At 51.4% G+C, this 57,671-nt stretch carries 54 protein-coding genes and 1 riboswitch (1 of these 55 only partly in view); of the genes, 21 read left to right on the forward strand and 33 right to left on the reverse strand.

Going from position 1 to position 57,671, the window contains the following annotated elements:
* A protein-coding gene (locus ACIDF8_RS08015; RefSeq protein ID WP_412010100.1) for a porin crosses the window boundary here: on the reverse strand, nucleotides 1–550 show its start. Its footprint begins 719 nt before the window's first position; the window shows 550 of its 1,269 coding nt (coding positions 1–550); it begins with the start codon at nucleotides 548–550; the stop codon falls past the left edge of the window.
* Between the two features lie 371 nt (nucleotides 551–921).
* Here ACIDF8_RS08015 and ACIDF8_RS08020 point away from each other — a divergent pair, with 371 nt between their 5' ends.
* Nucleotides 922–1,404 (forward strand): hypothetical protein, encoded by a 483-nt coding sequence (locus ACIDF8_RS08020; protein ID WP_412010101.1) that lies wholly within the window; start codon nucleotides 922–924, stop codon nucleotides 1,402–1,404.
* 6 nt (nucleotides 1,405–1,410) lie between these two features.
* Here ACIDF8_RS08020 and mutY read toward each other — a convergent pair whose 3' ends face one another.
* The 4 genes from mutY to katG form a co-directional block, all read right to left on the reverse strand.
* Nucleotides 1,411–2,454, reverse strand: a complete 1,044-nt coding sequence (mutY, locus tag ACIDF8_RS08025; RefSeq protein WP_412010102.1) for an A/G-specific adenine glycosylase — start codon at nucleotides 2,452–2,454, stop codon at nucleotides 1,411–1,413.
* Nucleotides 2,455–2,476: 22 nt separating this feature from the next.
* Nucleotides 2,477–5,167, reverse strand: coding sequence for an AsmA family protein (locus ACIDF8_RS08030; protein ID WP_412010103.1), 2,691 nt, complete (start codon nucleotides 5,165–5,167; stop codon nucleotides 2,477–2,479).
* Between the two features lie 19 nt (nucleotides 5,168–5,186).
* Entirely contained in the window at nucleotides 5,187–5,990 is an 804-nt protein-coding gene (locus ACIDF8_RS08035; protein ID WP_412010104.1) for an undecaprenyl-diphosphate phosphatase, read from the reverse strand.
* Nucleotides 5,991–6,192: 202 nt separating this feature from the next.
* Nucleotides 6,193–8,376: a catalase/peroxidase HPI gene (katG, locus tag ACIDF8_RS08040; RefSeq protein WP_412010105.1), complete on the reverse strand. Its 2,184-nt coding sequence runs from the start codon at nucleotides 8,374–8,376 to the stop codon at nucleotides 6,193–6,195.
* A 321-nt stretch (nucleotides 8,377–8,697) separates the two neighbouring features.
* Here katG and ACIDF8_RS08045 point away from each other — a divergent pair, with 321 nt between their 5' ends.
* Complete coding sequence (locus tag ACIDF8_RS08045) at nucleotides 8,698–9,603, forward strand: hydrogen peroxide-inducible genes activator (RefSeq protein ID WP_412010106.1); 906 nt, start codon at nucleotides 8,698–8,700, stop codon at nucleotides 9,601–9,603.
* A gap of 12 nt (nucleotides 9,604–9,615) precedes the next feature.
* Here the strand turns inward: ACIDF8_RS08045 and ACIDF8_RS08050 are convergent, their stop codons facing one another.
* The 8 genes from ACIDF8_RS08050 to cutA form a co-directional block, all read right to left on the reverse strand.
* Nucleotides 9,616–10,470: a DUF3426 domain-containing protein gene (locus tag ACIDF8_RS08050; protein ID WP_412010107.1), complete on the reverse strand. Its 855-nt coding sequence runs from the start codon at nucleotides 10,468–10,470 to the stop codon at nucleotides 9,616–9,618.
* On the reverse strand, nucleotides 10,461–11,363 hold the full coding sequence (gene prmA, locus ACIDF8_RS08055; RefSeq protein ID WP_412010108.1) for a 50S ribosomal protein L11 methyltransferase: 903 nt from the start codon (nucleotides 11,361–11,363) through the stop codon (nucleotides 10,461–10,463). Before prmA ends, ACIDF8_RS08050 begins: the two co-directional genes overlap by 10 nt.
* 2 nt (nucleotides 11,364–11,365) lie before the next feature.
* Nucleotides 11,366–12,715, reverse strand: coding sequence for an acetyl-CoA carboxylase biotin carboxylase subunit (gene accC, locus ACIDF8_RS08060; protein WP_412010109.1), 1,350 nt, complete (start codon nucleotides 12,713–12,715; stop codon nucleotides 11,366–11,368).
* A 112-nt stretch (nucleotides 12,716–12,827) separates the two neighbouring features.
* A complete protein-coding gene (gene accB / locus ACIDF8_RS08065) occupies nucleotides 12,828–13,286 on the reverse strand; it encodes an acetyl-CoA carboxylase biotin carboxyl carrier protein (protein WP_412010110.1) in 459 nt (152 codons plus the stop codon).
* A gap of 31 nt (nucleotides 13,287–13,317) precedes the next feature.
* Nucleotides 13,318–13,755 carry a type II 3-dehydroquinate dehydratase gene (gene aroQ, locus ACIDF8_RS08070; RefSeq protein ID WP_412010111.1) on the reverse strand — a complete coding sequence of 146 codons (438 nt, stop codon included), beginning with the start codon at nucleotides 13,753–13,755 and terminating at the stop codon, nucleotides 13,318–13,320.
* Between the two features lie 191 nt (nucleotides 13,756–13,946).
* Nucleotides 13,947–14,483, reverse strand: a complete 537-nt coding sequence (locus ACIDF8_RS08075) for a TlpA family protein disulfide reductase (protein ID WP_412010112.1) — start codon at nucleotides 14,481–14,483, stop codon at nucleotides 13,947–13,949.
* Nucleotides 14,476–16,248, reverse strand: coding sequence for a protein-disulfide reductase DsbD (gene dsbD, locus ACIDF8_RS08080; protein WP_412010363.1), 1,773 nt, complete (start codon nucleotides 16,246–16,248; stop codon nucleotides 14,476–14,478). Before dsbD ends, ACIDF8_RS08075 begins: the two co-directional genes overlap by 8 nt.
* Nucleotides 16,249–16,293: 45 nt before the next feature.
* Nucleotides 16,294–16,629, reverse strand: coding sequence for a divalent-cation tolerance protein CutA (gene cutA, locus ACIDF8_RS08085; protein ID WP_412010113.1), 336 nt, complete (start codon nucleotides 16,627–16,629; stop codon nucleotides 16,294–16,296).
* A 30-nt stretch (nucleotides 16,630–16,659) separates the two neighbouring features.
* Between cutA and ACIDF8_RS08090 the strand changes: the two genes are divergently transcribed.
* Complete coding sequence (locus tag ACIDF8_RS08090; protein ID WP_412010114.1) at nucleotides 16,660–17,115, forward strand: FxsA family protein; 456 nt, start codon at nucleotides 16,660–16,662, stop codon at nucleotides 17,113–17,115.
* 20 nt (nucleotides 17,116–17,135) lie between these two features.
* Nucleotides 17,136–18,146, forward strand: coding sequence for a CDP-6-deoxy-delta-3,4-glucoseen reductase (locus ACIDF8_RS08095; RefSeq protein WP_412010115.1), 1,011 nt, complete (start codon nucleotides 17,136–17,138; stop codon nucleotides 18,144–18,146).
* A gap of 86 nt (nucleotides 18,147–18,232) precedes the next feature.
* Here the strand turns inward: ACIDF8_RS08095 and ACIDF8_RS08100 are convergent, their stop codons facing one another.
* From ACIDF8_RS08100 to ACIDF8_RS08115, 4 genes are read right to left on the reverse strand one after another with little or no spacing between them, the layout of a single operon-like run.
* A complete protein-coding gene (locus ACIDF8_RS08100) occupies nucleotides 18,233–21,304 on the reverse strand; it encodes an efflux RND transporter permease subunit (protein WP_412010116.1) in 3,072 nt (1,023 codons plus the stop codon).
* Complete coding sequence (locus tag ACIDF8_RS08105; protein WP_412010117.1) at nucleotides 21,301–22,494, reverse strand: efflux RND transporter periplasmic adaptor subunit; 1,194 nt, start codon at nucleotides 22,492–22,494, stop codon at nucleotides 21,301–21,303. The genes ACIDF8_RS08100 and ACIDF8_RS08105 overlap by 4 nt, the downstream gene beginning before the upstream one ends.
* 6 nt (nucleotides 22,495–22,500) lie before the next feature.
* Entirely contained in the window at nucleotides 22,501–23,964 is a 1,464-nt protein-coding gene (locus ACIDF8_RS08110) for an efflux transporter outer membrane subunit (protein ID WP_412010118.1), read from the reverse strand.
* Entirely contained in the window at nucleotides 23,961–24,620 is a 660-nt protein-coding gene (locus ACIDF8_RS08115; RefSeq protein ID WP_412010119.1) for a TetR/AcrR family transcriptional regulator, read from the reverse strand. Before ACIDF8_RS08115 ends, ACIDF8_RS08110 begins: the two co-directional genes overlap by 4 nt.
* A 162-nt stretch (nucleotides 24,621–24,782) precedes the next feature.
* On the opposite strand from ACIDF8_RS08115, the gene ACIDF8_RS08120 reads away from it, so the two are divergent.
* Entirely contained in the window at nucleotides 24,783–25,316 is a 534-nt protein-coding gene (locus tag ACIDF8_RS08120) for a YaeQ family protein (RefSeq protein WP_412010364.1), read from the forward strand.
* A gap of 97 nt (nucleotides 25,317–25,413) precedes the next feature.
* Here the strand turns inward: ACIDF8_RS08120 and ACIDF8_RS08125 are convergent, their stop codons facing one another.
* The 5 genes from ACIDF8_RS08125 to thiC all read right to left on the reverse strand — a co-directional run bounded on the left by ACIDF8_RS08125 (nucleotide 25,414) and on the right by thiC (nucleotide 30,602).
* Nucleotides 25,414–25,701, reverse strand: a complete 288-nt coding sequence (locus tag ACIDF8_RS08125) for a hypothetical protein (protein WP_412010120.1) — start codon at nucleotides 25,699–25,701, stop codon at nucleotides 25,414–25,416.
* Between the two features lie 97 nt (nucleotides 25,702–25,798).
* Complete coding sequence (locus ACIDF8_RS08130) at nucleotides 25,799–26,047, reverse strand: hypothetical protein (protein ID WP_412010121.1); 249 nt, start codon at nucleotides 26,045–26,047, stop codon at nucleotides 25,799–25,801.
* A 233-nt stretch (nucleotides 26,048–26,280) separates the two neighbouring features.
* Nucleotides 26,281–26,796, reverse strand: coding sequence for a hypothetical protein (locus ACIDF8_RS08135; RefSeq protein WP_412010122.1), 516 nt, complete (start codon nucleotides 26,794–26,796; stop codon nucleotides 26,281–26,283).
* Nucleotides 26,797–26,907: 111 nt separating this feature from the next.
* Nucleotides 26,908–28,563 (reverse strand): hypothetical protein, encoded by a 1,656-nt coding sequence (locus ACIDF8_RS08140; protein WP_412010123.1) that lies wholly within the window; start codon nucleotides 28,561–28,563, stop codon nucleotides 26,908–26,910.
* A 158-nt stretch (nucleotides 28,564–28,721) separates the two neighbouring features.
* Nucleotides 28,722–30,602 carry a phosphomethylpyrimidine synthase ThiC gene (gene thiC, locus ACIDF8_RS08145; protein WP_412010124.1) on the reverse strand — a complete coding sequence of 627 codons (1,881 nt, stop codon included), beginning with the start codon at nucleotides 30,600–30,602 and terminating at the stop codon, nucleotides 28,722–28,724.
* Between the two features lie 27 nt (nucleotides 30,603–30,629).
* Nucleotides 30,630–30,742, reverse strand: a riboswitch (TPP riboswitch).
* A gap of 148 nt (nucleotides 30,743–30,890) precedes the next feature.
* On the opposite strand from thiC, the gene ACIDF8_RS08150 reads away from it, so the two are divergent.
* Nucleotides 30,891–31,298 (forward strand): hypothetical protein, encoded by a 408-nt coding sequence (locus ACIDF8_RS08150; protein ID WP_412010125.1) that lies wholly within the window; start codon nucleotides 30,891–30,893, stop codon nucleotides 31,296–31,298.
* A gap of 340 nt (nucleotides 31,299–31,638) precedes the next feature.
* Here the strand turns inward: ACIDF8_RS08150 and gatB are convergent, their stop codons facing one another.
* Genes gatB through gatC form a run of 3 tightly spaced genes read right to left on the reverse strand, consistent with a single transcriptional unit; the run spans nucleotide 31,639 to nucleotide 34,908 of the window.
* On the reverse strand, nucleotides 31,639–33,084 hold the full coding sequence (gene gatB / locus ACIDF8_RS08155; RefSeq protein ID WP_412010126.1) for an Asp-tRNA(Asn)/Glu-tRNA(Gln) amidotransferase subunit GatB: 1,446 nt from the start codon (nucleotides 33,082–33,084) through the stop codon (nucleotides 31,639–31,641).
* A 1-nt stretch (nucleotide 33,085) separates the two neighbouring features.
* The gene (gene gatA / locus ACIDF8_RS08160; RefSeq protein ID WP_412010127.1) at nucleotides 33,086–34,576 is read right to left on the reverse strand and encodes an Asp-tRNA(Asn)/Glu-tRNA(Gln) amidotransferase subunit GatA; all 1,491 of its coding nucleotides are present in this window, start codon (nucleotides 34,574–34,576) and stop codon (nucleotides 33,086–33,088) included.
* 44 nt (nucleotides 34,577–34,620) lie between these two features.
* On the reverse strand, nucleotides 34,621–34,908 hold the full coding sequence (gene gatC, locus ACIDF8_RS08165; RefSeq protein WP_412010128.1) for an Asp-tRNA(Asn)/Glu-tRNA(Gln) amidotransferase subunit GatC: 288 nt from the start codon (nucleotides 34,906–34,908) through the stop codon (nucleotides 34,621–34,623).
* Between the two features lie 128 nt (nucleotides 34,909–35,036).
* On the opposite strand from gatC, the gene ACIDF8_RS08170 reads away from it, so the two are divergent.
* From ACIDF8_RS08170 to ACIDF8_RS08230, 13 genes are all read left to right on the forward strand, one after another.
* Nucleotides 35,037–36,080: a rod shape-determining protein gene (locus tag ACIDF8_RS08170; RefSeq protein ID WP_412010129.1), complete on the forward strand. Its 1,044-nt coding sequence runs from the start codon at nucleotides 35,037–35,039 to the stop codon at nucleotides 36,078–36,080.
* Nucleotides 36,081–36,110: 30 nt separating this feature from the next.
* Entirely contained in the window at nucleotides 36,111–37,217 is a 1,107-nt protein-coding gene (gene mreC, locus ACIDF8_RS08175; protein ID WP_412010130.1) for a rod shape-determining protein MreC, read from the forward strand.
* Entirely contained in the window at nucleotides 37,214–37,690 is a 477-nt protein-coding gene (gene mreD, locus ACIDF8_RS08180) for a rod shape-determining protein MreD (protein ID WP_412010131.1), read from the forward strand. Before mreC ends, mreD begins: the two co-directional genes overlap by 4 nt.
* Before the next feature lie 4 nt (nucleotides 37,691–37,694).
* Nucleotides 37,695–39,629: a penicillin-binding protein 2 gene (mrdA, locus tag ACIDF8_RS08185; RefSeq protein WP_412010132.1), complete on the forward strand. Its 1,935-nt coding sequence runs from the start codon at nucleotides 37,695–37,697 to the stop codon at nucleotides 39,627–39,629.
* Nucleotides 39,622–40,719, forward strand: coding sequence for a rod shape-determining protein RodA (rodA, locus tag ACIDF8_RS08190; protein ID WP_194749041.1), 1,098 nt, complete (start codon nucleotides 39,622–39,624; stop codon nucleotides 40,717–40,719). The genes mrdA and rodA overlap by 8 nt, the downstream gene beginning before the upstream one ends.
* A 28-nt stretch (nucleotides 40,720–40,747) precedes the next feature.
* A complete protein-coding gene (locus tag ACIDF8_RS08195; RefSeq protein WP_412010133.1) occupies nucleotides 40,748–41,761 on the forward strand; it encodes a septal ring lytic transglycosylase RlpA family protein in 1,014 nt (337 codons plus the stop codon).
* Nucleotides 41,762–41,846: 85 nt separating this feature from the next.
* Nucleotides 41,847–42,944, forward strand: coding sequence for a D-alanyl-D-alanine carboxypeptidase family protein (locus ACIDF8_RS08200; RefSeq protein ID WP_412010365.1), 1,098 nt, complete (start codon nucleotides 41,847–41,849; stop codon nucleotides 42,942–42,944).
* A gap of 42 nt (nucleotides 42,945–42,986) precedes the next feature.
* The gene (locus ACIDF8_RS08205; RefSeq protein WP_412010134.1) at nucleotides 42,987–43,274 is read left to right on the forward strand and encodes a YbeD family protein; all 288 of its coding nucleotides are present in this window, start codon (nucleotides 42,987–42,989) and stop codon (nucleotides 43,272–43,274) included.
* Nucleotides 43,275–43,288: 14 nt separating this feature from the next.
* Nucleotides 43,289–43,903 carry a lipoyl(octanoyl) transferase LipB gene (lipB, locus tag ACIDF8_RS08210; RefSeq protein ID WP_412010135.1) on the forward strand — a complete coding sequence of 205 codons (615 nt, stop codon included), beginning with the start codon at nucleotides 43,289–43,291 and terminating at the stop codon, nucleotides 43,901–43,903.
* Complete coding sequence (lipA, locus tag ACIDF8_RS08215; RefSeq protein ID WP_412010136.1) at nucleotides 43,893–44,882, forward strand: lipoyl synthase; 990 nt, start codon at nucleotides 43,893–43,895, stop codon at nucleotides 44,880–44,882. The genes lipB and lipA overlap by 11 nt, the downstream gene beginning before the upstream one ends.
* A gap of 51 nt (nucleotides 44,883–44,933) precedes the next feature.
* Nucleotides 44,934–46,244 carry a glutamate--cysteine ligase gene (gene gshA, locus ACIDF8_RS08220; protein WP_412010137.1) on the forward strand — a complete coding sequence of 437 codons (1,311 nt, stop codon included), beginning with the start codon at nucleotides 44,934–44,936 and terminating at the stop codon, nucleotides 46,242–46,244.
* A gap of 18 nt (nucleotides 46,245–46,262) precedes the next feature.
* Nucleotides 46,263–47,198 (forward strand): glutathione synthase, encoded by a 936-nt coding sequence (gene gshB, locus ACIDF8_RS08225; RefSeq protein WP_412010138.1) that lies wholly within the window; start codon nucleotides 46,263–46,265, stop codon nucleotides 47,196–47,198.
* A gap of 121 nt (nucleotides 47,199–47,319) precedes the next feature.
* A complete protein-coding gene (locus ACIDF8_RS08230) occupies nucleotides 47,320–48,591 on the forward strand; it encodes a D-amino acid dehydrogenase (RefSeq protein WP_412010139.1) in 1,272 nt (423 codons plus the stop codon).
* Nucleotides 48,592–48,655: 64 nt separating this feature from the next.
* Here the strand turns inward: ACIDF8_RS08230 and ACIDF8_RS08235 are convergent, their stop codons facing one another.
* Complete coding sequence (locus ACIDF8_RS08235) at nucleotides 48,656–49,579, reverse strand: bestrophin family protein (protein WP_412010140.1); 924 nt, start codon at nucleotides 49,577–49,579, stop codon at nucleotides 48,656–48,658.
* 194 nt (nucleotides 49,580–49,773) lie between these two features.
* Between ACIDF8_RS08235 and msrB the strand changes: the two genes are divergently transcribed.
* Nucleotides 49,774–50,220 (forward strand): peptide-methionine (R)-S-oxide reductase MsrB, encoded by a 447-nt coding sequence (msrB, locus tag ACIDF8_RS08240; protein WP_412010366.1) that lies wholly within the window; start codon nucleotides 49,774–49,776, stop codon nucleotides 50,218–50,220.
* A gap of 83 nt (nucleotides 50,221–50,303) precedes the next feature.
* Here the strand turns inward: msrB and ACIDF8_RS08245 are convergent, their stop codons facing one another.
* The 5 genes from ACIDF8_RS08245 to ACIDF8_RS08265 all read right to left on the reverse strand — a co-directional run bounded on the left by ACIDF8_RS08245 (nucleotide 50,304) and on the right by ACIDF8_RS08265 (nucleotide 55,596).
* Nucleotides 50,304–51,281 (reverse strand): catalase family peroxidase, encoded by a 978-nt coding sequence (locus ACIDF8_RS08245; RefSeq protein WP_412010367.1) that lies wholly within the window; start codon nucleotides 51,279–51,281, stop codon nucleotides 50,304–50,306.
* A 100-nt stretch (nucleotides 51,282–51,381) separates the two neighbouring features.
* Complete coding sequence (locus tag ACIDF8_RS08250) at nucleotides 51,382–51,834, reverse strand: MarR family winged helix-turn-helix transcriptional regulator (protein ID WP_412010141.1); 453 nt, start codon at nucleotides 51,832–51,834, stop codon at nucleotides 51,382–51,384.
* 263 nt (nucleotides 51,835–52,097) lie between these two features.
* The gene (locus tag ACIDF8_RS08255) at nucleotides 52,098–54,557 is read right to left on the reverse strand and encodes an EAL domain-containing protein (RefSeq protein WP_412010142.1); all 2,460 of its coding nucleotides are present in this window, start codon (nucleotides 54,555–54,557) and stop codon (nucleotides 52,098–52,100) included.
* A gap of 12 nt (nucleotides 54,558–54,569) precedes the next feature.
* On the reverse strand, nucleotides 54,570–55,154 hold the full coding sequence (locus tag ACIDF8_RS08260; protein ID WP_412010143.1) for a methylamine utilization protein: 585 nt from the start codon (nucleotides 55,152–55,154) through the stop codon (nucleotides 54,570–54,572).
* A gap of 19 nt (nucleotides 55,155–55,173) precedes the next feature.
* A complete protein-coding gene (locus ACIDF8_RS08265) occupies nucleotides 55,174–55,596 on the reverse strand; it encodes a group I truncated hemoglobin (RefSeq protein WP_412010144.1) in 423 nt (140 codons plus the stop codon).
* Nucleotides 55,597–55,764: 168 nt separating this feature from the next.
* On the opposite strand from ACIDF8_RS08265, the gene ACIDF8_RS08270 reads away from it, so the two are divergent.
* The gene (locus ACIDF8_RS08270; RefSeq protein ID WP_412010145.1) at nucleotides 55,765–56,634 is read left to right on the forward strand and encodes a DUF3034 family protein; all 870 of its coding nucleotides are present in this window, start codon (nucleotides 55,765–55,767) and stop codon (nucleotides 56,632–56,634) included.
* 24 nt (nucleotides 56,635–56,658) lie between these two features.
* On the opposite strand, the gene ACIDF8_RS08275 is transcribed toward ACIDF8_RS08270, so the two are convergent.
* A complete protein-coding gene (locus tag ACIDF8_RS08275; protein WP_412010146.1) occupies nucleotides 56,659–57,399 on the reverse strand; it encodes a hypothetical protein in 741 nt (246 codons plus the stop codon).
* 139 nt (nucleotides 57,400–57,538) lie between these two features.
* The gene (gene pqqA / locus ACIDF8_RS08280; RefSeq protein ID WP_081624291.1) at nucleotides 57,539–57,610 is read right to left on the reverse strand and encodes a pyrroloquinoline quinone precursor peptide PqqA; all 72 of its coding nucleotides are present in this window, start codon (nucleotides 57,608–57,610) and stop codon (nucleotides 57,539–57,541) included.
* Between the last annotated feature and the right edge of the window lie 61 nt (nucleotides 57,611–57,671).

Genomic DNA, 57,671 nt, shown 5'->3' on the forward strand with positions numbered 1-57,671 from the left:
GACCAAGAGTAGTTGTGTTACCAGCCAAACCGCCTGCACCGCCACCAACGCCCAACAATGTCATGTCGTTCAAGATTGCGTCAGAAGCAAAAATGCCCAAATCTTTACCAAGCTTGATAGAACCCCAAGAAGCATCACCAAATGTCAGGAATGCTTGACGGTTTTCTTGGTTACCTTGGCCATTTTGAATACCAGCTTGTGTTGTTGAAGAACCTGGGTTGATGCTGATTGTAAATGCAACATCCAGATCGTTTTGGCGAGTTTTACCAGAAACGCTCAGGTAGTTTGGCAACAGGCCAGTTGAAATGTTGGATTGGCTACGATTGAAATCACCACCGCCAGTTAATGCATCTTGCGAACCACGGCCAGAGGTCAAAGTTGCATAACCAGCAGTTTGCTCACCTGATACGCGTGTGTTTGTGTAGTAAGCGTTAACAACGCCACCGATGTCCAGAGTCCAGTCACCAGCTGGGATAGTGATGCCAGCTTGTGCGCCACTAGCGGCAGCGAACAGAGCTGCTGCAACTGCAACGTTCAATTTTGTATTCATACGAATCTCCAAAAATGTTGTTTTCACAACTTGTGTAAGGATATTGCTTTCCAGAAAAGAGCTATCTAAAGGCTCTTCCTAATAACTCCTGCGGAATCACTTAAAGCATTTCCTGCAAGGTCAGAGCAATTTTTGCAAAAGCAGCCCAGATGGCGCAAGTGAATACGTCAAATTGCTTAGTCTTACTTAACGTTGTTGCAGATTTGCAACAGTCTACCCTCCTGCCTTAGTAGGGTGTTTTTTAGAACTGATGGCGTTTTTTAGGTGATTTCTCATCAACATCAATATATCTTTCTGCTAGCATAGTAAACATTTGCATGATCTATAGATAACTTGCACAACACGCATTGTGCATTCGCTGGGGAATTAAGATGATTTCGGATATTCAGTTATGTAGTCGCTTTGTAGAGACCTTGGACTGGATTTGCCAAGTGCTGATCAGGCACTCAGAGGACTTTAATATTGCCCTGGTGAAAATTGCTTATGGCGATGACAATAGTTTAGGTGAGGCCTACGGGGCGCCTGAGGCCCTGCGTCAACTCTCGTCTTTAACGCACGATTTACAAAGCTCTTTTAGGCGGTCTGACCTAGTAGGACGGGAAGGGACCGATTTCTGGATTTTGTTCCCTTATACACGGGTACAAGATAATGTCTATGAGAAGCTGCTTGACGTGCTTGAAAGCTCCAAGCATCAGACATTAAACATCGTAGAGCGCGAAATCGCGATTTTTGAATTGCCACTGATTTACCAGAAAGCGTTGGTAAAACCTGATCAGGGGCATGCGTTGTTACAACATCTCAAAAATAATCAGACGGAATTGGCTAGCCACATCTTCCGCCTCGCAAATCTATAACCTGTCTTACAGACGCAATTTTTGCAGCTCTTTGATCAGGGTACGTACCGGCGTTGGCAAAGCAGCACTGATTGCATCCTCCAAAGATAGCCATTGCTGGTTTGGTGCCAGTTGTCTGCGCTGGCCTTGCAGCTGAAGTGGCTGTGGGGTGATTTCAAGTTTGAAATGCGTAAAGGTATGCCAAAGCACGGGCAAGGTTTCAAGCGTCTCAACCTCCAGCCCAAACGCTTGTTTCACATATGGCACAGCAAGCTCACTGGGCGACAACTCAGGCAAACTCCATAAGCCGCCCCATATACCCTGATTTGGCCGCCGCTCCAGCAGAATCTCCCCGGCATCCATAATCATTAATAACGTGGCCTGTTTTTCTGGCAGCGCTTTACGAGGCTTGGGGGCAGGCAGTGCAGAAACCCTTTGTTGCTGATATGCCAAACAAGTGGTTTGCATTGGACAATGCTCACAGAAGGGCTTACTACGCGTACATAAGGTGGCCCCAAAATCCATCAGCCCTTGCACGTAAGCAGGCAAACCTTGACTAGGCAATACACTTTCGGCAATTTGCCAGAGTTTTTTTTCTACGTCTGGTAGACCTGGCCAGCCTTCAACGGCATACAAGCGTGCCAGCACACGCTTAACATTGCCATCGAGAATTGTTTGCCGCTGGTTAAATGCGAACACACTGATGGCAGCGGCGGTTGAGCGCCCGATGCCTTTTAAAGTTTGGATGGTCTCGAAATCTGTTGGAAAAATACCACAATGCTCACGCATAATGGTTTGGGCGGCATGGTGCAAGTTACGCGCACGCGAGTAATAGCCTAACCCACTCCAGTACCGCATGACTTCATCTTGCTTAGCTTCGGCTAGACTGGCAATGGAAGGAAAACGCTGCATGAAGCGGTCATAATAAGCAATGACCGCCGACACCTGCGTTTGCTGCAACATGATTTCTGATACCCAAATAGCGTAAGGGTCCCGGGTCTGCTGCCAGGGCAAATCGTGACGGCCATATGCCTGCTGCCAGGCAATCAGTTTTTCTGCAAATTCACTCACAATAAACCGCTAATACACAACCCTAGAAATTGAGCAGTTTTTTGAGCGCTTTTTGCTTAAGCTCATCCACAGGCTTGGCAGGTTCAGTGCTCTCATTGCCTTGAGGGTTGGTAGAATCACTGCCCGTGCTACCTGAGGATTTTCCATTCAGCAAACCTTTAAGTGCCTCTGCCTTGTCACCGCCCACTTTATTGGTCAATGCATCCAGTGCGGCCGATTTAGCCAGTGCCTGGCCTAAAGCGGCCATATCAACCCCGAATTTGGGCGCACTAAAGCTCCCGCTGACTTTAATTGGAATCCCAATACTGCCCAACTGATCAGCCTCTTTTCCGCCCTGCCCCTTGAGCGAGTTTACCAAGGTGGGCTTGGCCAGATAATTGATCTGTTCTTTGCCGATATCAATATCGCCTTTGCTTTCGCCTTTGGTCAAACGAAACACCGGGGCCTTCATGGCCAGATCATCATTGTGAGCCACGCCATTCTTGATATTAAAACTGGCGGTGAGCTCACTAAAGTCAGTTTTTTTACTTTTATCTGCGTCTGCGCTGGATTGACCCTTGAGCAAGTTGAGCTTGCTTTTCGCCTCGCGGATAGTCCCGGCCAGATCAAACCCTTTAACGGCGCCATCGGCCATGCGTAAATCAACCGAGCCGCCCAGCGACTTTTTTAGTGCTGTCACCGTATTTCCTTGCGCGGTGACATTTATATTCAAATTGCCGTTACCAGACAGCATGTCATTGTTGATCGTATCCACTAACAACGGGCCGACAGCGATATTTTGCAGACTTTGCTGTAGGGTCACTGCAGGCGTGGCACGCGCATCCAGCTTAACGGCGCCGCGCACCGTGCCTTGATAGACATCGGCGTTGAGCGGGTCGAGGCTGGCGACTCCCTCCTGCGCTTTCAGTCCAATATTGAGGTTTTTGGCTTCGGTTTTACCATATTTCAACCAGCCAATGCGGATATTGCCCTGGGCATTGAGCGCCTTCAAGGCAGACAAATCTAGCGGCTGCTCCGCTTGCGCGGTTTTCTCGGCAGGCTTGGCTGCCGTTTCACCCGCCTGGGCTTCTGCAGCGGGTAGATACCGGTTCAAATCCAGCTTGTCGATATTAAGATCAAACGAATACAGCGGTTTGCTGAACTGGCTAATGCCAACATTCCCCTGGATACGGCTGTCGTCCAATTTGACATCCAGGCCTTGCAGAGCCAGCTTCTGGCCATCGGCTTTAATACCCACGTTCAAACCAGTCAAGGTATAGGGGCTGTATAGAATCTTGCCGATATTGACACTGCCATCTAGGAATAAGGTTTTTAACGCACTCAAATCGGCAGGTTTGTCAGCTTTCGCGCGGTTGGCATTACTGCTGGCAACCGTTTCTTTTTGCACTTTGGCCTTACCCAGCAATGCGTTCAAGTTCAAGGTATCGGCATGGACTTTAAAACCGATATGCGGCGTCGCAAACCCTGCCACGCTTATGTCACCATTGAGCTTGGTTTCCGCCAGGCTCAAATCAAAGCTGGTTTTGACTTGCTCTTGCTTCACATTGGCGTTAACCGCCAGCTTGAACTGCCCTTGCATCGCCCCATTTAGCAGGGCTGGATCTTTAATATCAAACTTACCCGCCAGCGCTGGCACTTCAACCATCATATCCGCCAGATTTGCCGTAACTGGTGAGGAAAAATGCCCCTCTACCTTGCGGGCACCTGCGTTGACATTGACATCCGCAGTCAAGCCTTTACTTTCTACCGTTTGCTGATTGCCTTTTAATTCAGCCAACGTCACGTCGACACTCAGATCGCCATTGGTATCTTTTTGCTTGAGTGCCAGCACGACTTTTTCACTGCTGATCAATTGTGGATTTAAAGCCAAGGCAGGTGCTTGCAAGGTAACCTGACGCTCAACGCCTTTAAAATTCCCCTGCATCGCCAGTTTGAGGCCAGAAACATCCAGGGCTGCTTTCGCGGCATCTACATCTACCGCGCCAACGGCGGTGACGGTCACATCCTGACCATCCAGTAGATCACCTTTAAGCTGCGCGTCCAGGCCCTTCACCACAAAATGTTTCGCTTCCGGGTCGGCCATCATGTTAGCGTTGATGGTGGCTTTGGCATTGATCACGGGTTGATTTGCCACCAAGTGGAAATCTGTCTCGATATCAAACGGTTTTTTAAGCGCCACTTGGCCGGTAGTCAGGTTGAGCTGGTCGACCGAATACTTGGCCCCGCTTTTCTCATTCATAAAGCTGGCTTCAGTATTGGTGACTTTGATGCCTTGCACATCAAAATTGATCTGCTGGGATTCTTCTTCCTCTTTGCTGAGCAAGTCGTCAAAGTTGAAACTGCCATCGGCATGCTGGATGACGTTCACTTGCGCGCCATCGAGGTAGACCGTATCCACCACAATTTCTTTTTTGAGCAATGGCAACACCGCCAAGGCCACTTTGGCACTTTTGATTGCTGCAAATTGCTGATTGGACTGATGTTCAGACAAAGTAATTTCGCCTAAATCCGCACCAATTTTTGGCCAGAAACTCAGCTTGATGTCGCCTTTGATGTCTAGCGTACGCTGTTTCTTGTCTTTCACCAGTTGAATGACAGTGGACTTGTAATCGTTAGGATTAAACGTCGCAGCCAAGTAAACCACCAGCAATAGCAACACCGCCAGGATGGCGGCAAGCACATAGGCTATTTTTTTAAACAGCGCACGGTTCATGCATACACCTTAAAACAAATTAATGTGCAAAGAAAACCAGCACCAGAATGCCAAACACAATACGGTACCAGGCAAACACTGCAAACGAATGCTGGGTGACGAAGCGGATCAGCGCGCGGATCACCACCAGGGCTGACAACAGTGAGACCACGAAACCAATCAAAAAGATCAATGCATCGTCTGCTGAGAGCAAATCACGAGCTTGATAAAGGTCTAGCCCAGTGGCCGCGAACATGATGGGCAGGGCTAAAAAGAACGAAAACTCGGTCGCCGTCTGGCGGCTCAGGCCAAAAAACATCCCCCCCAAAATGGTTGCGCCGGAACGCGACATGCCTGGAAACAGCGCCAGCGATTGTGCGAAACCAATTTGCAAGGCTTGCTTGGCTGAAATCTGGTCAATATTCCGCGTCTTGCCTGCTGGCACAAATTTTTCTATCAGCAAAATCAGTACGCCCCCGACCACCAACGCAATGCCAACGGTGAAGGAGGAAAACAAATATTCTTTAATCTGGTGATGAAATGCGAGGCCAAGCAAGGCGGCAGGTAAAAAAGCGATGATGAGGTTACGTACAAAGTGCTGGGCATTGGTATCGGTTTGAATACGCTGCACGGTATCCCATAGCCGTTGCCGGTATTCGACACAGACGGCCAGAATCGCGCCCAACTGGATGATGATCTCAAAGACATCGCGTTTATCTTTAGAGAGAAAGTCCAACCACTCCCCGGTAATGATCAGATGCCCTGTACTACTGACAGGAATAAACTCGGTCGCGCCTTCGACCAGGCCCATGATCACGGCCTTCAGCATCAAATAGATATCCATACAGTTATTCTAACAGACAGTTTTACAGACTTGCGGTAGCCATGGAAATTTCACGATTGAAAATTAAGCGGCTCGCATCGCATGGGCATGGCGAAAGTCTCTGGATGATCCACCCCCATGCTCTATTGCATGCTAAGCCATCAATAAAAAAGCGCCTTGATCTCTCAAGGCGCTAGGCATCACTTAACAATGACAGCCGTTTTTAATTTTTAAGATCAAAACGATCTGCATTCATGACCTTGGTCCAGGCGGCAACAAAGTCTTGTACAAACTTCTCTTTCGCGTCGTCTTGTGCATAGACCTCGGCATAAGAACGCAGAATGGAGTTAGACCCAAACACCAGATCTACCCGTGTAGCGGTCCATTTCACTGCACCGGTGTTGCGCTCACGGACTTCATACAGGTTGTTTCCCGCGGGCACCCATGTATAACGCATATCAGTCAGGTTCACAAAAAAGTCATTGCTGAGGACGCCTGGCTGATCCGTAAACACGCCGTGCTTGCTACCGCCGTGGTTGGTATCGAGTACACGCATCCCGCCGACAAGTACGGTCATTTCTGGCGCAGTCAGGCCCATTAACTGGGTACGGTCCAGCAGCATTTCTTCTGCCGAGGGGACGTAATCGGCCTTGAGCCAGTTGCGGTAGCCGTCATGCACAGGTTCCAGCACCTCAAAAGACTCCACATCGGTCTGCTCGGGTGTCGCATCGCCCCGGCCCGCCGCAAATGGCACCGTGATATTGACCCCAGCAGCTTTGGCGGCCTGCTCTACTGCGGCAGAGCCACCCAGGACAATCAGGTCTGCCATGCTGACAGGTTTACCAAAAGCTTGTTGTATGCCTTGCAGCACGGCCAGTACTTTTTGCAGCCTGACGGGCTCGTTACCTACCCAGTCTTTTTGGGGTGCCAGACGAATACGTGCGCCATTTGCCCCGCCGCGGTAATCAGAAGCACGGAAAGTACGTGCGCTGTCCCAAGCGGTCGCAACCAGTTCTGCCGTGCTTAAGCCGCTCGCCAGTATTTGCGTTTTGAGTGCCGCAATATCGGACTCGCTGATGGCGGTACCGGCAGGCACCGGATCTTGCCAGATCAGGTCTTCTTGCGGCACATCTGGGCCGATGTAACGAGCTTTTGGTCCCATATCACGGTGCGTCAGCTTGAACCAGGCGCGGGCAAATACTTCAGAAAAATACGCTTGGTCATCACGGAATCGCTCCGAGATTTTGCGGTAAATCGGGTCCTTGATCATCGCCATATCCGCATCCGTCATGATGGGGTTATAACGGATACTAGGATCCTCGACATCGACCGGCTTGTCTTCTTCCTTGATATTCACGGGCTCCCATTGCCATGCACCGGCCGGGCTCTTTTTGAGCTCCCAGTCATGGTTAAACAGCATGGCAAAGTATCCGTTATCCCATTTGGTCGGGTGCGTGGTCCAAGCCCCTTCGATACCGCTGGTGACCGTATCACGGCCAATGCCACGTGTCATGTGGTTGTTCCAACCCATGCCTTGCTCATGCACATCGGCAGCTTCAGGATCGGCACCGAGATTGCTTGCCTGGCCGTTGCCGTGGGCCTTACCAACCGTATGGCCGCCTGCGGTCAGCGCGACGGTTTCCTCATCGTTCATTGCCATCCGCGCAAAAGTGACGCGGATGTCCTGTGCAGTTTTGAGCGGGTCAGGGTTACCATCCACGCCTTCCGGATTGACATAAATCAGGCCCATCATCACCGCTGCCAGCGGATTTTCGAGATCGCGTTGCCCGGAATAACGGCTCCCTTCGCTACCAGTTTTTGCCAGCCATTCTTTTTCGTTGCCCCAGTAAATGTCTTTTTCCGGATGCCAGATATCCTCACGGCCAAAAGCAAATCCAAACGTCTTAAGGCCCATGGACTCATAAGCAATGGTGCCTGCAAGTACAATCAGGTCCGCCCAGGAAATCTTGTTGCCGTATTTTTTCTTGATCGGCCACAGCAGGCGGCGTGCTTTATCCAGGTTAACGTTATCGGGCCAGCTGTTGAGTGGCGCAAAGCGCTGATTCCCAGTGCCCGCACCGCCGCGACCATCCGCCACGCGATACGTCCCTGCCGCGTGCCAGGCCATGCGAATCATCAAGCCACCATAGTGCCCCCAATCTGCGGGCCACCATGGCTGGCTCTCCGTCATTAAGGCATGCATATCTTTTTTAAGGGCGTCAACATCCAGCTTGGATAATGCCTGCCTGTAGTCAAAGGACTCGCCCAGCGGATTGGTTTTGCGGTCATGCTGATGCAAGATATCCAGATTGAGGGCATTGGGCCACCAGTTTGTATTGGTTTGTGCTGTGGTCGTAATTGCGCCATGCGCGAATGGGCACTTAGCACCCGTGTTTTGATTCTGCATGTGTTAGCTCCTTGTTATTAATTGATGATTGCGGCAAAAAATTCATCAAGGCTCAAATATACTACGCCCTGATTGTTACGATAATAATTTGATGGCAAATTAAATGATTATTTAAAAACTGGCGGCATAAGCAGCTAATGCTTCCTGCCACACGGCTGATTCCTGATTAAGCCAAGTCCACATTTTGTCTCCTTAGGTAATGATCCATGCCTCGCATTCTAGTGAGGGTCTTTTAATTTGTATAATTGTATGTTTTGATATTATTGATTAATAAAATTAATACATATAGACTAATGATGGTTAAAGTAGTGAGGTAAGCAAATGACCTTGATTGAATTAAAGTTTGTGTTGGCAGTGGCGCAGGAGAGAAATTTCAGGCGCGCCGCCGAAAAGTGTTTTGTCACCCAGCCAGCGCTGAGCCTGGGGATCAAAAAACTGGAAGAAGAACTTGGTGTTTCTTTGTTTGAGCGCAACCGCAACGAGGTGACGCCCACCGAAATTGGGGAACAGATTATTGCCCAAGCCAATATCGTGCTGGAGCAAGCAGCAAAAATCAAAGAGATGGCAAAACACGGTAACGATCCGCTGAACGGCCTGTTCAAGCTAGGCATGATTCACTCGGTTGGGCCTTATCTGTTACCCGAAATCATTCCGCCACTCATCCATATCGCCCCTCATATGCCGCTGGAGGTAGAAGAAAATATCACAGCCACTTTGGAGCAGCAGTTGAAAAACGGGCTCATAGATGCAGCAGTAGTGGCCTTGCCGTTTGATGTGCCGGGCATAGAAACCTTGCCGCTGTATGACGAGGACTTTAATGTGGTGGTGCCCGTGAGTCATGCCTGGGCCAAGCGCACATCGGTTGAGGCGGATGAGTTGAGCCAGGAAAAAGTGTTATTGCTCAACACCGGACATTGCTTTAGCAATCAGGTGACCCAGGCCTGCCCCGAGCTCAGCCGCAAAGGCGAAGTGCTGCAAGGCAACTCACTGGAAACGATCAGAAATATGGTGGCTTCGAATTTGGGTATCACCGTGCTGCCAGCCATGGCCACCGCAACGCGCTATCAGAACCCGCTGATTCGCGTGATCCCGTTTACCCGCCCTGCCCCTAGCAGACGGATCGCGCTGGCCTGGCGCAAAAGTTTTGTACGCAAAGAAGCGATTGAAATATTAGGAAAAGTGATGGCTGAAGTGGGCGCTGCGCAACAACGGATCGCCTCTGTTTAGATGAACAAACCACTAATAGGCAATGGCAACGCGAAAACCGGTTACCAGTTTTTCGTCTACCCCTAACAACACTTTGGCGGACTGCTCTTGCAAGGCAGCCAAGCCATTGCTGGCATCCACGGTTTTGGGCAGATAGTCTTGCGGCTTAAGCGTTTTACGCAATATCGGCTCATCTGCCGTATTGGTCAACGTCAGTTCTATCATCGGATACGCCTGTACCACCTCACCGTGATTCATGAGCACGCTGGAAAACACCAACACTCCCTCACGTGTCTTGTGCTCTTGAATATCTGCATCATCAATCGTTAATTGCGTAATCTCTTGAGGCAAGCCCAATACACAATGCAATGGCTTGCATAGCGTTTGCAAAATTGGCTTGGTTTGCGGGTAGCTGGCTGCCAGCGTCGTGCGTGAAAAATACAGGGTTTGCAAACCCAGCACCAGCAAAAGAATGGCAGAAAACAGACCATATAGCCAGGGACTCGAAGACGTTGCGCGCGCCTGTGGGCGCTCGTCCTCAAGCGAAACATCGCGTAGAAAAGCCGGGATATCTGGCTCAACCTGCGCGTCAGGCTGAATAGTCAAATCCGGCGGCAGGGACTCTTCAAGCAGCACATCGGGGACAGGATGCGTCTGTGCGGCCTCGGCACTCACATTAAAGTAGACGGCAGCTTCACTAGCAGCTGGTGCTCCTAAATGTGCATGCTCTTCAGTAGCGAGCATTGCATCTGAAGAGACTAAATGCGAACGTGCATCAAACACATGATCACATTCACCGCAACGCACCTTGCCTGCATAGGCCTGCAACTGCTCGTCAGTGACTTCGAATTGTGTTTGGCAGGCCGGGCAGGCCGTAATCAAGGACATTTTCTGGTTCCCGTCAGCAAGACCCATCCATCTTGCTGGATGGGGACATCCATTTCAAACCACTCTGCATAATGTGCCAGCAGCATTTCCTGCTGACTTTCCAATATGCCGGATAATGCAACTTTGCCGCCACTTTTGCAAGATTTGGCAATCACGGGGCCCAGTACCATCAAGGCACTGGAGAGGATATTGGCGACCACGAGATCGAATGGCTCGTGCAGATACTCCGCAGAATCATAAAAAATCGCTTCAATCTGGTTATTCAGCGCGTTATCGCGGCTCGCAATCACCGCCTGCGGATCAATATCAACACCTGTGGCTGTTTTGGCACCCAGCTTTTTAGCGGCAATCGCCAAAATACCGGACCCACAACCATAATCAAGGACATTGGCACTTTGCAATAGCGCTGCTGGCAACTGCGCCAGCCAGCTCAAACACAAATGTGTCGTCGGATGGCTCCCTGTGCCAAATGCCAGGCCTGGATCCAAGACGATATTAATCGCACCCGCATTCGGCGCCTCATGCCAAGAAGGCACAATCCACAAATGATCAGTCACCCGGATCGGATCAAACTGCGCTTGCGTAGCACGCACCCAGTCCTGCTCCTCAATTTGCTCCAACTGATATTTGAGTCCATCCAGCTGCAGATCGGCTTGCACCTTGGCCAACAAATCTTGTATATCCGCCTCTGCATCCAGCATGGCTGTCACAATATTTTGTTGCCAGATACCAGGCGGTGGATCGCCCGGCTCACCAAAAATCGCCTGTTCGGCCAAGGTATCCGCATGAGCATCTTCAATGCTGACGGACAATGCGCCATGCTCCATCAGCACATCGCTGAGCGCCTCAGCTTGCGGCTCGGTTGATTGAATTTTAAGTAACAGCCAATGCAAAATTATTTCGAGCTGATACCCAGCTTCTGCTCCAGATAGTGAATGCTGGTGCCGCCTTGCTGGAAGGCAAGATCAGCCATCAAATCGGCATGCAAAGGCGTATTGGTTTTAATGCCTTCGACATACATTTCAGACAAGGCCACGCGCATTCTGGCAATGGCCTGTTCGCGGGTCGCACCATGGGTAATCAGTTTGCCTATCATCGAATCATAATGCGGAGGCACGGTATAGCCGCCATACACATGGGTATCCATGCGCACGCCCGGGCCGCCCGGCATATGGAAACGATTGATAAAGCCTGGTGATGGCACAAAGTTGTAAGGATCTTCAGCGTTAATCCGGCACTCGATGGCATGGCCATTGAGCACGATATCGCGCTGACGGAAAGGCAGCTTCTCGCCAGCCGCAATGAAAATCTGCTGCTGGACCAGGTCGATCCCGGTGATCATTTCGGTCACGGTATGTTCCACCTGTAAACGGGTGTTCATCTCAATAAAGTAGAACTCGCCATTTTCATAGAGGAACTCAAAGGTACCCGCGCCCCGGTAACCAATCTTACGGCAGGCCTCGGCACACCGCTCACCGATTTTGTCGCGCAATCTGGCGGGTAGCAGTGGAGAAGGCGCTTCTTCAATAATCTTTTGATGACGACGTTGCATGGAGCAGTCACGGTCACCCAGGAACACCGCGTTGCCATGCTGGTCAGCCAAAATCTGGATCTCGATATGGCGCGGATTTTCCAGGAATTTTTCCATGTAAACCATGGGGTTGCCAAACGCAGCCTGCGCTTCGGCCTTGGTCATATTCACCGCATTCAGCAAAGCAGCTTCGGTATGCACCACGCGCATGCCACGACCACCACCGCCACCAGCAGCTTTAATAATCACCGGGTAACCAATACGTTTCGCCGTTTTAATGATTTCTGCTGGATCATCATTCAGCGCGCCGTCCGAACCTGGCACACAGGGCACGCCTGCCGCTTTCATCGCATCTTTCGCCGAGACCTTGTCACCCATCAGGCGAATCGTCTCTGCACGCGGGCCGATAAACACAAAACCGCTTTGCTCAACCCGTTCGGCAAAGTCTGCATTTTCAGACAAAAAGCCATACCCCGGATGAATTGCCTGCGCATCGGTGACTTCCGCCGCACTGATTACCGCCGGGATATTCAGGTAACTTTTTGCAGAGGGCGCCGGTCCAATACAAACGGATTCATCGGCTAACTTCACATATTTGGCATCACGGTCGGCCTCAGAGTGCACCGCAACCGTTTTAATCCCCAACTCACGGCAAGCACGTTGCACGCGCAAGGCTATTTCGCCGCGGTTGGCAATCAGGATTTTCTCGAACATTATTTACTCCGCGTCTCAATAGCCGCTAGACAATTAAATTTGGTTGCTGCGAAGCCCGCAGAGGACTGCTGGTCGCCGCGATTGGCAATCAGTAATTTTTCAACCATCACGATTAACCAATCAGGAACAGAGGCTCACCGTATTCGACAGGCTGGCCATTTTCAACAAATACCTTTTTAATCGTACCGGAAAATTCACTTTCAATTTCATTGAGCAGTTTCATGGCTTCAATAATACAAAGCGTATCCCCTGTATTAACGCTGCTGCCCACATCGACAAACGGCTTCGCATCAGGAGAAGAGGCGCGGTAGAACGTGCCAACCATAGGCGACTTCACCACTTTGCCTTCGAGCACTTCTGCCGCGGCCGCGGCGGGAGCAGAAGCAGCAGGGGCTGCGGCTGCAGGCGCCGCGACTGGCGCAGGGGCAGCCACATACTGTGTGACGGGCGCCGCACCTGGTGCCATGGCGCGACTGATACGTACTTTCTCTTCACCCTCGGTCAATTCCAGCTCGGAAATCCCCGATTCCTCGACCAGATCAATCAGTTTTTTGAGTTTGCGTAAATCCATAAGAGCCTCGAATGTAAATGTTTTAATGTTATTAGTGTTGTTGGATGTAGCGATAGGCGGCGTAGTATCCCTCTGCGCCCAGACCACAAATCACGGCCGTTGCCAGATCGCTGAAATAAGAATGATGCCGGAATGACTCTCGTGCATGCACATTGGATAGATGCACTTCAATGAATGGTATTTTGACTGCCGAGAGGGCATCCCTGATGGCAATAGAGGTATGCGTGAATGCGGCAGGATTGATAATGACATAATCCACCTTGTTCACAGACAATGCGTGAATTTTCTCTATGATGTCGGCTTCGGAGTTGCTCTGGAAGGTTTCCAGACGGACCTGATCGGCGCGCGCTAAATCTTGCAGATGCTGGTTGATATCTGCAAGCGTTTGGCTGCCATAATGCTGTGGTTCACGTGTCCCCAGCATATTTAAATTGGGTCCATGTATCACCAGGATGGATTTGGCGCCCATTTTTCCATGCCTCTCAAAGAGAAAAATACAACCTTCATGGCGTCGAAGTTTGCCGAAGTTATTGCATTTTGTCCAGTAAAATTCACCATTTGACGCAAATGGAAAGTCGCCGAAACGGCTAGAAACTGAATGGATCAGGCAGCAAACCCAGCCCATATGCTGGCGGTTTGCCTAGTGGGCATTGAGAAAAATCAGGGCAAGTTAAGGGCTTTTTGCAGCATTTGGCGATTGACTCGCCCAAAGAAAGTTTGCGTCACTTCCCCTTGGGCAGAAATGACAACGGTATAAGGTAATACCCCTTTAGTATTTCCCAGTTGTTCAGCTAAGGGCATGCCTTCATTCTCGGCAATCAAGAGCGGATAACTGACCGGGGTACTTTCTATGAACTCGTGCACAGCGGCCGCTTCATCGATGGCGAGACCGAGTACTGCGATCTCAGGATGCTGCGCGGCCAGTGCAGAGATTTCTGGCATTTCTTCCCGGCAAGGCTCGCACCAGGTTGCCCAAAAATTCAAAATCACAGGCTTGCCTTTAAACTTTGAAAACGCATAAGCACGGCCGCCATCATCTTGCAAGCTGACACTCCACAAGGACTCTGGCACCCTGATTACCGTTTGTTGCGAGACCGGCGTCAGCCATTGGTCACGGTGCAGATAAAGCCAACGGAAGCCACTGCCGAGCACCACCACCAGCAACAGTGTCATGACCAGGCGTGCAATATTATGCATTTGCAGGGCTCTCCGGGGCGATTGAGGTTAATTGACGCACGCTTTTGAGAAATTGTGCAGCATCCTGGTAGCCTTTGATCACTGGCTGCAATGGCCGACCTTGTGGATCAAAAAACACAATCCCAGGCGGGCCAAATAACTCAAAATGTTTAAGCAATGCGGCATCTTCAGGCCTGTTTTCAGTCACATCTGCCTGTAACAACACCACATTCTTAAGTGCCGCCCGCACTTCAGGCTGACTAAATACAAACTGTTCATACTCTTTGCACGAGACACACCAATCGGCATAGAAATCCAGCATCACCAGCTTGCCGTTTGCGGCGGCAACTGCCTGCTCCAGCGCTTGCAGAGTTTGTACACGCTGGAATGGCAATGGCTGCACCTCCTGAGCTGAGGCAGACACCAACCCCTGCAAGGGTTGCAACGGCGAACGCGCGCCTGACCATGCCCCTACCAGCAAAGCGGCACCATAAAGCAACAACATGACCGCAAACCCTTTGGCGAGACGGGGAACATTCCCCGCCTCCGCTGGCAGGGGATCAATGGCGCGCAGGTAGATCGCCGGCACGATACACAATGCCGCCCAAAATACCAGTTGGACAGGTACAGGCAGCAGAGGGCTGACAATCCACACCGCCACGCCCAGCATGAGTACGCCAAACAAACGGCGGACTGCATTCATCCATGCACCAGCCTTCGGCAAAAGCGACCCTGCGGAGGCCCCGATCAACAAAAGTGGCACACCCATGCCCAGCGATAACGAGAATAATGCCACTGCACCCAACACCACATCATGGGTTTGACTGATATACAGTAGCGCACCCGCTAAGGGCGCCGCCACACAAGGGCTGATAATCAGTGCAGAAATCGCCCCCATCAAAAAATCACTGGCCAGATGCCCACCTTTAAAGCGGCTACTCCACTGGAAAAAATAATTTTCCACGGCACCGGGCAATTTCAACTCGTAAAATCCAAACATGGACAAAGACAACAGGACAAAAATCAGCGCCCCACTGATCAAAGCGGTAGGCGTTTGTAATGCGCTACTCAGTAATTGGCCTGATAATCCAGCGGCAACGCCAGCCAGGGTATAGGTCAGGCACATGCCCAAGGTATAAGCTAACGATAAGGTAAAAGCCTTGCCACGGGACACATGGGCATTCTTCCCCACAATAATGCCGGACAAAATAGGAATCATAGGAAAGACACAAGGTGTGAATGCCAGCAACAAGCCTGCGCCAAAGAAACCGGCCACAATCTGCCACCAGTGGCCAGATGCCAACAGCTTGCCGGAAAACTCGTCACCGCTCTCTTCATTAGCAACCGTTGCAGAACGGGGATTGTCAGTTGGGGCGACCGCACCCAGCGCCAGTGATTTGGTTTGTGGCGGATAACACAGGCCTTTCTCGCTACAGCCTTGATAGCGCACCGTCAGTGTGGCAGGGGCACCCCCGGCAAAGCTTACCTCAGCAACCGTGTCATTGTGAAACACCTGCTGTTCACCAAAGTTAGGGTCCTGCTTGGTTTCACCAGCGGGTAAACTGAGTTGATTGTTGTCGCTTGCCGGCAAAAGCTGAATGCGGTCACGATACAAATAATGCCCCGGTGCAATGGTAAACCTGATCTGGGCATGCGTGGCATCAGTGTATGCAGCATCGACCTTAAAGGCCTGGTCGACAGGCAGAAAATCTTCGCTGCCATCGTCTGTAAACAGCTTTGAGAATTGTGACGCAGCCTGCACAGGCAGCACCATCATGCACAGCATGACCAGCACGCAGACTACTTTAAACCCACTTTTGATCAATTCGTATTACTCCCGCATCCCTGTCTCGGCCGCCACCCACGCCAAATATTCCGGCAAACCCTCGTTCACATGGATGCCTACAATCTCCGGAAGTTCATAAGTATGCAGCATCCTCAGCTTGGCCGCGCAGGCTGCATAGCCCTGGCGCGTCGTTTTAATACTCAGGGCGATTTCTTCCGCTTGCTCAATCTGGCCTTGCCAACGATAAATAGACGTCACCGGACTTGAAATATTGACGCACGCCGCCAACTTCTCTGTAAGCAGCGTCTGCGCGATATGCTCGGCACATGCCCTGTTCGGCACATGCGTAAACACGATTATAATTTCCTCTTTTGGCGTCATTGCGCGCTCACTCAAAGACAGGATTCTGACATGCGTTTTTTCATCCTTGCTATTCTACTGGCTTTTCCGTTTCTGGAGATAGCAGTGCTGATCGAGCTCAGTCAGCGCTATGGCTGGTGGGTATTGGCGTATCTGATTATTATTGGCTATCTAGGCCTGAAACTGATCCGCGGTGAAAAAGACCTCATGGCGGCGCGCATGTTCCAGCAAATGACCAGTGGTAGCAACCCGGTAGCAGCCATTTTTTCCACCGCCAGAAACATGCTGGCCGGTGTATTACTGCTCATTCCAGGCGTCATCAGCGACGTGATTGCCGTCATTTTGCTGCTGATTCCCACCAACAACCCCACGGTCAGCGGGCAGCATCAACAAACCCATACCCGTTATGGCCATAGCGCCAATGACGAAGTCATCGAAGGTGAATTTACCGAAGTCCATGACCACAAACCGGTAGATAATGTCGTACATTTACCCCGCAAAGACTAACGCTTGGAAAATATCGCCTCATGAACCGTGTCCTGATCGAAAACAGCGGCCATACCTTTGATGTCCGCCCCAGCCAAACTGTGCTCGAGGCTGCCATTGAAGCCGGGATTAATCTCCCCTACGGCTGCCGCAATGGCGCCTGTGGCGCCTGCAAAGGCAAAGTCCTCACCGGCAAAGTGATGCATGATGATTATCAGGGAAATGCACTGACCGATGCAGAACTCGCCTCTGGCATGGCGCTTTTTTGCTGTGCCAGACCGCTCGAAGACCTGGTCATCGAATGCCGGCAAATAGACAGAGTGCAAGGCATCAAACCACGTATTTTGCCGGTGCGCATTCAACATAAAGAACAGCTAGGCGACGACGTCATGGTGCTGCACCTGCAACTGCCCGCCACCGAGTCACTGACCTTTATGGCCGGACAATACATCGAATTTATACTCAAGGATGGCCGCCGCCGGGCCTTTTCAATTGCCAACGCGCCGCATGAAAAAGGCTTTCTTGAGCTGCATATCCGCAAGATTGCCGGTGGGCACTTTACCGAGCAAGTGTTCCAAGAAATGCCCTTGAAAACAATTCTTCGCATTGAAGCTCCACTCGGCAGCTTTTTCTTACGCGAACAAAATGAAAAACCGATCATCATGGTGGCCGGTGGCACCGGCTTTGCGCCAGTCAAAGGCATGATAGAGCACATGATCTTTAACCAGATTCAGCGTCCGGTATACCTCTACCGCGGCGCCAGACAAGTCAGCGACTTGTATATGGATGAACTCTGCCAGCGCTGGATGCAGTTTATGCCTAATATTCAGTATATTCCGGTGATTTCTGATGGTCAGGCAGGGGATGACTGGGAAGGACGCCGAGGCTTGGTGCATCAAGCCGTGTTGGATGATCACGCAGACTTAAGTGGATTTGAGGTCTACGCTTGCGGCGCACCTGGCATGGTGGATATTGCGAAGGAAACCTTTGTAAAGCAAGGCTTACCAGAGGAAGAGTTTTATAGTGATGCGTTTACGTTTGCACCCAAATAGCCAATCATTATCCAGATAGTACGCGAAACACGCAGCCAATCATAATGTACTCAAAATTGCTGCAGGGCGCATACCGCGCCCTTTTATCAGCTATTTCGTTTAGCCCAGCGTGCAAGGCCTCTCAACCATCCCAGCAAATCATCCACATAGGTGTACAGCACCGGGATCACCACCAGGCTCAGCACTGTTGAGGTAATCAAACCGCCAATCACCGTAATCGCCATCGGCGAGCGGAAGCTTGGGTCTGCGCTCCAACCCAGTGCAATCGGTAGCATACCGGCAGCCATGGCAATTGTGGTCATCACAATCGGCCTTGCTCGTTTATGGCAGCCGTCGACAATGGCGTCAAACCGGCTTAACTGACGTTCCTTTCGGGCCATGATGGTGTACTCCACCAGCAAGATCGAGTTTTTGGTGACGACGCCCATCAACATCAACAAGCCGATGACACTGGGCATGGAGAAGCTGTTATGGGTCACCAGTAAGGCAAAGAATGCGCCGCCCAGTGATAAAGGCAGTGCGCCGAGAATCGTCACAGGCTGCAAAAAGTCACCAAACAGCAAGACGAGGACCACATAAATACACATCACGCCGATCACCATGGCGCCACCAAAACTGGCAAATAACTCATTCATGCGCTTAGCGTCACCTGACTCCAGCTGTTTGACACTAGGCGGCAGGGTTTGCATGGCCGGCAGCTGCTGCACCTCTCGCAAGACCTCGCCGATCTGGCGCTTATTGAGTTCGATATCAAAGGTTACATTACGCATGCGGTCCATACGGTCAATTTGCTGCGGACCGCTGCCCATGCGCACTGTAGCGACAGTCTCCAGGCTAACGCTGCCATTGCGTGCCGGCACACGCAGTTGGGCAATTTCTTGCAAGCTGGTTCTGACACTGGAACCCAAACGTACCCGGATGGGGACCTGGCGTTGCGGCAAATTGAGCTTGGGCATGGTGTTGGAAAAGTCACCCGAGGTCGCAATCCGGATCACCTGCGCAATCGACTCTACCGTCACCCCCAGCTCAGCGGCTTTATCTATATCAGGGATAATCTGCACTTCGGGCCGTTGCAGACTGGCACTGGAGGTAATATTGCCTACGCCATTCAAGGTGCGCAGTTGTTTTTCCAGCTGCTGGCTAGCATTGCTAAGCGCGATGCCATCATCACTGGCCAGCGTGATCTGTAGTTTTTCCCCAGATTCGCCGATCCCAACGGTGACGCGGGCCCCTGGCAACGCTTTGAGCCCCTCACGCAACTCGGCCTCGATTTCGGATTGCTTCTGATGACGCTCACTGCGGTCTGTCAGACTAATCACCAGGCTGCCCTTGCGCACATCCGTACTATTCTGTGAAGCGTTGGGGCCACCCCCTCCGGTACTGGCGGTACCGGCAGCGCTGAACACCGCTTTCACTTCCGGGTGTTGTTTAACAATCTGCTCGGCAAGATTCACCACCTCGCGTGTCTGCTCAAGGGAGGTGCCGGGCTGCAGCTCAATATTGACTTTGGTCTGGCTACTGTCAGAGGAAGGGACAAATCCCTTAGGCAACAACGGCATCAAGCTTAACGAACCAATAATGAACACGACAAAAGCCAGGATCACGGTTTTACGATGGCGCAGACACCACTCCACACTGCGCAAATAACCGCGCATAACGCTGGAGACCTGCTCATCTTTGACCGGATGTGGTTTCAACAAATAGGCGGACATCATCGGCGTCAGCAAGCGCGCGACCACCAGCGAGCCCATGATGGCAATGGCCGCAGTGATCCCAAACTGCTTGAAGAATTTGCCGGGAATCCCCCCCATGAATGCGGTTGGCAGAAAAATCGCCACCAGCGTAAATGTGGTCGCAATCACCGCAAACCCGATTTCATCGGCCGCTTCCATGGCCGCCTGATACGGCGACTTGCCCATGCGCAGGTGACGGACAATGTTTTCGATTTCAACAATGGCATCATCCACCAAAATACCAACGACCAGCGCCATGGCAAGCAAGGTGAGGATGTTGAGCGAGAATCCGAAATATTGCATGAATGCAAAGGTCGGGATCATGGATAAAGGCAAGGCTACCGCTGCAATAATCGTGGCGCGCCAGTCGCGCAAAAACCACCACACCACCAGAATGGCCAACAAGGCCCCTTCATACAGCAGCTGCATGGATCCCTGGTAGTTGTCTTCTACCGGTTTGACCATGTTAAACGCTTCGACAATTTTTACCTGTGGGTGCAAAACCCTGAATTTGTCTAGGGCGGCCCGTACATCTTTGGCTACCGTGACCTCACTGGTGCCTTTGCTACGGGTAATTTCAAAGCGGATCACCGGTTTGCCATCGTAGCTGGCATAGGTGGTCCGCTCGGCATAGGTATCAATCACCTCGGCCACTTGTGACAACTTAATGTGACGGCCATCTCCGAGCGGAATATCCAGATTGCGCACTTCATCGGCGCTATGCAAGGCGCCCAGTGTGCGTACCGACTGGATATTGTCACCAATATCCCCGCGCCCACCTGAGGCATCTTGCTGTACGCGTTTGAGCTGCACGGACACATCGCTAACATTGACACCCAGACCCGCCATCAAGGCAGGATCAAGATTGACCTGCACTTCACGGTCTACACCACCGGTGCGCGTGATTTTGCCGACACCATTCACCGCCAGCATCGCCTTGCTGACTTCGTTATCAACAAACCATGACAATTCGCCTTCATCCATATTGTCGGCTGAAGCAACAAACGTAAGGATCGCGCTACCGGAAGTGGTCACTTTTGACACCGTAGGCGTCAGTACTGCAGCAGGCAACTCCGAGCGGGCGCTATCAACTGCATTACGGACCAGGTTCAGCGCCTCTTCACTGTTGGTATCTATGGTGAACTGTACACTGATGCTGACACTGCCATCAGTGATTTTGGTGGTCATGTGTTCAATGCCCCCAATCGTCGCAATCTTGTCCTCAATCTTGCGGGCGACTTCGGTTTCCAGCTGTGGCGGGGCTGCGCCTTCCAGGGTGGCACTCACCGAAATGACCGGCAACTCAATATCAGGGAAATTCTGTTTGCCTAACTGACTCAGTGACTTGAGGCCAAGAAAGCTCAACACCACAAACAGCAGAATGGCGGGAACCGGATTACGGATGGACCAGGCTGAGAAGTTCATTGCGCGGCCTCACGTTTGGCCACAGTGACCACCTTCACCATGTCGCCATCATTCAGAAAAGCGCCACCACTGAGTACCAATGCGGTACCGGCCTCTACGCCGCCCAGCAGCTCTATCAACTGGTCGCGGGTGCGGCCGGTCTGCACCTTGCGTTGTGCCACCTTGCGGATGCCATCTGAACCTGCTGCCGCCAGTTCAAAGACATAGGCAAACCCATCGCGGTAGGTCACAGCGCTCAGTGGCACGGCCAATCCCTGCTGCTGGCCGATAGCCACCTGCCCTTGCACATACATGCCGGGCTTGGCGCTGTCTTTGGGAATATCCACATACACCAGGGCATTACGGGTATTGTTATCTACGGTGGGCGAAATCAACCGTACCGTCCCAGCTACCGTCTTGCCCCCTGGCAGGCTCAAGTTCACAGCCTGCCCTGGGTGCAGGACATTTTGCTGATCCGCATTCACCTCACCCCGCCACTCAATCCGGTTTTGCCGTACCAGCCGGAACAACTCGGCGCCAGCAGATACAACATTGCCCAAATTAGCAGAGCGCGATGAAATGACGCCATCATCGGGCGCCACCACTTTGGTCTGGCGCAACCGGATTTTCTGGTTCTCCAGTTCGGCCTCTGACAAGGCGAGATTGGCGCGCGCCGTTTGCTCGGCAATCATGTATTCATTGATTTTTTGTGCAGACAACGCACCGCTGTCCTTGATTTCACGGGCGCGGTCAGCGTTACTCTTTGCCTCGGCCAACGCCGCCTTGTCCTTTTCAACGGTAGCCAGCTGTTTTTGCAAGTCGGCCTTGACAGTATCATCAGCCAATACCACCAGCAATTGGCCTTGACGCACGGAGGTCCCTACATCTGCCAATACTTGCTGGATACGCAATCCGGCGATTTCAGCACTGACCAGGGCCTCCTGCCAAGGGTAGACGCTACCGTTCAGGACCAGGGTCATTGGCCATTGCACTTTAATCGGCTGCGTCACTTCTACACTGAGTGCCGCTTTGCCTTTGCCCGCTGGCGCCTGCGCATTAGCCGAGGTGTCCTGTGTGGTAGCGGCTCGGTTTGCACGTTTTTCTGCCAACTCAGCCTGATGCCGAGGGTGTTGCCAGAACCATGCACTCACACCCACCAATACAGCCGCAATGATTAAGAATTTGGTTTTTTTTGTCAGTCTGTTCGCCATTTTGATTTACCTTTTTTCCATGGGCTTGAGGATGGGTTTCACTGTCGCCTGCGTTTCCAGCCAGTCACCGCCAAATGCTTTATATAGAGCAATCCACTGTAATACCCGGTTTTTTTGCTGGGTGATAACGTTGAGCTCGGCATTGATTTTTTGCCTGCGGGCATCTTCAAGTGACAACAAGTCCAGTCCGCCTGATTTCCAGTTGATCTCGGCCGCCTTGAAATACTGCTGATACTGCAGGGCACTGGCCTGCTCAGAGGTCGCGCGGCGCGTGGCACTGTCCAGATTGACCAGGGCTTGCTCGACCTCTTTGACGGCATTGCGCACATCCTGCTGATAGGTTGCCAGCAAACTGTCGTAATTGGCCCGCGCCTCTGCCAGATCGGCACGCAACGTGCCGCCATCAAAGATCGGCAGCTTGAGAGAAGGGCCATATGACCAGGAATCCGTTCTTGTCACGGCGCCATTAAAGTTGGTACGGCGGTAGCCTATCGAACCGGTCAGGGTCAGGCTCGGATACATCTGCGCTTTTGAGACGCCGATATTGGCACTGGCTTCCGCCAGATTGCGCTCATCAATGGCTAAATCAGGACGCCGGGTCAATAAACTGGCCGGTAAGGCCTGAATATCGAACATGGCGGGCTCTGGCAAGCTTTTGCCTTTTGCCAGCCACTGACGTAACTCAGGCTCAGGCAAATTGGTCAACGCCACCAGTGCTTTGACCAGACCATCACATTCGGCTTGCTGCCCATCCAGCGTGGACTCGCTGGCACGGGTGGCCGCCTCTGCGAGCGCCAGGTCAGACGGGGCGGAGAACCCAGCCTTGGCAGAAATGCCTGTCAAACGCGCAGTCTCTTTACGGGAGTCATAGGCCTGTTGCAGGGCATCTACCGAAGCCTGGCAGGCACGGTAATTCACATAATTATTTGCCACCTCTGCAGCCAGGCTCAAGCGTGCATTGTGCCAGGCAATTTTCTTGGACTCCAGCTGTGCTTTGGCTGCCTGCTTGGCGGCTTTGACCTTGCCAAACAAATCCACCTCCCAGCTGGCATCCAGCGTGATCGAGTCGATTTCAATGGTACTGGCCGGAAACGCCCCGCCACCGCCACCTTTACTCTTCGTCGCACTGCCGGTACTGCTCAAATCGGGGATGCCTTGCGCCCGGGCTGACAAGACATTGGCCCGCGAAACGCGGATATTGGCCAATGCAATTTCCAGCGAAGGGTTTTCTTTTTGTGCTTCACTGAGCAGATGATCAAGCACAGGATCGTTAAATTGCCCCCACCAGTTGGTGAGCGATGCCAGATTGCCGCCATGCGGCAACGGCGCTTGCCACTCTGTCGACACCTTGGGTTGCGGGCGGATATATTCATCGATCACCGAGCAACTTGCCAGCGGCAAACAGAAGACCGCTAACAATAGCGGCAAGCGACGCATGTACCCCTCCGGCTTGAAGACAAGCCGCTTCATTGATTATCCATCCCGTGTAATCCTCTCAAAAATAATTGCACCACAAATGCAATGTGTGCTTCTGCATCCCAATCTGCTTCTTGCACCCCGAATAGCGCTTTATGGCGGGGGCCGGCGATCAGTAGTTCGCAATAAGACTCAGCTGCCCGCATAAAATTCAGTTGCGGTAATTCACCTTTGTCTGCATACGTTTTAAAGATATTTGCCAACATTTGATAGATGCGCTCTGGCCCCACGGCCTTCACTGCGCGCGTCAACTCTGGCAAATGCGAGACTTCTGAAACGGCAATCCTGAAAAAAGACACCATGCGCGGTTCAAGGACTTTTTTTAACATCAAGCGCCCGATATGCTTCAGTACCATGGCCAGCGATTGGTCTGCCAATTGCTCGAAATTGGTCATGGCCCGCATATCTTGTTCCACCATATGCTTAAACGCCGCAATCAGTAACTCATCCTTGTTGTTGTAGCGCTCATAGATGGTTCTGGTCGAAACGCCGCAGCTGGTGGCAATCCGGGCAATACTGGTCCGGGCCACGCCCTCAGTCATAAACAGTTCGAGGGCCTGCTCCAGAAATTGGGCGTGCCGCTCCTGTGCGGTTCCGGTTTTCGGCCGTCCCAGCTTAGGTTTGGCTGAGGCTGTGCGAGATGAAGGCATATGCGAGGACAGTCCTCAAAATAAAATAAAACGTTTCGTTTTCATTTTTAGGGGAATTCGAAAAAATCGCAAGCAGTTTGTTGTATCTTGCTGGCTACAAAGCCCTTAAAGCGCTTGTTTAGTTTGGTATACTCGCTGCACTTTTACGAATTGATCCTCGCCATGGCGCTTAAATCCACCATTTATAAAATCACTGTCAATATTGCAGACATGGACAGGCACTATTACCAGACGCATGCGCTCACGCTGGCCAGACATCCTTCGGAAACAGAAGAACGGCTGATGGTCCGCTTGCTGGCATTTGTACTGTATGCAGATGAAGCCCTGCAATTTGGCAAAGGCTTGAGCGAGGATGATGAGCCGGATTTATGGCAAAAAGACCTTACGGGCGCGATTGAACGATGGATAGGCGTCGGCTTGCCAGACGAACGAGAAATCCGCAAAGCCTGCGGCAAATCCAGACAAGTGGTACAAGTACTCTATGGCGGCAGAACTGCAGAGATGTGGTGGGAGCAACAGCAAAAAGCCATGCTCAAACTGGAAAATGTCACGGTGATCAACCTGCCGGATACAAGCGCATTGGCAGCGGCTGCTTCCCGCAACCTGACTATGAGCGTCACTATCCAAGACCAGCAACTATTAGTCAGTCATGACGGCGGCAGTTTTGAGCTGTTTCCTGTAATACTCAAAGCCTAACCGTCACTATAAAAAGCGTAGCTTAAAAAAGCTCAGCGATAAAAAAAACCCTTCATAAAGCGCATGAAGGGTTTTTCTGTTTAAGAGACAACCAAGCTTAATCAGCAGGTGACCCCATATAAGGGCGTTTACCAATAAAATTCAGCCGCATTTGCTGGTGTTTATCTAATCCCTTTTCAGGGTTATCTGAAATCAGTCCAGTGCCTTCCCATTTATCTTCAGGACTTTGCTGTTTTGCCTGTGGGGCTTTGCTGTAAGGCCGCTTACCGAGGAAGTGGTTCTGATGCAGATTGTGTACGCCACTCTCAGCGTCAGAAGTGTCGCCTGCTTGCACATTCGCCATGAGGCCAAATGTTACCCATACTGCCAATAACAATTTACTCATTTTACGCTCCTTAAATCGCTCATTCTTTAATAGTTTTTACCGTTAGGGTTGATAACGGCCAGTGTAATGCTGCCATAGTTAGCTGACAGCTACCTGACTAATATGCACGTTTGGAAAGCAGATGCATTTTCATTACTTGTGATGCTGGTGAAGCATGACTGACCACTAACGTCGCGCCCACCCACGCTTGGTCAGCAGCACTGGCAACGACGACAGGGGTCGCATAAGGCCGTTTGCTTAAGAAATGCTGGGGTTGTGTGGTGTTTGCCCCGGTTTCAACTGCCGCAGCAGTTGAGGCCACCAACAAAGTTGAAATCATCAAACCCATAGAAATAAATTTACGCATCTTGTTTCTCCTTGTATGGTTAATGTGCTTCATGTCTTCTCGTTTACATGTTTGCTCAATCACGATGGTTTGCATTTTGCCAGCCGCCAGACAACAAAGAATCTCTCCATATACGTAGTTTGGTATATACCAAATAGCATATTCTTCTTACTTAAATTTGATCCCTGCGTTAAATATGGGCGGTTAGTGGTTGTTTGAGACGACGACAGCAGACGCCTGAAACACACGCAGAATTATGGAAATAAGCGGTGTTCAGCGGGCCATACACCGCCGTATAAGGCCTCAGGATGATGCAACATCAAGCGCTGGCGGATTTCGCGTAGCCGCTGCCATGGCACAGAGGCGACCATGAGAATATTGCCTTGCTCCAGCTGCTGGCGATGGGCACGCAATTGATAACCCGGTGCTGCCGTCGCAACCGCGGCTGCCCAGGCAGCACAGGCGAGCGCACCAATCACCATGCAATAGGGGATGACTGTCAACGCCACCTCGCCGAACCACCACGGGACAAAATAAGCGAGTAAGCCGCCCAACAGGCCAAAGATCGCGCCAAAGACGAAGCCTGCCAGCGCACTGTAAATGACATCCGACTTTTCTATTGCACCTGCTTTGGGGAGTTGGGCGATAATTTGCTCATTTTGGGCATGAAAATGAATGTGGTTTTCATCAATCCGATCCAGCAACAACTCATTCATCATCGCTTGGGCACTGCGAATATTGGGTAAAACAAAATAGAGTCTACGTCTCATTGTGTTCTCCTATCAATATTGTCATCAATACAATATGGATAGGAGATTTAAGTGAAGATTCACTTTTTAACAACTGTTTGGCTCATGGCCTCCACAAGCAGCGGATATAGCTTACCGGTCTTCGAGTTGCCCTGTCCAAACGCGGGCCAATTTTGATAATTTATAGCGCAGGCTGGTGCCTTCATTGGAAAGCGCATCAAGAAACAGGGAAAGCCGGCGCGATTTAATCACTGTATAAAAAGTGAGCAGGCTGACCGGCACAAACACGATGCCAAAATAAACCAGCTTGTCCCACCAGCTGGTTTGGGTCAGGTCTATCAGATTCATGCCCAGCAGGCCGCTGGTCATGGTGCCGATGAGGCCCAAAATGGTCACCACAGTGAGCCGCACGACGGTATCTGCCTGGCGCTTTATTTCTTCCCCTTCCAGATATTCGGCCATATCCATAATGCGGCGGCGGGTTTTCTCAAACAAACTGACTGAATCCAGTTGCTTGAGCATCAAGGCAAACAGGTCTTTGGCAACCGCTTGGTCAGAGACATTTTCAAACCAGTAACGATGAGTAAAACGCAAAAACACAGCCGTGACATGCCGGATATTGCTGCGGAAAGATTTGACCGAGTCCTCACGCTGCATATTCAGGCGGCTAATCGCTTGCACCATGCGGTCTGAGAGCATGAGTAAGGCCGCTTTTTGAAAATGGGCGATCAAAAACAATAGAAAATACTGATTTTGGTAATGGCGCTTGATGCCATTTTTGTCATTGGTGAACACGCGGTGTTGATGGCTGCCCACCACCACAAAATTCTGGCCGGTACACATAATGCGCGTGGTGCTCCAGGGGTCTTGGCGGACATCATCCCAGTAACGGTCATAACAATGCTGTTGCTCAAAGTCTTGCAAAAACTGTTCACTAAACGGCAAGGTCTCTGAATGCCAGGGCTGGCACACCAACCCAAGACGGATCAAGTCGCCCCGCGACAGGGTACTCACATCATCAAAAGCAAGATAGGCCATCAAGGGCATGCGCTGATATTCAATTTCACGGTAACGCAAATCACCCTCTTGGCCAGAGTAATGCTGGACTAGCGGCGCCATCAGCGCAGACCAATGTAAGGAAACACAAGGCACGTGATTCTCTTTGACAAAAGCCAGGTAACGGGCTTTGTCTTCGTAATCAGAAGCGGCAATCACTTGCCCATGTTTATCCAGCCATTCCACACGTTTGGCGCAATGCCCGCCCTCGCCGTTATCATCCCAATAATTGGGATAGGTGCGGCCCAGACGATAGAGAATTTCCATGGCGTCGTTGAGCGGTAGATCACTAGCGGTGACTTCTAGCGCCAGCATGGCGACATCAATATCAAAAAAGAAATACAGCTCGATATGTGCCACGCGCAAAGTCAGCGGTGCTGTCTGGTCGGGCAAGGTGACGCGTACGGCCTGGATATCCTGCCGGCTGAAAATATGGAGCGGTGATTCCCCATAACCGCCAGCAGCATGCCCATGCTTGCCCTCGCCATATAAAAAGCGCTGGGCAAAAGGCATAAAGGTGACAAACTCTTGATAGCGGGTTTCGCTTAAGTGCGGGGCGCTGTGTAAAAAATCATCCTCAATTTCGGCCCAGGGAGAATCCTTGATGGCTTTCAGCGTTTCCCAGGGCGCATCAATTGCACCAGGCACAAGATGATCGGTCATTAATTGCACCGGCCACAGCAAGGTTTGCCTAAAATCCCGGACGATACTCGTGTGTAGATTGTCAGCCATGCGCAGTCTCCTGACCGCAATTGTGATGGAGAACTATAGCGCATGTGACCGCAGCAACATGGCGTAAAAAACAGTCAATTTCTGGACTAAATGACCAGATTGCAAGCCATAAAAAAACCGGCACTTGGCCGGTTTTAAAATACTAAAGCATCAAAAAATTACACTTTTTGATAAACTTCGGCGCCTTTTTTCACGAACTCGATGGCTTTTTCCTGCATGCCTTTTTCCAGGGCGGCTTGTTCATCCACGCCCAATTTATCGGCATAGTCACGCACATCCTGCGTGATTTTCATAGAGCAGAAATGTGGACCGCACATAGAGCAGAAGTGGGCCTGTTTGGCACCTTCCTGTGGCAAGGTTTCATCGTGGAATTCCTTGGCTTTTTCAGGATCCAGGCCAAGATTGAACTGGTCTTCCCAGCGGAACTCAAAGCGCGCTTTGGACAAAGCATTGTCGCGAATTTGTGCGCCAGGGTGGCCTTTGGCCAGATCGGCAGCATGGGCAGCGATTTTGTAAGTCACAATCCCCACACGCACGTCTTCCTTATCAGGCAAGCCGAGGTGTTCTTTTGGTGTCACATAGCACAGCATGGCGGTACCGTACCAGCCGATCATGGCCGCGCCGATACCGGAGGTGATGTGGTCATAGCCCGGCGCGATATCGGTAGTCAATGGGCCTAAGGTGTAGAACGGGGCTTCGCCACAGTGTTCCAGTTGCAGGTCCATGTTTTCTTTAATCATGTGCATAGGCACGTGACCCGGGCCTTCAATCATCACTTGCACGTCGTGCTTCCAGGCAATTTGCGTCAACTCACCCAGCGTTTTCAACTCGGCAAATTGTGCTTCATCGTTGGCATCATAAATAGAGCCAGGACGCAGGCCATCACCCAGGCTAAAGGCGACGTCATACTGCTTCATGATTTCACAGATTTCCTCAAAGTGGGTATAGAGGAAAGATTCTTTATGATGGGCCAAACACCACTTAGCCATGATAGAACCGCCGCGTGACACGATGCCGGTCATGCGTTTGGCAGTCATCGGGATATAGGCCAGGCGCACACCAGCGTGGATGGTAAAATAATCCACGCCCTGCTCGGCTTGCTCGATCAGTGTATCGCGGAAAATTTCCCAGGTCAGGTCTTCGGCCTTGCCGTCAACTTTTTCCAGCGCCTGATAAATCGGCACCGTTCCAATCGGGACTGGTGAATTACGGATAATCCATTCACGTGTTTCGTGAATGTTTTTACCGGTAGACAAATCCATGACCGTGTCGCCACCCCAACGGGTACTCCAAACCATTTTTTCCACTTCTTCGCCGATGCTGGAAGTGATGGCAGAGTTACCAATGTTGGCATTGATTTTCACCAGGAAATTACGGCCAATGATCATAGGCTCTGATTCCGGGTGGTTGATGTTGTTAGGGATAATGGCCCGGCCACGTGCGACTTCATCCCGCACAAATTCCGGCGTAATCACTTTAGGAATGCTGGCGCCAAAATTGTGACCTGGATGCTGTTTTTGCAACAACTCGCTCATGTTTTCACGGCGCTGGTTTTCACGGATGGCAATGTATTCCATCTCTGGGGTGATGATCCCTTTACGTGCATAGTGCATTTGCGTCACGTTGGCACCGTCTTTGGCGCGCAGCGGTTTACGGTGCAGGTTAAAGCGCATTTCGGCCAGCGCAGGATCGTTCAGGCGCTCCTGGCCATATTTGGAAGTCGGGCCCTCCAACTGCACGGTGTCGTTGCGCTCAGCAATCCATTGTGCACGCAAAGCTGGCAGACCGTTGCGAATATCAATAGTGGCATTCGGGTCAGTATAAGGACCCGAGGTATCGTATACCACGACAGGTGGGTTTTTATCGCCACCAAAACTGGAAGGGGTATCGCTCAGGCTGATTTCACGGAATGGCACCTGAATGTCAGGGCGGGAGCCTTCGATGTAAATTTTGCGTGATTTGGCAAATGGTTTGGTGGCAGCTTCGTCAACTTTGGCATCCGCGTTGACGAATTTGATGTTCTTATCAATAGCGTTCATTAGGCATCCTTAAAAGAAAAGACGTAAGGATGCGGAGACTTGCATTCCCTACGGCGGTATGACCCGCATCAGGTTCGAAGGGTAACTCTCACCGCAAAAACCTCACAAAATGAAGGATTTACAGACCCCTAGCAACGGACGAATTGTGCGGGAAAACGCCTGATAACGCAAGTAAAACAAAGTTTTGCATCTGCCGCCGCTTGACAAGTAGACAGACCTGTCTACAATTACCCTGCCCGACACAAATAAAGATCACGGGTTATTTTTTAATGCGTTCAGGAGAGAAACATGGAAGTGTTATTGATAGGGGCAGTGGCTTGTATCACTGCGTTAATTTTGTCTGCATGGCTGATGACCTTTGCCCGCTGGTTTCCGATCAAAGGGATTGATGGCGAATTTTTGGTGGACTATAAAACCATGATACGCGCCCACGTTGACTATGCGCTCATGGCATTATTCGGCCTTGGCTTTTATGGCGCATCCAAAGCAGCGGGCGTGGAGTTGCATCACTTTGCCTGTGTATGCGTGGCGGTTGGCGGCTTTACCAATCCAACTATTTTTACCATTGCGGCTTTTGATACCGACTTTTGGAGCAAAACCAAGTGGAGAGTGTTTTCTGCGATCAGTTTTATACTCACCACCATCGGCTTTATGACCATCTCATGGCAACTAATTTGCCATGCCCTGGGCCAATAGCGAATAGATGAATTGAGGGGGTTAACCTGGGTTTATCCTGTTTTAGTTTGATGCTTGCCTGCCGATAACTATTTATGCGTGTGACGGACGTCATGCGCAGGCAGCAAATGACTTTACACTTGAAATGCTAACAGGAGATCAGAATGAAAAAATTCGCAGCTTTAGTATTGGTAATGATGGCCGTATTCTCAAATGTTTCTTTTGCAGATGAGCATTGCAAAGACCATCACGACAAAGAGCATTGCAAGTAATCCTGAGCCACAAAGCTTAGAGAGTCATGTCAAAAAAACAAACCCCGCCAAAAGCGGGGTTTGTTTTTATCCATCGTCCAATTAACAAGCTAGCCCAACATCTTCTTAAGTAGCTCATTCACCTGCGCAGGATTGGCCTTGCCCTTAGACGCTTTCATACACTGGCCAACCAGCGCATTAAAGGCTTTTTCCTTGCCGGATTTGTATTCATCCACCATAGCCTGGTTCGCGGCCAATACTTCGTTAATGATGGCTTCAATCGCGCCAGTATCAGACACTTGTTTGAGGCTTTTGGCCTCAATAATGGCATCCACTTCACCCTCACCGGTCCACAAACCTTCAAACACCTGTTTCGCGGCGTTATTGGAGATAGTGTTGTCAGCAATCCTTTTAAGCAAAGCCGCCAGCTGTGTAGCACTCACCGGACTGTCGGCAATGGTTTTTTCTTCGGCATTGAGCTTGGCTGAGAGCGCGCCCATCACCCAGTTTGCCGCCTGTTTGGGCTCAGCACCCGCTTGTACGGTGGCCATAAAGTAATCCGCCATGCTGCGCGAGGCGGTCAATGTACTGGCATCATAGGTAGAAAGTTGGTACTCGCTCACCAACCTGGCTTGCAAGGCTTGTGGCAGTTCTGGCATCTCGGCACGCACCCGCGCTTTATCCGCTTCAGTCACTTCCAGCGGCAGCAGGTCAGGATCAGGGAAATAGCGGTAATCGTTCGCTTCTTCCTTGCTGCGCATGGCGCGGGTTTCACCGGTGTCCGGGTTAAACAGGACGGTGGCCTGCTGGATGGTACCGCCATCCTCCAGCGTCTCAATTTGCCACTGGGTTTCATACTCAATGGCCTGCTGCATAAACTTGAACGAGTTCAGGTTTTTGATCTCGCGTCGGGTGCCGAATTTTTCGGTGCCTTTGGGCCGCACGGAGACGTTAACGTCACAACGGAAGCTACCCTCCTGCATATTGCCGTCACAAATACCTATCCATTGCACCAGCTCGTGCAGTTTTTTCGCATAGGCAACGGCTTCAGCCGCGCTACGCATATCCGGCTCGGTCACGATTTCCAGCAATGGCGTTCCCGCACGGTTCAAATCTATGCCGGACATGCCTTCAACCGCCCCGTGCACCGATTTACCGGCATCCTCTTCAAGGTGCGCGCGGGTGATGTTGATCACCTTCTCGTAGGCATCGGTATTTTTACCGGCAGGCACTTGTATGGTGATTTTGCCTTTACCCACGACCGGCAACTCAAATTGGCTGATCTGGTAGCCTTTAGGCAGGTCTGGGTAAAAGTAATTCTTGCGTGAGAAGACGCTGCGCGGCGCCATTTCGGCATCAATCGCCAGGCCAAATTTGATCGCGCATTCAACGGCTTTCTTATTCAGCACAGGCAATACGCCCGGCAAAGCGATGCTCACTTCACACGCCTGGGTGTTTGGGGCAGCGCCATAGGTGGTCGAGGCGCCACTGAACTGCTTGGAACTGGTTTGTAACTGTACGTGGGTTTCCAACCCGATCACGACTTCCCACTGCATGTTAAATGTTCTCCAAACCGGCTGGCATACGTGTGTGCCAGTCTGTCACTTGTTGATAGGCATGACCGACATTGAGCATGCGTGCCTCATCAAAATAATTACCAATAATCTGTAAGCCCACAGGCAAATCCTTGCCTTCACTGCTTTGTGCAAACCCGGCCGGGATGCTCATGCCTGGCAAGCCCGCCAGGTTTACTGCAATGGTGTACAGATCTTCCAGGTACATGGCCACCGGATCGCTGGTTTTTTCACCGGCTTTAAAGGCGGTTGAGGGCGCCGCCGGCCCCATAATGACGTCACACTGCTTGAAGGCTTCTACAAAATCTTGCGCAATCAGGCGGCGAATTTGCTGGGCCTTGAGGTAATAGGCATCGTAATAACCGGCGCTCAACACATAGGTACCAATCAGGATACGGCGTTTAACCTCAGCACCAAAGCCTTCGGCACGCGACTTCATGTACATTTCCATCAGGTCATTGTATTCCGCCGCACGGTGACCATAACGCACGCCATCGTAACGTGACAGGTTGCTGGAGGCTTCCGCCGGGGCGAGCACGTAATAGACCGGAATCGACAAATTGTTATTGGGCAAACTGATCTCAACAATCTCGGCGCCCAGTTTTTTGTATTCTGCAATTGCCGTTTCAATGACTTTGGCGACGTCGGCATTCAGGCCTTCAGCAAAATATTCTTTAGGCAAGCCAATGCGCAAGCCTTTAAGCGGTTGTGCAGTTTCCATGGCACTCAAGCCACGGGTGTAATCTTCTTTTTCACGTTGCACACTGGTGGAGTCACGCTCGTCAAAACCGGCCATGACATTCAGCATCAACGCACAGTCTTCAGCCGATTTGGCCATGGGGCCTGCCTGATCCAGCGACGAAGCAAAAGCGATCATGCCGTACCTCGAGACCAGACCGTAAGTAGGCTTGAGGCCAGTAAAGCCACAGAGTGACGCTGGCTGGCGGATAGAACCTCCCGTATCTGTCCCGGTGGCTGCGGCACACAACCGGGCAGCGACGGCAGCGGCTGAACCGCCTGAGCTACCGCCAGGCACGCGGTCAACATCCCACGGGTTTTTGACGCCGCCAAAATAGCTGGTTTCGTTAGAAGAGCCCATGGCGAACTCGTCCATATTGGTTTTACCCAGATTCACCGCACCAGCGGCATCAAACTGGCTGATCACATGCGCGTCATAAGGTGCAATAAAGTTCTCCAGCATTTTGGAGCTACAGGTCGTGCGCCAGCCCTGAGCACAGAAAATATCTTTTTGCGCCAAAGGGATACCAGTCAAAGGCCCGAAATCACCGGCAGCGATACGTGCATCGGCCGCTTTGGCTTGTGCCAGTGTTTTTTGTTCGTCTATGGTGACATAGGCATTGATGCCGGGGTTGAGTTTGGCCATGCGCTGCAAATAGGCCTGCGTCAACTCCACGCTGGAAATTTGTTTGCTGGCCAACTGCTGGCCCAGCTGTTTTAAACTACTGTTTATCATAGTGGAAACCGTAAAAAAGAACCGTCAGAGCTGCCTGGAAGCGCTTATTCAATGACCTTAGGCACCAGGTAGAGGCCGTCTTGCGTGGCAGGTGCAATCGATTGAAATAATTCACGCTGATTGGTTTTAGTCACCACGTCGTCACGCAGACGTTGCGTGACATCTTGGGAGTGGGACATGGGAGTGATGCCGGTGGTATCCACCGCCTGCATTTGCTCAATCAAGCCCAGAATGCCGGAAAGTTTGGTCAGGGTTTCTTGCGCCTCATTGTCGCTGACCTCGATACGGGCCAGGTGTGCGATACGCTTGATATCATCTAGATTCAGTGCCATGTGCGGTTAATTGTCTATAAGATTTTGAAAACACATCTTAATTTCATGTGCGTTTTGCGCTATTATACCTTGATTTTATGCCGCACTCAGTGGGCAGCACCAAAGTCAGAATTTTCACAGGATAAAACATGTTCGGTTCAATCAACAGCTACTTCTCCAATGACCTTGCCATTGACCTTGGCACCGCCAACACGCTTATCTACGTGCGTGGCAAAGGCGTGGTACTGGATGAACCGTCGGTAGTGGCAATCCGCACCGAAGGCGGCCCCAACGGTAAAAAAGTATTGCTGGCAGTCGGTTCTGACGCTAAAAGCATGCTGGGCCGTGCGCCAGCCAACATCCAGGCCATCCGCCCAATGAAAGACGGTGTGATTGCCGACTTCACCATCACCGAGCAAATGCTCAAGTTTTTTATCCGTAAAGTCCACGAATCCCGCTGGTTCTCACCCAGTCCACGCATTATTATTTGCGTTCCGGTCGGCTCTACCCAGGTTGAACGCCGTGCGATTAAAGAATCCGCTGAACGCGCGGGCGCCAAGCAGGTGTTCCTGATTGAAGAACCGATGGCAGCGGCGATTGGTGCCGATATGCCGGTCGCAGAGGCGACTGGCTCCATGGTGGTGGATATCGGCGGCGGCACCACTGAAGTAGGCGTCATTTCACTGGGCGGGATTGTGTACGCCAAGTCCGAGCGCGTGGGTGGTGACAAATTTGACCAAGCCATTATTGACTACATCCGCCGCAATTACGGCATGCAAATCTCCGAGCCAACCGCCGAAGCGATCAAGAAAAAAATTGGTTCAGCCTTCCCTGGCTCAGAGGTATTGGAAATGGAAGTGACTGGCCGTAACCTGGCAGAAGGCTTGCCACGCAAGTTCACTATCTCCAGCAACGAAATTCTCGAAGCGCTGACTGAGCCGCTTAACTCTATCGTTGGTGCAGTGAAATCTGCCCTCGAACAAACCCCGCCAGAACTGGGCGCGGATATTGCCGAAAAAGGCATGGTCTTGACCGGTGGTGGCGCGCTGTTACGCGACCTGGATCGCCTCCTGGTGGAAGAAACCGGCTTGCCAGTCATTGTCGCCGAAGATCCGCTGACTTGCGTAGCCCGTGGCTGTGGCCGCGCGCTTGAAGAAATGGACAAGCTGGGCAACGTATTCGCTAGCGAATAAATCTGGACTCAGTTGGCGCGGCCCTAGATTATGCTTAAAGGCATCCACCAACAGCTTGATCCGCAAGAGTCGCCGGCCTTTTTTATCCAGGGGCCCAAGCCGTTCTCGCGCCTGATGTTTTTTTGCACGCTATCCTTGGTCATGATGGCGGTCGACGCACGTTTTGACTATTTAAGCCAGGTACGGCAATGGTTTAGCACCGCCCTCCACCCGCTTGAAGTCATCGCCAGCGCCCCGAACGAATGGGGCCGCAATATCAATACCTACTTTACCTCGCATAACCAGCTGATTCAGGATAACTTCAAGCTCAAACAGCAGGCGCTGATCGACCATGCAGCCTTGCAGCGCCTGGCCACGGTCGATGCCGAAAACGCACATTTGCGCACCTTGCTGGCGGGAGATGCCCCCATTATCCCTGAAGCCACCCTGGGCGAAGTCATGCACATGGGCCGCGACCCGTTTAGCAACATCATCACGCTCAACCGCGGTAGCCACCATCACATCACGCCGGGGCAAGCGGTGGTAGACGAACAAGGGGTGGTTGGCCAGATCACGCGCGTGTATCCGTTCACCAGTGAAGTCACGCTGATCACCGACAAAAAACTGTCGATTCCTATCCAGATCGAGCGCAACCAACTGCGCGCGATTGCCTTTGGCGAAGGCAAGCGTAACACGCTGGATATCCCTTACCTGCCAACCAGTGTTGATATCAAAGTGGGTGACAAACTGGTGACTTCAGGTATTGATGGCGTTTATCCTGCTGGCTTGGCCGTGGCCGTTGTGACCCAAATCAAGCAAAGCCAGGATTCGCCGTTTGCCAAAATTATTAGCCGGCCGATTGCTGGCGTGAATAACCACAAGCATGTGTTAATCCTCAAGGTCCCGGAGTCTCCTGCCAATAACCTTATGTCCGAGAGTCGGCCCATGTTGCAGCGTAATAATGCACAACATCTGGACCAATCTGTCGTGGATGTCTTACAAAAGAACAATGCCCAAGTAGACCCTAATCCGGTGACGAGCCCCCCCGTGCTGGATGCCGGCCAACCGAACACAGAAACAACGTCGCCACCCGGCAGCGCAGCCCCAAATGACCCTGTAGCAGCCCCTGCTACACCTAAGACACCGGAGCGGCCATGAAGCCGGTTAAGTTCAGCACCTTCTTCTTCACTTTGCTGGTCGGGTTAATTTTTCAGCTCTACCCCTGGTCCAATGCAGGCATCATTGTCCGTCCAGACTTCCTGCTGGTCATCATGTTGTACTGGTTGCTGCAAGCGCCTTACCATTGCAATATCGGCTGGGTCTGGTTCGCAGGCCTGCTGGTGGACTTATCCACTGGTAGCCTGCTCGGTCAGCATGCCCTGACCTTTGCCATTACGGCTTTTTTAGGGCTGATTTACCAGCGCAGGCTGGTGCTATTCAACCGCTGGCAGCTGTATTTATACGTGTTGTTCTTGTTTGGCGTAGAACGCGGGCTGATTTTACTACTCAAGCTATTTGCTGGCGGCGAGTTGCCGGACTGGACCTATGCCCTTCCCATCGTTTCTGACCTGATTCTGTGGCAGTTCATGATTATCTGGTTTGGCGAACTGACCCGACCCAAGAAATTGTAAGCACATGGGGTACAGCACTGAACTCAAAAACCATCAAAACGAACAGCACAAGTTCAGGGTTCGTCTGGTTTTTCTGGTATTAATGGTTCTGGCAGCGTTTTCAGCGCTGTTGGGCCGCTTTTATTTTCTGCAAGTCTACCGCTACGACTATTATCAAACACTGGCAGAAAACAACCGCATTTCTATCGTCCCCATCACGCCAAACCGCGGCCTCATTTCTGACCGCAATGGCATTATCCTGGCACACAATTTCTTCGTCTATACCTTGGAAATCACGCCATCCAAAACAGAAGATTTACAGGATACGATCGTCGAATTAGGCAAGCTGGTGGAAATCTCGCCGACCGACCTCAAACGCTTTAAAAAGCTGCGGGCGCAAAGCCATACCTTTGAAAGCATCCCTATCCGCACGCACCTCAATGAATATGAAGCGGCCAAGTTTGCTGTCAACCGCTTCCGTTTTCCCGGAGTAGAGCTCAAGTCCAGGCTGTTCCGCCATTACCCTTATGGCACACTGGGCACGCATGGGATCGGCTACATCAGCCGTATTAACGAACACGACCTCAAGCAGCTCAAAGAAACCAACCAGCTTTCCAACTACAAAGGGACCGAGCATATTGGTAAGGCTGGTGTAGAACAAGCCTACGAGGCTGAGCTGCATGGAGAAACAGGTTTCCAGCAAGTGGAAATTGATGCCGATGGGCGCGCGGTACGTGTGCTGTCGAGTGCATCGCCTACCTCGGGCAATAACGTGGTGTTGTCCATGGACGCCAAAATGCAAGAAATCGCCGAGCAGGAGTTTGCTGGTCGCCGTGGCGCGCTGGTAGCCATCCAACCCAAAACCGGTGAAGTACTGGCCATGGCCAGTATGCCTTCATTTGATGCTAACCTGTTTGTCGATGGCATTGATTTTGATAACTGGAATCTGTTGAACAATTCGCTGGATAAACCGCTGATCAACCGGACCTTGAAAGGGATTTACCCGCCAGGTTCCACCTTCAAACCGTTTGTCGCGCTGGCCGGGCTGGAGTCAGGCAAGCGGCAACCACCGTTCACTATCAGCGACCCGGGCTATTACACGCTACCTAACAGCCGTCACCGCTACCGCGACTGGAAACCCTCTGGCCATGGTTCGGTCGATATGCGTAAAGCTATTACCGTGTCTTGCGATACCTTTTTTTATGGCCTCGCAGTCGAACTGGGCATAGACCGACTGACCGACTTTGTCCGGCATTTTGGCTTTGGTGAAAAAACCAATATTGACATCCAGGGCGAGCTGGGAGGCTTGCTACCCACCCCGGCCTGGAAGCAAAAACGCTTTAAACAGCCGTGGTATATGGGGGAAACTGTTATTGTGGGGATTGGACAGGGCTATACCTTGGTCACGCCCATGCAGTTAGCATATGCTACGGCCACACTGGCCAACAGCGGCAAGGCCATACAACCGCACCTGGTCAATGCGATTGTCAATGCCAAAACCAATGAAGTCAGAATGTTGCCGCACAAGCTTGCTGACCAGATCGCACTGGATCCGCAAAACCTTGAAATCGTCAAGTTGGGCATGATGGATGTGACCCGGCCAGGCGGTACAGCTGCCTCAATAGGCGCCAATGCAGGCTACGACATCGCCGCCAAAACCGGGACCGCGCAAGTAGTGGGCATCAAGCAAAATGAAAAATATAACGAAAAAGCGACTGCTGAACGCCATCGAGACCATGCCTGGTTTATTGCCTATGCACCCGCCGAGGACCCAAAAATTGCGGTGGCGGTGATTGTGGAAAACGGCGGGCACGGTGGCTCAGCAGCCGGGCCGATTGCGCGCAAGGTCATGGATTACTACCTGCTAGGCAAAGTACCGGCAGTGGCAGAAGCAACCATCACCACCGAAACGCAACCACAAAACACGTCGCCTGTGGTTGAGGAGGAAGAGCATGATTAAACAATGGATCGGCCATTTTATCCGGCATATTGATTCCATCTTGCTGGCCACCGTACTCATGGTGCTGGTGGTCGCACTGATGGTGCTTTACAGCGCCTCTGGCCAGTCTTTACTCAAGGTCAATGCGCAGCTGATCAATATCCTGGTGATGATGGGCGTGATGTTCCTGGTCGCCAATACCCAGCCCCAGCATATTGAACGCATTGCCCTGCCCGCTTATTTGTTTGGCCTGGCATTATTGATTGCGGTAGCGCTGGTCGGTGATATTAGCCATGGTGCAAGACGTTGGCTCAATCTTGGCGTGACCAAAATCCAGCCTTCAGAACTCATGAAACTGGCGGTGCCCATCATGCTGTCCTGGTATTTTTCCAAGCGCGAATCCCTGCTGCGCACGACGGATTATGTCGTCGCTGGCGTGATTTTGCTGGTGCCGGTGCTACTGATTGCCAAGCAGCCGGATCTCGGGACCGCGACCTTAGTGTTTGCTGCCGGTTTTTATGTGATTTTTCTGGCGGGGTTGAGCTGGAAATTTATTTTTGGCAGTGCGATTGCCTTTGGCGCGGCCCTGCCGATTTTGTGGTCCATGCTGCATGACTACCAGCGGCGGCGCGTAGAAATCCTCATCGACCCCAGCCAAGATCCGCTCGGCGCCGGTTACCATATTATTCAGGCGACCATTGCCATTGGTTCAGGCGGCATGACCGGCAAAGGCTGGTTGAATGGCACCCAATCACAGTTAGATTTTGTGCCCGAGCGCACCACCGACTTTATTTTTGCCGTGTTTGCCGAAGAGTTTGGCCTGGTGGGCTGTAGCCTGTTACTGCTGCTGTTTGCCATTATCATTGGTCGCGCCTTCATCATCGCGTCACAAGCCAAGAGTACCTTTTCCCGCTTATTGGCGGGCAGTATTGCCGCCACCTTTTTTACTTATTGTTTCGTGAATATGGGCATGGTGAGCGGTATTCTGCCTGTCGTCGGCATTCCGTTGCCGCTGGTCAGTTATGGCGGCACTTCGCTCCTGACCCTGGGCTTAAGCCTGGGCTTACTCATGAGCGTGCAATCGCACAAACGACTGGTGGCCACCGATTAACGCGGCCAGAAACGACCAAAGGACTTCGATGTTATTGTCCCTGCAAAGACTGTTGATCGTGTTGTTGGCTGCCTGGCTGGTCGCCTGTGAAAGCAGCATGCCTCCGCGTCCAACGCCGCCTGCGAAACCAGCCCCTTCACAGCGTCCAGCGCCTCCTTCAGTGACGCTGCCGCCCCCAAGCCCTGCGCTCCCTGGTAGCAGTAGTGCGCCCATGGGCTCTCCCAAAGTCATCAATATTGACCCCAAACCAGAGAGCGCCGGCAACGCGACGGATGGGATTGATCCCAGTATTCCGCTGGAAACCTCGGTGACGCCCAAGCTCGAGCCCATCGTAAAAGGCACGACCAAGCCTTATATCGTGAATGGTGAACTGGTGTCGCCAATGTCAGAAATTACCACCCCTTTCAGCCAAACCGGTCACGCCTCCTGGTATGGAAAGAAATTTCATGGCCGCCGTACCGCCAGTGGTGAACCATATAACATGTATAAACTGAGTGCCGCCCACCGCACGCTGCCGATTCCGAGTTATGTGCGTGTCACCAACCTAAGCAACGGCAAAAGCCTGATTGCCCGGGTGAATGACCGTGGTCCTTTTGGCCGCGACCGCATTATCGATTTGTCATATGCCGCGGCCAAGCAGCTCGATATCACACAACATGGCTCGGCCCAGGTAGAGGTGACTTTAATCGACCCGAACCAATCGGAGATGGTGGCGGCCCCAACCAGCGCAGGCAATACGGGCGTAGTGGTAGAGACTACGCAGGCAACCATGCTGAAAACGCCGGCAAAACCGGCTGCCTCACTTGAGAACACCGGCTTGTACGTGCAGGTGGGCGCCTTTGGCGTTGAAGAAAATGCTGACCGCCTGCAACAGCGGATTGCCAATACCGCGCCTGAGACACAAAGCCTCTTGAACAAAGTGTATAATGGTAAGATGTACCAGGTCGTTCTGGGCCCATATCCTGATCATGCCTTGGCCGCGCAGGCAGCCAATCAAATGCGTGACCAATTGCAGCTGCCTGCACTAGTTTTTTCCCGGTAACACGGGTTTTCTCGTTAAGTTTTTTTCTCGTTAAATGATGACCATGTGGCGTTCTTGTATTGCTTTTCTACTTTCTATTCCTTTAATGACGCTGGCGGCTGAAGCCATTCCCGGCAATGTCCCCGTGCCCACGCTGGCCGCGAAAGCCTTTGTGCTGCGCGATGCCAATACCGGCAATTTACTGGCGGCAAACAATCCCGACATGCCCGTCGAACCGGCCTCACTCACCAAAGTCATGACCGCTTACTTAACCTTTGAAGCGGTCAAGCAAAAGCGTTTATCACTGACCCAAACATTGCCTGTCAGCCAAAAAGCCTGGAAGGTTGAGGGCTCAAAAATGTTTATCGACACGACGATGACCGTCACCGTGGATGAGTTATTACATGGCCTGATTATCCAGTCTGGTAATGATGCTGCAATTACACTGGCCGAAGGCATTGCGGGCAGTGAAGAATTGTTCGCAACACTAATGAACAAAAAAGCAGCGGCCTTGGGCATGAAAAACAGTCACTTTATTAATGCGACTGGCTTACCTGACCCCACCCATGTCACCACTGCGCGTGACTTGTCGATCTTGGCGAATGCCTTGATCCGTGACTTTCCGCAAGATTACGCCCGCTTGTATTCACAAAAGTCTTATACCTATAACAACATCACACAGCCTAACCGCAACCGCCTGCTGTTTATAGACCCAACCGTAGACGGCATGAAAACCGGTCATACCGAGTCCGCCGGTTACTGCCTGATTTCTTCTGCCAAACGCAATGATTTCCGCTTGATTTCTGTGGTCCTTGGCACCACATCAGACAATGTACGCGCCGCAGAAAGTCAAAAGCTACTGAATTTTGGCTTCCAGTTTTATGAGTCCAGGCTGGTTTATGCGGCGGACAAAGCGATTACGCGCCAGAAAGTATGGAAAGGCACTGAGAGCCAGGTTGACCTGACCGTGGTGAAACCGGTCTACCTGACACTGCCTCAAGGCGAATATGCCAATATGAAAGCGAATTTACGTGTGCCAAAACCGCTAGAAGCGCCTTTAAAAGCGCATCAAGTAGTGGGTGCAGTTGATTTTAGCCTCAATGGCAAGGTGGTGCATAGCGTGCCACTGGTGACCATGCAAGCCGTGGAGGCCAGCAATATCTTTTCACGCATGATCGATCAGATCCGCCTGTATTTACAATAAACAGGCTTACCGTCATTCACTGTTTACAAAGGTAGGTAACACATGACCAAGTTCGAGCAATTGCCGGAAGTAGAAGAAACCTTGATTGAGTTTCCCACCAATTTCCCGATCAAGGTCATGGGCGAAACGCATGATGATTTCGCCAGTGAAATCACCCGGACCATCCAGTTGCACTGGCCAGAGTTTGATACCCACCTGATTGAAATGCGTGGCAGTAGCAACGGCAAATACCTCAGCCTGACCTGCCTAGTGTATGTCACGTCAAAACCGCAACTGGATGATATTTACCGCAGTCTGACCTCGCACCCGATGGTCAAGGTTGTGCTGTAATCGCTCGCTGCTCCATGCCAGCCCTGGAAATACGCCAGCTGGGTTTGACTGATTACGCCAGCACCCTGGCCCAGATGCAGGCATACACCGCCCAGCGCAATGCCGATTCCCCCGACCAGCTTTGGGTCACCGAGCATCCACCTGTCTATACCCTGGGCCTTAACCGGCGTGGCGTGCGCTTGCCTCAAAATAACATCCCCGTGGTCAATGTTGACCGCGGCGGTAAAATCACTTACCACGGCCCTGGCCAACTCATTATTTATTGCCTGATCGATCTGGCACGCAGCCACTTGAATGTGCGGCAACTTGTCTCCATCTTGGAAGACAGCCTGATAGAATGGCTGGCCGCACAAGGCGTGCTGGCTGTCGCCCGGGCGGATGCCCCTGGCGTGTATGTCGCGGGCAAAAAAATTGCCTCGCTGGGGCTACGCCTGAAAAACCAGTGCTGCTACCATGGCCTGAGTTTGAATATAGACATGGATTTACAGCCGTTTGCCGACATCGACCCGTGTGGTTATGCCGGCATGCAAATGACGCAAACCCGGGAATTAAATATTGCGCTGCAAATGCCTGACATTGCCGCCGATTTAACCCACCGATTGAAAGAGAAACTGACGCATGTCAGATAATTCGCCCCCAATAGATGCAAGCAGCGCCCGCCCGGCCAAAAAAGTGGCTGGCGTGAAAGAAATAGACGCCGCAAAAACCTCGCGTATCCCGATCAAAATCGTGCCGCAACCGATGCTGCGCAAACCCGAATGGATACGCATGAAAGTGCCGGATTCGGCCCGGTTCCAGGAAATCAAGCAAGTCCTGCGCGAAAACAATTTGCATACCGTCTGTGAAGAAGCTAGCTGCCCTAATATTGGCGAATGCTTTAGTGGCGGCACAGCTACCTTTATGATTCTGGGCGATATCTGCACCCGACGCTGCCCGTTTTGTGATGTGGCGCACGGCAAACCCTTGCCGCCTGATCCGAATGAGCCAGAAAACCTCGCCCGCACCATCGCACAGATGAAACTGCGCTATGTCGTCGTCACCTCAGTAGACCGCGATGATTTGCCGGATGGTGGCGCCCAACACTTTGTTGACTGCATCCGCGCCATTCGCGCCCAATCCCCAGCCATCAAAATTGAGATTCTGGTGCCAGATTTTAGGGGCCGCCTCGATATCTCACTCAAAATTCTGCGCGAAGCACCACCGGATGTCATGAACCATAACCTGGAGACGGTGCCACGTTTGTATAAACAGGCGCGCCCAGGTTCTGACTACCAGCATTCGCTGGATTTGCTCAAACAGTTTGGTGAACTGTACCCAACCGTGCCGACCAAATCTGGCTTGATGCTGGGCCTGGGTGAAACAGATGAAGAAATCTTAGAGGTAATGCGTGACTTGCGTACACATGGCGTCAGCATGCTTACCTTGGGGCAATACTTGCAACCCAGCGTCCATCACTTGCCGGTGTTGAGATATGTCACCCCAGAGCGTTTTGAATGGTTTAAACAACAAGCCGATGCGATGGGGTTTGACAATGCAGCCAGCGGCGCCATGGTACGCAGCAGCTACCATGCTGACCAGCAAGCACATGCAGTCATCACGACATCATGACATCAGCCTTCCGGACAACCGGTGAATAAAATAACAAGCACAGGAGCAACCATGGTTCCACACTTAACCACGGCTTTACACGGCCCCCTTTACACGCTGGAAAAGCGCGTGTTGCAAGCCATGCCGGATATTGAGCATTGGTTCCGCACCAAATGGCAGGAGATTCCGGCCCCGTTTTATGCCAGTGTGGACCTGCGTAATGCCGGGTTCAAGATTGCCCCGGTGGACACCAACCTGTTTCCCGGTGGCTTTAACAACCTCAATCCCGAGTTTTTGAGCCTGGCGGTACAAGCCGCACAAATGGCGGTCGAAAAAATCTGTCCGGATGCACGCCGCTTATTACTCATCCCGGAAAATCATACCCGCAACACTTACTACCTGCGCAATGTGGTTGAACTCTGCAACATCCTTAAGTCTGCCGGGATGGAAGTCCGCGTAGGCAGCTTGTCGCCAGAAATTACCGAAATCACCAGGCTGGAAACCCATGATGGCTTACCGCTGATTTTGGAGCCGCTGGTACGCGAAAAAAATCGCCTGCAACTGAAGGCGGCGACGTTTGAGGGCGTGGAATACCCGGCGTTTGATAGCTGCGCCATCCTGCTCAATAATGATTTATCCGGCGGTGTCCCCGAGTTGTTGCAAGGGCTGGAGCAAACCCTGATTCCCCCCCTGCACGCGGGGTGGTTCAGCCGTCGCAAGTCACAGCATTTTGCCGCGTATAACAAAGTGGTCGATGAATTCTCGCAATTGCTGCAGATAGACCCCTGGTTGCTGAATCCTTACTTTGATACCGCCATTGGCCTGGACTTCCATGCCCGGGTCGGGGAAGATCTGCTGGCCGAAAAAGTCGAGGCGATTCTGAAAAAAACGCAGGCCAAATACGACGAATATGGCATTACCCAGCCCCCGTTTGCCATTGTCAAAGCCGATGCTGGCACCTATGGTATGGGCATTATGAGCGTGAAATCTGCTGACGAGGTACGCGACCTCAACCGCAAGGCACGGAATAAAATGTCGGTGATCAAAGAAGGCATGCAAGTGTCTGAAGTCATGATCCAGGAAGGGGTGTATACCTTTGAGAACATCAATGACGCGGTCGCTGAGCCGGTGGTGTATATGATGGATCATTTTGTCATTGGCGGCTTCTACCGTGTCCACACTGGCCGGGGGGTGGATGAGAACCTCAATGCGCCCGGGATGCATTTTGCCCCGCTCGCCTTTGAAAAACCCTGTACCCTGCCCGACTGTGCTGGCGCCCCTGACGCACCGCCGAACCGCTTTTATGCTTATGGCGTCGTTGCGCGCTTGGCACTCTTGGCCGCAGGCATGGAATTACAAGCGCATGACCCATTAAACGCCTAACCATCGCCGGGACACCTCATGAAACTGCTGTTTATTCTGGATCCGCTAAACGCGCTCATTACTTACAAAGATACCAGTCTCGCCATTATGCGTGCCGCCCAGGCACGTGGTCATGCGCTCTGGGTATGTGAGCAACATGACTGGCAGTTACAGCACGAGGTAGTCACTGTAGATGCACAAACGTTTGAATTTAATGGGGATGGCAGCTGTAAAACCAGCGACAAATCTACGGTCTCTCCAGCCGATTTTGACGCGGTGATCATGCGTAAAGACCCGCCGTTTGATAACGAATATTTATATAGCACTTATTTGCTGGAGCTGGCGCAACAGCAAGGTGCCTGCATCATCAACGATCCGGCCGCTATCCGCGGCTGGAACGAAAAACTGTCCGTCGCACAATTTCCGCAATTTGCCCCGCCTTTTATTGTCACCAGTCAGCAGGACAAGATACTGGCATTTCTGGCCACACATCAAGACATTATCGTCAAACCATTAGATGGCATGGGTGGTAGTGGCATTTTCAGGTTGCGTAAAGACGACCCCAATATTTACGCCATCCTGGAAACACTCACCCAGTTCCAAACGCAAACCATCATGGTCCAACGCTATATCCCGGATATCGTCAAAGGCGACAAACGCATCCTGGTCATCAACGGTGAGCCTTTGCAGTATGCACTTGCGCGTATTCCTAAAACAGGCGAAACCCGTGGCAACCTGGCGGCGGGCGGTAAAGGCGTGGCCCAGCCACTGAGCCCACGGGACAAAGAGATTGCTGAAACTGTCGGCAGCGTGCTGAAACAACATGGCCTGTTTTTAGTCGGGCTGGATGTCATTGGTGACTATCTGACTGAAGTGAATGTCACCAGCCCGACCGGGATGGTGGAGATTGCAGCGCAAACAGACTGTGATCCCGCCAAACTGATGGTAGAGGCGCTGGAAAAGCAGATTGCCTGAGCGCCGACTATTTCACTCTTCTCACCATCATATTCACCTTTTTCACAGCCGATTTTGTTAACATCATCCAGTGATGGCAAGGGCTTCAAGACGCGCTTGCCGTTGTTATAGGAGTGTCATCATGCGGGTTCTCGTGCTGGGTTCGGGGGTCATAGGCGTCACCAGCGCTTATTACCTGGCATTAAAAGGCTTTGAAGTCACGGTCATAGACCGGCAACCAGCCGTCGCCCTAGAGACCAGTTTTGCCAATGCAGGCCAAATTTCACCGGGTTATTCTGCCCCCTGGGCCAGCCCGGATGTGCCACTCAAAGCGCTGAAGTGGCTGTTTCAACGCCATACGCCCCTCTCACTCAAGCCGGATTTCACGCGTTGGCAATGTCAATGGATTGCACAGTTTTTAAGCAATTGCTCCCTCGAACATTATGAATTGAATAAATCGCGCATGGTGCGTCTGGCCGAGTATAGCCGCGATTGTCTGCGTCGTTTGCGCGCAGAGACGGGCTTGCATTATGAGCAACGCAGTCGAGGGACCTTACAGGTATTCCGCACCCAAAAACAACTTGCCGCCGAAGCCAAGGATATTGCCGTCCTTGAGAATATGGGTGTTCCGTTTGCGCATCTGGACGTAGCAGCCTGTATACGCATTGAACCCGCCCTGATTCACGTCCAAGATGCGTTGCTGGGTGGGTTGTATTTGCCTGGGGATGAAACTGGGGATTGCCAGCTATTTACCACGCAACTGGCAGCCAAGGCGCAAGCGCTTGGGGTGAAGTTCAGACAAGAAACGCAAATACAACGTTTGCTACCACAGCAAGGCCAGTTGCTTGGCGTAGAAGTGCAAACGGCAAGTGGCGTGGAAGTGTTGCAGTCAGACCATTATGTGGTCGCGCTTGGCAGCTACTCGCGCCAACTTTCGCAAGCATTAGGGCTCAACTTGCCGGTTTATCCAGTGAAAGGCTATTCTTTAACCGTCCCCCTGACCAACGCTGAAGCGGCCCCCGTCTCCACCGTAATGGACGAGACTTATAAGGTGGCCATTACCCGCTTTGACCAGCGTATCCGTGTGGGTGGGATGGCAGAATTGCACGGGTTTGATTTAAGCCTCAATCCACGCCGTCGTGCCACACTTGAAAAAGTATTTAACGGTTTGTTTCCATATGCTGGGGACGTCTCTCAAGCACAATTCTGGACGGGTTTACGCCCCATGACACCGGATGGTACGCCGATCATCGGCCGGGCGAGCGCCTCTTATCCCAATGTGTGGCTCAATACCGGGCACGGCACGCTGGGGTGGACGATGGCCTGTGGATCCGGGCAAGTGTTGGCTGATTTGCTGGCACAGGAAACCCCAGCCATTGAGACCGAAGACCTGCAACTTTCCCGCTATCTATAGCCTAGCCATTTCTGATCATCGCGTTGACTGAATAAAATCACTGAGTCAGGAATCGTCTGCTCACTTACATCAGCACAAACTCTTTAGGTATCGGCAAGTCTGGCAAGTCATGTTGACCCAAGGCTTCCCTCAGCTCAATGTCTATGATTTCGGTCAATGCGTTAATCGGCAACGCGTTGGCAATCGGTGCAAAAGGCTCTTCGAGTTCATTCCCCAGCGCATCCAGTCCAAACAGGGTGTAAGCCGCCAATGCCGTCACAAACGGCGTGGCCCAGCCCAGCGTATTGGCAAAACAAAAGGGCATTAAAAAGCAAAAGGTATACGCAGTGCGGTGCAACAACAAGGTGTAGCCAAATGGAATCGGCGTGTTCTGAATACGCTCACAGGCAGCTTGGGTGGCCGCCAGTTTCTGAATCAACTCTTCTAACAGGTTAAACTGTATGGGCTGGATGCGGCCATCTGCCAAGGCTTGAATCAGGATGCGCTCCATGGCACGTAAAATGACTTCTGGTGGATTTTTGCTTTGCAAATAGGCATCTGCCACGGGTTTGGGTAGCAATGCTTTGATACGTGGCAGTTGATCTCCGGGCCGCAACTGCCTCAACAACGCGTACGCATAAGCAATATTGTATTCCAGTAATTGCTTGCGGGCGGCACTCAGCTCATCCGCCTGCGTATCCAGAATCTGGCTCAAGCGTGCCAGGTTTCTCGCCGTCAGCATAAACTCGCCCCATACTTTTCTTGCCTCCCACCAGCGCTCATAGCAAGCATTGTTTCTAAACGCTAGGAAAATAGACAGGGTAATGCCAAGCAAGGCGAACGGCCCGCCATCAAATTTGGGTAACCAGTTGGGCTCAAAGGTGTAAATCGATACCACGACGGCTGACAGTGTTGCCACAAATGTCAGCAGCGGCATGATCTTCAGTACGATAGAACCTTTGATAATAAAAAACAGTTCAAACAGGTGTGGTCTGGGTCTAACGATCAAGGCAGGTCTCCCGTCTGGTGAACTATCACACCAGTGATATACTCGATAGTTTATAGTTTATCTGTCAGTGCTGACGGCAAATGTAGCAATAAGACATGGAAATGCATGATTTAACGCCATTTGCCCAGCGAGTGATCACACTAAAAAACCAGCGCAGATCCATGTGCGCGGGTTGGGAATGAATGGATGAAATGATGATTAAATGGAAAGACATACTTAAATTCACGCGTGAGGGCAACTTAGCCCCAGAACGCAAACTGCAAAAATCAGTACGCGCCTGGCGGGAGATTCTGGATGAAGAGGTCTTTGCCATCACGCGTTTAAGTGCCACCGAGCGGCCATTTTCATCAGAAATGTGTGTGGCATTTACCCCAGGCCGCTATGCCTGTGCCTGTTGCGAACAGACGTTATTTGATTCCAGCCAAAAGTTTGACTCTGCCTCGGGTTGGCCGTCTTTTGATCAGCCCTTGGCTGAAAATGCCATTGCTTACTTCGCTGACGACAGCCATGGCATGCAACGCGTTGAAGTAAAGTGCAATGTCTGTGATGCGCATTTGGGCCACGTTTTTCCCGATGGCAAAACGGAGACCGGCTTGCGCTACTGCATCAATGGCAAAGCGATTGCCTTTGTCGCCCAGTAATTGGTGGATATAAAAACAAACGGCGCTGTCTGCACGCGCAAACAACGCCATTTGTTTGAGCTTAGATCGCTCAGCTGATCAGTTTAATGTCCCAATCTTCTGCCATAACTCACCGCGTAAGCGGCCGGTCTGGCTAACAAAATAGGATCTTTGCTAGGCGCAATGCCGTCTGTCAGTTGCAGCGGATTGAACATGATAGGCTTTTCAGCTGCCTTGCTATCTGCCACCGCTTTATTCAAAGTCAATGTTCCCAGCTCAATCACCTTGCGGCTCTCTGGCCACACCACCGTAGCATTATTCACTTCATCCCCGGCCTCGGCCAGCTGTAGCAATAGTTTATATTGCACGCCGCCGGTTTTCACCCGCTCCACAATGTCTGTCATCAGATAATCTGGGGCGGCTTTGTCTGCAGCTTCCTGGCTCAAAAATTTGGCACCAGCCACGGGCACAATCTGATAGCGGCCAAAGACAGTTTTACCTGCTGCGTTCGTAAATTCAAATGCATTCACGCCATAAAAAGGTTGCGTTGCAAAGCTCACGGGCGCTGGCTTGGGTGTGGTCACAAATTTGAGCGCGGCTGGATGACTGCCCAAAAACTGCTCCACCGGGCTAGGCTTGGCAGTACTACCCTGAGAGTCACGCACGGCATTGAGCAAGCCAAGAAACTCTTCTGGGTTGGCGGTTGGAAAAGCATTCACCGAAATACTGACGATATCCGTTGCAGTGCCATCGGGTAATTGAAAGCGGATGGCAATCCCTTTAGGGAAGGCATTGCCATTGGCATCCGGAATATTAGGTACACCCGTCGCATTCGAGTAACGAACCAACACCGGCGTTGCTTTTTGGAAGTGCGGCGCTTTACTCACTGAAGCTGCCTGTGCGGAAGGTGTGAAGCTCCCTTCTACCATCACGCCTTTGGCATGGTTGGCGCGGTAGCCTGCATGCGGCCCACCAGACAATGTCGTCAAGGTGTCCACCAACTGTTCGGTGACCGGTTTGTCGTCTGCCAGCACATGCTGGCCGGAGAGCGTCAACGCCGATGCAAATAACATGGCAACCATCGTTTGTATTTTCATTTTGTATCCTTTCAATAGAAATTTATATAATTTAAAATTAAATCGCACACTACTTAAAACATCATAAACCTTGTGTTAATGTTTACTACGCTTGATGCTGAATCAAATGGTTGCGAAGCGTATTCAAGCGTTCGCGTAACTCGCCTACCTCTTGCAGCGAGCAACCGAGGGCACATAACATGTCATCCATAATCCCGGCGGCCTTCACTCTCAGCTGACGGCCGGTCTCTGTCAGACAGATAATCACTTGCCTTTCATCTTCGCTGGAGCGCACACGCTGCAAGAAGCCAGCAGCCTCCAGCCGTTTCAACAAAGGGGTCAGCGTTGCCGAATCCAGGAACAACTGCTCACCAATATCACTGACTGTGCGTTGATCACTCTCCCACAACACCATCATCACCAAATACTGCGGATAGGTAAGCGCCAGTGTTTTGAGCAGCGGACGATAGACCTTGTTAATCGCGAGTGACAGCGAATACACGGAAAAACATAACTGCTCATTTAACAATGGCGTTTTGGATGAAGCATGCTTATTCATATATTGCGATTATAGATCGCGTGCTATTTTATTTTCAACAATTTTTTGAAATTATTTATTCAGCCACTGCATCATGTAGTGAATGATGAAATTGGCTTTCTTATGCATTCTGATTTGACTCATATTGGGCTCCTTTCAGGTATGAAAGGCATGATAAAACGATTTTATCTTTAAATAAAATTGAATTATTTAATTTAATCAATAAATAATTTTTATTGATGGGCGTCACCGCTTGGAATCAAAGCCTGATTGGCAGCCTTCAATTAATTGAGGTTATCCAAGGTATAAGGATCTTGAGCTTGCGGGTCGACATCCAGTGGGTTCACGGCGTAAGTGAAGTCATCACCGATATCAATGTCGATCTCGTTTTGACCTTGCCAGCGCTCCAGCCAGATAGAAAAATCTTTTTCAGGCATGGGTTTGCCAATAAAGTAACCTTGGCCTTCATTGCAGCCCAACTTGGCAAGTTGGTTGAGCACCAGCTCACTTTCTATGCCCTCAGCCACGACAATCAAGCCCAGGTTGTGCGCGAGGTCTATGGTGGATTTCACGATGCTGGCATCACCGGCATTTTTATCCATAAACATCACAAAGGAACGGTCAATTTTGAGCTCCTGCACAGGCAGTTGCCGCAAATATGCCAGTGAAGAATAGCCCGTACCAAAATCATCAATTGCCAGATGCAGGCCCATGGCAGCCAGTTTGCGGACGACGATTTCCGCACGCTCCGGATCCTGCATCAGGCTACCTTCGGTGATTTCGAGCTTGAGTGATTTGGTGGTCAATCCATGGGCAGACAACAAGTCGGCAATCTGCTGTGGCAGCTCCATATTATTGAGGTCACGCGTCGAGAGATTCACGGCCAAGCTGATATGTAATCCTTGCTTTTTAAAATCAGCTAAGGCCTCACAGGCGCGGCGCAACATCCATTGCGTGAGGTCGCTAATAATGCCCGTCTGCTCAGCAAAGGGGATAAACTGGTCAGGAAAAATCATGCCCTTTTGCGGATGTACCCAGCGAATCAGCGCTTCGCCTCCCAGCGCACGGCGCGTAGTGACATCGACCTTGGGCTGGATATAGAGCAATAACTGGTTTTGCTGGATCGCTTCCTTAAGGTCAGAAATTAAAGTCAGTGTCTCGGATTGGTCAATTTCCAGCGAGGTATTGTAAACAATCCAGGGTGCCTTTTTGAGCCTAGACTCTTGCAACGCGGTCTCGGCGTGGTTGAGTAAAGACTCTTCGTCCATGCCATGCTCGGGATACAACGCGATACCCATGCCCGCTTGTACATCAATGGCTTGTCCCTGCACCTGTACCGGCTGCTCAAATACTTTTTGGATAGTATCCGCAAAACGCGTGGCTTGTGCTTGATCTGCATGCTGCAACAACACAGCGAACTCATCCGCGTCCAGGCGGGCAACCATGTCTTGGGCGCTCAACACGTGCTGCTTGAGCACTTGCCCCACATGCCGTAGTAAATCATCGCCAAAATCACGCCCCAAGGTTTTGTTAATGGGTTTGAAGCGATGAATATTGATCACCAGAATGCTGAGTTTTGCCTTGCTTTCGGCATGCGCCAGCATGGCTTGATGCACGCCCTGAGTGAAGGCCAGCCGGTTGGATAACCCGGTCAACTCATCATTAAAAGCGAGCCGCTGGATGCGCAAACTACGCTGTAACACAGCTTCACGCATGCTATTGAGGGCCGTTGCCAGCAAGCCGATCTCATCGGTACTGGTGACCTCAATCGGTTTATCATAATTGCCCATGGCAATCTCATCTGCGTTCTTAACCAGATTGGCAATGGGTTCGGTCGTTTTACGAGACACATACCAGATCAGCGTGGCAAAAATGCCAACCCCGAGCAAGGTCAGGAAAATCATCACTTTAAACAAAGTATGCAAGTCCTGCAGATAAGGCTCTACCGAACCTTGCAGCACCACCAGCAAAGCCTCATCTTTGGTTTCGTGCAAGGAGCGTATCTTGAGGTGATACGTGGTGCCATCCAAATCCACCTTATGCAGAGACAGCTTTTGCGCGTAGACATCGGCCACTGTTTTGACCAGCAGGTTGGAAAGCGCGTGGTTGGCCGTCCCCGTGACTAAGGCCCAGTCATGTTGATGGGTTTTTTGAACAAAGGTGACATCCAGGTGGGTCAGCTGCTTGATTTGCGCTGCCAGTCGGTTATCTACGGCAAAACCCATCACAATCCAGCCAATGACATCGGGCGCTTTGACGGGTACCGAGATCAATTGGTAGGGCTTGCCATCAACAAGGTCAAACTTGAGCGTGCCGGTTTGATTCTCAATAATCGCCTGTACAAATTCCTGGCGAGCAGCTGTGCCAGAAATGGCAGACTCGCTCTCCGGCGTGCCAATCACCAGTGCTTCATCCCGACTAATGAAATAAGCCACCTGTGCATGGATGCGGCCTTGGTAACTTTCCAGCGCAGAGGCGATGGTTTCGGCATCTGTAGTGGCGACTGCCTCCCTGAAAGCATAATCCGCAGCCAGTACTTGCGTCGCCTGTTTCAGGCTTTGCGTGTTGTGCTGCAACAGGTTAACAAACACGCGCTCGCCGACCTCCATCTGCTCTTCAGCCAGGCGGTTGGCATGTTTTACCAAAGCGTATTTAAGCGGCACCAGGCCTGCCAACTGAATGGCAATGACCACGGTTAAGAATGTAAATGCGATTCGCGAACGAATATGTTTGAACTGGATCATGCAGTGTGAATGTTAGGGAAGCGCAATTTTCAGCTCGGTTGCGGCCCCTTCTATATTTACCTTTTGTTCTATACCAGGTTTATTTTGCCCTGGCAGCCAGGCTTGATAACTGTATGGACCATCACTGAGCTTGATCATGGCCTTGCCTTTGTCGTCTGTTTTGACAAAAAACGGGGTATCGACGACATAAATGTACCCTACCATAGAATCATGAATGTTGCATCCTAATGTCACTAATCCGGGCTGATCAAACAACACCGGCTCCGTCGGCACACCTGAATACAACTTTAGCTCGAATTTTTTAGCCGGCGAAAATGAATAGACATGGTGCCTGACTGTGTCTTCATTTGGAAAATTGACTTTGGTGCCGGTCTGAATCACGGTCACCTTGGGGTTAAACATTTTGTTTTTTTGCACAATCTTGCCGGACGCAGGACTCGTCACTGGGGCTTTCTTGTCATAAAACGCAATCACCGCGTCGGCGACAGGCGCCCCGCCAGCATCCGTCACACTGAGAGAGACTTCTGCTGCATGTATTGTCTGCGCCATGAAAAATAAGCACCCTGCTCCGGCAACCAGCTTGTTCAAAAAACACATGTCATTCTCTTTTGCAAAGTTAGCCACTGACCACATCCCGTTTCATGGGCGCCAGGATTTTAAGCAATTCGTTTTTTTCTTTGGTACCTACGCCATTGATGTCCATGCGCTCACGTAATACTTCCACCATGATCTCAAACTCTGCCGTGGTGATATGCGCATCCGCATGCGCATTTTTCATGGTCTCGCCCTCATACTCACATGACCCGCCGGTTTTGATGCATAAAAAGTTGGTCAGGCTTTGTTTTAGATTAACCATTTTCACGCCTTCAAATGAGCGGGCGGTCCGCGGGTCTTTGCTGACAATATCCAGGGTTTGGTTCGACAAGCGGGCCAGCATCGGCAACCCACCTATCCGCGTAAACAAATTTGCCTCCGGTTTGGGCTGAGCCATGCACCCTACGATCAGCATCGCCAGTGCAGCCAAGACGAGTACACGCATTTCAATCTCCTTATTGCTTCAATCACATTTATTCAAATTGCATCTTACGCCAGAAGCTACATTTAAAATCCGTAAAAAGCCCATGGAATCAAACGCTGTTTACGCAATCATTCTTATCGCGAACATTAGATAATCACACTATTCCATCAAAACTATGAAAGCTTCATCATGCCACTTTTGAATACCCTAGCCCGCAGGATTGGGTTGGCCGCGGCGATTGGCTTGCCAATGCTTAGCCATGCTGGCGACCGGCTACTGGCCACCGGTGGCGTCACACAGATTGAGGGCGCTGCAGGCGGCGGCTTGATGCCCTGGGCGGTAATCAGCGGCTATGGCACAGACAAACAGATTGGCGGCTCCCTGTTTTACACACACGCCCAGACCAAAGGCGACTTTAAGTTAAATACCACGGGCATCGCTATCGGCGCGTTTAATCGTATTGAGTTGAGTGCAAGTCAGGCACGTTTTGGCTTGGGCAACACCGTGCCGGGCGAGGAAATCCGCTTGAACACCTACGGCATTAAATTACGCCTGGTCGGTGACGCGGTCTATGATCAGGATAGTTGGTTGCCGCAAATCTCAGCCGGTGCCCAGTACAAATACAACGAAGATTATCATTTTGTACCCAAAGCATTGGGGGCTAAAGACCGCAGTGGTATTGATTATTATTTGGCCGCTAGCAAATTATTTTTAGGGGCGATCAATGGCTATAACCTGCTTTTAAACGCCAATTTGCACGCCAGCAAAGCAAACCAGTTTGGTATTTTAGGCTTTGGTGGTGATCGCCACGACAGCTATCGCATTTTGCCAGCGGTCTCTGCGGCAGTGATGCTTTCAGATAATTGGCTGGTGGGCGCTGAATACCGTGATAAACCCAATAACCTATCCGTTTATAAAGAAGATAGCGCGCACGATATTTTCATGACCTGGTTTCCACACCGCAACGTGTCACTCACCGGGGCCTATATCGATTTAGGCAACATCGCCAATAAAGACAACCAAACGGGTTGGTATTTGTCCGGCCAACTGAATTACTAATTTGTCACGGTTTGCCAGCGCCGATCATGAGTGCGCTTGCAAACCGCAAGTCACCTGTAATGACTTTTCAAGCCGTTTGTAAGCGGCCCCGTTTCCAGTGGCGAAGGCGTAAGGGTTGGTAGACAGATATTGGTTGTAACGTACCTGCCTGTAACTGTATTTTTCTGCCAGGCCTTGCGCGTAGCAGGCACAGGCTTGGGTCATTGGCTCAGTAGAATAGCGCTGGTGGCAAGCTTGCACTAACGATTGTTGGTCCTGAGAGGACCATGGCGCTGGCGTAGAGAGGGCATCAGCCCTGGCCTGGGTCAGCATCGCATACATTAGCTCCACGCTGGCACGCAACTTACCAAGCGGCGCAGTCTGCAAAGTCTCTGAATGGAGTGGTTGCAAGTTGGACATGTCTACAGTGAAATCTGCGCCATTTTCTGCCGCGTCTGGGATTTGATAGCCTTGTGCCGCTAGCATGATTTGCTTGGCAGGGTCAGCCTGTAATAAGGCTTGTGCCTCTGCAATCTGTGCTGCAGGTAATTGCAATTGCCAATGGACCAGGCACGGTTGCGTGGAAACGAGAGATAGGGTGCCAACAATCTGCTGATCGGCCACCGCATCCGCAAACGCAGGCGGGATACGCTGCAGCATGTACTGCATTTCTTTATCCGCCAGTTTTTTTAAAGACTGCTCATCCAGACAGGCCTCTGCGTAAGCATGCGTCATCAACAGTACAGCGGCGCTGATAGCATAGGCCAATTTTCTAATGCTAGTCATGATAATTCCTCTCAAACGATTCCCGGATTTGAGCGAGTCCGCACAAAAAAGTTTTGTGTGAAGTTTTTTATCGAGATAAGTATCATGCAACAAATGAAAACGGGCGCTAAAGCGCCCGTTCATGCCATCAAGAACAAAATTATTTGTTCATAACGTACATAGTTACTTCGAAGCCGAAACGCATTTCGGTAGCAGCTGGTTTAGTCCACATAGTCATTTCTCCTTTATCCTGAATTCGTGCTAGCAATTGCTATCAACGTGTGACCATATTA

Origin of the sequence: Methylophilus sp. 3sh_L, assembly GCF_046766015.1 — a bacterium.
Classification (GTDB): Bacteria; Pseudomonadota; Gammaproteobacteria; order Burkholderiales; family Methylophilaceae; genus Methylophilus.

Coding starts and splice junctions, on each gene's coding strand:
- ACIDF8_RS08170 (WP_412010129.1), top strand. CDS start 35,037: ATGTTCGGTTCAATCAACAGCTACTTCTCCAATGACCTTGCCATTGAC.
- gshB (WP_412010138.1), top strand. CDS start 46,263: ATGAAACTGCTGTTTATTCTGGATCCGCTAAACGCGCTCATTACTTAC.
- gatA (WP_412010127.1), bottom strand. CDS start 34,576: ATGATAAACAGTAGTTTAAAACAGCTGGGCCAGCAGTTGGCCAGCAAA.
- accB (WP_412010110.1), bottom strand. CDS start 13,286: ATGGATTTACGCAAACTCAAAAAACTGATTGATCTGGTCGAGGAATCG.
- ACIDF8_RS08200 (WP_412010365.1), top strand. CDS start 41,847: ATGACGCTGGCGGCTGAAGCCATTCCCGGCAATGTCCCCGTGCCCACG.
- ACIDF8_RS08115 (WP_412010119.1), bottom strand. CDS start 24,620: ATGCCTTCATCTCGCACAGCCTCAGCCAAACCTAAGCTGGGACGGCCG.
- accC (WP_412010109.1), bottom strand. CDS start 12,715: ATGTTCGAGAAAATCCTGATTGCCAACCGCGGCGAAATAGCCTTGCGC.
- ACIDF8_RS08090 (WP_412010114.1), top strand. CDS start 16,660: ATGCGTTTTTTCATCCTTGCTATTCTACTGGCTTTTCCGTTTCTGGAG.
- mreD (WP_412010131.1), top strand. CDS start 37,214: ATGAAGCCGGTTAAGTTCAGCACCTTCTTCTTCACTTTGCTGGTCGGG.
- ACIDF8_RS08120 (WP_412010364.1), top strand. CDS start 24,783: ATGGCGCTTAAATCCACCATTTATAAAATCACTGTCAATATTGCAGAC.
- lipB (WP_412010135.1), top strand. CDS start 43,289: ATGCCAGCCCTGGAAATACGCCAGCTGGGTTTGACTGATTACGCCAGC.
- ACIDF8_RS08110 (WP_412010118.1), bottom strand. CDS start 23,964: ATGAAGCGGCTTGTCTTCAAGCCGGAGGGGTACATGCGTCGCTTGCCG.
- ACIDF8_RS08260 (WP_412010143.1), bottom strand. CDS start 55,154: ATGTGTTTTTTGAACAAGCTGGTTGCCGGAGCAGGGTGCTTATTTTTC.
- ACIDF8_RS08205 (WP_412010134.1), top strand. CDS start 42,987: ATGACCAAGTTCGAGCAATTGCCGGAAGTAGAAGAAACCTTGATTGAG.
- ACIDF8_RS08255 (WP_412010142.1), bottom strand. CDS start 54,557: ATGATCCAGTTCAAACATATTCGTTCGCGAATCGCATTTACATTCTTA.
- ACIDF8_RS08265 (WP_412010144.1), bottom strand. CDS start 55,596: ATGCGTGTACTCGTCTTGGCTGCACTGGCGATGCTGATCGTAGGGTGC.
- ACIDF8_RS08035 (WP_412010104.1), bottom strand. CDS start 5,990: ATGGATATCTATTTGATGCTGAAGGCCGTGATCATGGGCCTGGTCGAA.
- ACIDF8_RS08250 (WP_412010141.1), bottom strand. CDS start 51,834: ATGAATAAGCATGCTTCATCCAAAACGCCATTGTTAAATGAGCAGTTA.
- ACIDF8_RS08100 (WP_412010116.1), bottom strand. CDS start 21,304: ATGAACTTCTCAGCCTGGTCCATCCGTAATCCGGTTCCCGCCATTCTG.
- ACIDF8_RS08195 (WP_412010133.1), top strand. CDS start 40,748: ATGTTATTGTCCCTGCAAAGACTGTTGATCGTGTTGTTGGCTGCCTGG.
- katG (WP_412010105.1), bottom strand. CDS start 8,376: ATGCAGAATCAAAACACGGGTGCTAAGTGCCCATTCGCGCATGGCGCA.
- aroQ (WP_412010111.1), bottom strand. CDS start 13,755: ATGGGCGCCAAATCCATCCTGGTGATACATGGACCCAATTTAAATATG.
- ACIDF8_RS08270 (WP_412010145.1), top strand. CDS start 55,765: ATGCCACTTTTGAATACCCTAGCCCGCAGGATTGGGTTGGCCGCGGCG.
- ACIDF8_RS08135 (WP_412010122.1), bottom strand. CDS start 26,796: ATGAGACGTAGACTCTATTTTGTTTTACCCAATATTCGCAGTGCCCAA.
- ACIDF8_RS08230 (WP_412010139.1), top strand. CDS start 47,320: ATGCGGGTTCTCGTGCTGGGTTCGGGGGTCATAGGCGTCACCAGCGCT.
- ACIDF8_RS08020 (WP_412010101.1), top strand. CDS start 922: ATGATTTCGGATATTCAGTTATGTAGTCGCTTTGTAGAGACCTTGGAC.
- ACIDF8_RS08105 (WP_412010117.1), bottom strand. CDS start 22,494: ATGGCGAACAGACTGACAAAAAAAACCAAATTCTTAATCATTGCGGCT.
- ACIDF8_RS08130 (WP_412010121.1), bottom strand. CDS start 26,047: ATGCGTAAATTTATTTCTATGGGTTTGATGATTTCAACTTTGTTGGTG.
- dsbD (WP_412010363.1), bottom strand. CDS start 16,248: ATGCTGTGCATGATGGTGCTGCCTGTGCAGGCTGCGTCACAATTCTCA.
- ACIDF8_RS08050 (WP_412010107.1), bottom strand. CDS start 10,470: ATGTCCTTGATTACGGCCTGCCCGGCCTGCCAAACACAATTCGAAGTC.
- ACIDF8_RS08140 (WP_412010123.1), bottom strand. CDS start 28,563: ATGGCTGACAATCTACACACGAGTATCGTCCGGGATTTTAGGCAAACC.
- ACIDF8_RS08030 (WP_412010103.1), bottom strand. CDS start 5,167: ATGAACCGTGCGCTGTTTAAAAAAATAGCCTATGTGCTTGCCGCCATC.
- ACIDF8_RS08125 (WP_412010120.1), bottom strand. CDS start 25,701: ATGAGTAAATTGTTATTGGCAGTATGGGTAACATTTGGCCTCATGGCG.
- msrB (WP_412010366.1), top strand. CDS start 49,774: ATGATTAAATGGAAAGACATACTTAAATTCACGCGTGAGGGCAACTTA.
- ACIDF8_RS08095 (WP_412010115.1), top strand. CDS start 17,136: ATGAACCGTGTCCTGATCGAAAACAGCGGCCATACCTTTGATGTCCGC.
- thiC (WP_412010124.1), bottom strand. CDS start 30,602: ATGAACGCTATTGATAAGAACATCAAATTCGTCAACGCGGATGCCAAA.
- ACIDF8_RS08275 (WP_412010146.1), bottom strand. CDS start 57,399: ATGACTAGCATTAGAAAATTGGCCTATGCTATCAGCGCCGCTGTACTG.
- cutA (WP_412010113.1), bottom strand. CDS start 16,629: ATGACGCCAAAAGAGGAAATTATAATCGTGTTTACGCATGTGCCGAAC.
- gatC (WP_412010128.1), bottom strand. CDS start 34,908: ATGGCACTGAATCTAGATGATATCAAGCGTATCGCACACCTGGCCCGT.
- ACIDF8_RS08075 (WP_412010112.1), bottom strand. CDS start 14,483: ATGCATAATATTGCACGCCTGGTCATGACACTGTTGCTGGTGGTGGTG.
- mreC (WP_412010130.1), top strand. CDS start 36,111: ATGCTTAAAGGCATCCACCAACAGCTTGATCCGCAAGAGTCGCCGGCC.
- gatB (WP_412010126.1), bottom strand. CDS start 33,084: ATGCAGTGGGAAGTCGTGATCGGGTTGGAAACCCACGTACAGTTACAA.
- gshA (WP_412010137.1), top strand. CDS start 44,934: ATGGTTCCACACTTAACCACGGCTTTACACGGCCCCCTTTACACGCTG.
- ACIDF8_RS08245 (WP_412010367.1), bottom strand. CDS start 51,281: ATGGTTGCCATGTTATTTGCATCGGCGTTGACGCTCTCCGGCCAGCAT.
- ACIDF8_RS08045 (WP_412010106.1), top strand. CDS start 8,698: ATGACCTTGATTGAATTAAAGTTTGTGTTGGCAGTGGCGCAGGAGAGA.
- ACIDF8_RS08150 (WP_412010125.1), top strand. CDS start 30,891: ATGGAAGTGTTATTGATAGGGGCAGTGGCTTGTATCACTGCGTTAATT.
- rodA (WP_194749041.1), top strand. CDS start 39,622: ATGATTAAACAATGGATCGGCCATTTTATCCGGCATATTGATTCCATC.
- mrdA (WP_412010132.1), top strand. CDS start 37,695: ATGGGGTACAGCACTGAACTCAAAAACCATCAAAACGAACAGCACAAG.
- lipA (WP_412010136.1), top strand. CDS start 43,893: ATGTCAGATAATTCGCCCCCAATAGATGCAAGCAGCGCCCGCCCGGCC.